The organism is Methylobacterium sp. Leaf88, from assembly GCF_001422795.1.
Lineage (GTDB): Bacteria > Pseudomonadota > Alphaproteobacteria > Rhizobiales > Beijerinckiaceae > Methylobacterium.
This window is the reverse complement of record NZ_LMMK01000055.1, coordinates 1-44668: the sequence shown is the minus strand read 5'-3', so window position 1 is coordinate 44668 and position 44668 is coordinate 1. Positions and strand designations below refer to the sequence as shown.

The window sequence follows — 44668 nt, the reverse complement described above, 5'->3', positions numbered from 1 at the left end:
GATCGACACGCCGTCGGATGGTGCATCCAGGAAGGCGTTGTGCGTGAGGGTCGTGTTCTCACCCCGCGAGATGATGAAGTCGACGTAGCCGATTTTGTCGAGCTTCAGACCGTCGAACGTCGAGTGATCGACGGTCAGGTTCTTGGTGCCAGGCACCGCGCTGATCGCATAGAAGCCAGACGCAGCGTCGAAGGTTGAGTTCTTGATCGCGACGTTATCGGCCTGCACGTTGATCGAGACACCGCGGAAGTCGTACCCGTCCAGGGTCACGCCTGCCTTGGTGATGGCCAGCACGTTCATGGCCTTGTTGTAGTAGACACCATCAACTGCCTTGAGGCCGGCAAAGCTCTTGAGCTGTGAGGTGCTGAGGAGCATCCCAACGGACTCACCCACACCCGCAATGTCACCCAGGCCGTTGTTACGAGCGATGGCGGCAAGATCCGAAGCAACGTACATTAGCAGTTTCCCAAACAAGGGTGCTCCAGCACCACAACGTGGGAAGCATGGGTCACCGTTCGAAAATTGCGAAAAGCAATGAGCCAATATTATAAGATGATTTAATATCCTATAATACAAGCATTAGGGTATTGCTGTTTGCATAAATTTAATATGCTATTTGCAGAACAATTCATGCGATTTCATCCAGACTTTTAAAGCGTTTCATATCAAATGTGTGTCGCATTTAAGCAACGGATGCAGGTGAAGTTTCGGTAACGTACTCGGCTCCGGACCCATAAGTTTGGCTTGGCGGGCGTGCCTGTGATTCCTTCGGGGTGAAGGAGGCGCCAAGGGCCGAGTTTTGATTGACGGAGGATCAGTTTGCGAAGATCGCTTCGCATCTGCCGATCGACACCCGGGGCAAGACGCGCGTCGATGACCGACGCGTGATCAGCGGGATCAGCGACGAGTTGAAGTCCGGCGGGCGTTAGACTGACACCCCGCGTGAGATGCACGGCCCGAAAAAGACCCTTTAAAATCACTTCGTGCGCGGGGCGGCCAAGGGGGTCTGGGGTGATCTCTTCAAGACCCAGACCCGGGCCGGTGGGCCGCCCTCCCCGGTGCTGATCGACTCCTCGGTCGTGAAGGCGAATCGCTGCGCCTCCGGTGGAAAAAAAGGGGGGGGCCAAAGCCAAGCCATTGGCCGCTCGCGGGGTGGACGCACGACCAAAATCCACGCCCTCACCGGCCGGTTCTGCCGCCCGCTCGCCTTCCTGTTGACGGGCGGACAGGTGGCCGACTGCAAGGCAGGAGCGCAACTTTTGGAGCGCGCGTCGGCGTGCCGGATCATGTTGGCCGACAAGGGCTACGACAGCGACGCCATCCATCGACAAATCGAAGTGACGGGGGCGGCGCCCAACATCCCGCCCAAGTCCAACCGGCGATGGAAGCCGTGTTTCTCTCCCGTCCTGTGCAAGGAACGCAACGCCATCGAGCGCATGTTCGGGCGCCTCAAGGACTTCCGCCGCATCGCCACACGATACGACCGGTCGGCTATCAACTACCTGACTGCCGTCTGCATCGCCGCTACCGTCAGCTTCTGATCATGAGTCCCGAGTCGAACACTACCCTGATCTGGTCCAGAGTGTCGGGTTTCTATGACCGTAATCATCTGACGGAGATAACCTCTTTCAGAAGAATCCCGACATACCCAAGCAAGGCTTCAATATGGACGGATGGCGCCGCACCGGCCGTGCCAGCATTCGCACGGCTTGATTCGGCTTCAGTGTCTTCGAGGAGGAGCGCAGGGACGCCGATGGCGAGCACAGATGGGCCCGCTGTTCAGGGTATCGCATCTTCACCGAATGATGGCGGACCAGGCAACCGTCTGATAAGCGGCAGGCCGAAGGTTCAAGTCCTTCAACCGGCAACACTTTTTCGAGCCCGAGGTGAAACTTCCGTTTCCGGTTTCAGCTCGGACTCAGACAATAGCATCAGAGCCCGCCGCGTGTCGGTCCCATGATGGATGGGACCGACGCGTGCGATTCTGCCGGGAGAACCGACGGGAATGCTGCCGTGCTGTGGAAGAAGCCGTAGCCATGGCGATCACCGGGAGCCGGACGTGGCCTGATCGCCGCGACGCGGCGCGACGACGCGGCCAGGGACGACGGCGTCTTCGTCGGGCGGATCGACCGCGTGGAGATCGCCACGGGGCCAGCCCGGCCTTGGGCGGCGCATGGGATTCCCGCTGCACCCCAGCACTGTCGGATGCGCGGTGAGCGGTCATGAGGCGACGAAGCAGGCTGCGGCGCACCCTGGTGAAGGCGGCCTGAGCGATGTGGCTGAACACGCAGACGCCCCGCCATCCATGACGGCCGCTGGGATTCGCCGAGACCTCGCCTGCGATCAGGAGAAATTCGAACGCAAAGGGAAGAATCGGCCATGAACGCGTATGAGGGGATCGCGACTTGAGGGCGTTCGCAACGGTCGATCGGCTCATCGGTGCGCAGACGAGGCCGGTATTCCTGAGGGTCAGGACTTCCTGGCGGTCAGGGATCCCTGGCGGTCGCGCATCGGGGCGAAGGCCTTCTTCATGACCGGGGGCACGAACTCGGGCTCTCAACCGCTGGGCTGACGCGGAACGTGTCTGATTGGACGGACGACATCCAGAGGGGGCACTGGTCATCTCGGGCCGGGCGACCGGGATCGCCGCGAGAACCCAGTCCATCGCGCCCGGGAGGTGCTGCGGCGGAGGCCGAAGGGACAAGCGTTCTGCGCGAACATGCGGGCCTCTCGGGATGGGGCTTCTCGGGATGGCGCTTCTCGGGGGGGAAACCTGGGCTCAGATCCGAAAAAACCCCACGCGGCGGGTGCCGGCGGGGCTGAGCAGGGATCGGGCGCGTGAAGTGGCGTCACAGCCGGGTCTGCCGAATGCATCTCCTCAGCGCCGCGTCCCACGAAGCCGTATCCGGGATCACGAAGCGACGGGCCTCGACGCAGTCCGCGATATCGGGGCGGGTCTGGAGCACCCGCGGATGCCCATCACGGTCACGCCCATGCCGACGGCGGCGCACGGAACGCGGCTCAAGGCTCGATACGAATGGGTGCCAGGATATCGGAAGAATGCGACCGAGACACGAACCGCGGACAAGGCACGCTTGACTCGTCAGACTTCCATCTCTCCCGCACCGGTCGACATGGCGCAGGAGGAACCGCAGAAAATATCATGATTTCAGTGCGTTAGAAATCATGTGGTGCCCAGGAAAGGACTCGAACCTTCACCTCTTGCAAGACTGGTACCTGAAACCAGCGCGTCTACCAATTCCGCCACCTGGGCTCGCCGGGGCCGCTTGCGGCGCCGACGCGGGTTTCGTTTAGGCGGGGCGGGGCCGGCCGTCAATCCGGATCGCAGCGGATTTTTCGGCCGGCCCGTCGATTGTGGTTCAGGCCTCGCGGCGCCACTCGCGGATGTCGACGAAGCGGCCGGCCACGGCCGCCGCCGCCGCCATGGCGGGGGAGACGAGGTGGGTGCGGCCGCGGTGGCCCTGGCGGCCCTCGAAGTTGCGGTTCGAGGTCGAGGCGCAGCGTTCGTTCGGGCTCAGGCGGTCGGCGTTCATGCCGAGGCACATGGAGCAGCCCGGCTCGCGCCAGTCGAACCCGGCCGCCTTGAGGATGCGGTCGAGGCCCTCCGCCTCGGCCTGCTGCTTCACCAGGCCGGAGCCCGGCACCACCATGGCGGAGACGTTGGCGTGGACCTTCCGGCCCTCCACCATCTGGGCCACCGCCCGCAGGTCCTCGATGCGGCCGTTGGTGCAGGAGCCGATGAAGACCCGGTCGAGGGTGATGTCGGTGATCTTGGTGCCGGGGGTCAGGCCCATGTAGCTCAGGGCCTGCTCCTTCGACTGGCGCTTGTTCTCGTCCGCGATCCGCGACGGATCGGGCACGGCGCCGGAGATCGAGACCACGTCCTCGGGGCTGGTGCCCCAGCTGACGATGGGCGGCAGGTTGGCGGCGTCCAGGCGCACCTCGCGGTCGAAATGGGCGCCTTCGTCTGTGACGAGGCTCTCCCAGTAGGCCCTGGCGCGGGCGAAGGCCTCGCCCTGGGGCGCCTTCGGCCGGCCCTCGACATAGGCGTAGGTGGTGGCGTCCGGCGCCACCAGGCCGGCGCGGGCGCCGCCCTCGATCGACATGTTGCAGATGGTCATCCGGCCCTCCATCGAGAGGGCGCGGATGGCCGAGCCGGCATACTCGATGACGTAGCCGGTGCCGCCGGCGGTGCCGATCTCGCCGATGATCGCCAGGATGATGTCCTTGGCCGTCACGCCCGGCGGCAGGGTGCCGTCGACGCTGACGCGCATGTTCTTCGCCTTCTTCTGCAGCAGCGTCTGGGTGGCGAGCACGTGCTCCACCTCCGAGGTGCCGATGCCGTGGGCGAGCGCCCCGAAGGCGCCGTGGGTCGAGGTGTGGCTGTCGCCGCAGACGATGGTCTGGCCCGGCAGGGTGAAGCCCTGCTCCGGCCCGATCACGTGGACGATGCCCTGGCGGCGGTCGAGGGCGTCGTAGAACTCGATGCCGAAGTCGCGCACGTTCTCGGCCAGCGCCTCGAGCTGGATGCGGCTCTCCGGATCCTCGATGCCGAAGCGGCGGTCGGAGGTCTGCACGTTGTGATCGACCACCGCGAGGGTCTTCTCGGGGTGGCGCACCCGGCGCCCGGCCACGCGCAGGCCCTCGAAGGCCTGGGGGCTGGTGACCTCGTGGACGAGGTGGCGGTCGATGTAGAGGAGCGTGGAGCCGTCGGGCTCGACATCGACGACGTGGTCGTCCCAGATCTTGTCGTAGAGGGTGCGCGGCGCGGTCATGGCGTGGCTGTTCTGGTTGTTCGTCGGAAAACGGAGGTCGGTCTCCCTTTAGTAGTGTTCCAAGGCGTGCAGCGAAAGTGGGGGCCCGGCTGCACCCGGCGGATGGCAGCCCGGAGGCGCCCGCATGGGGCGGCGCGCGGGCCGCCGAAGGTCACTGGACCGGTCCGGACCCGCGGCCTAAAGCTGTCGGCGCGGAGCCGCCCAGGCTTCGACCAGATCCCGATCGTCGCCGAGCCCCCCATGCCGCCCATCGACATCCTGATGCTCAAGGCGATGCATCCCGACGTCATGGATGCCGTCGCCGAGCGCTTCACCCTGCACCGGCTCGACACCGTCCCCCATCCGCAAGCCTTCCTGGCCGAGACCGGCCCGCGCATCCGCGGCCTCGCCACGGGGGCCCAGGCGCCGGTGGACCAAGCCCTGCTGGCGCGCCTGCCCGGCCTCGAGATCGTGGCGAGCTTCGGCGTCGGCTACGACACCATCGACACGGCGGCGGCGGCCGCCCAGGGCGTCGTCGTGACGAACACCCCGGACGTCCTCACCGACGAGGTCGCCGACCTCGCGCTGGGCCTACTCCTGGCCACCGTGCGCCAGATCCCCCAGGCCGAGCGCCACCTGCGCGCCGGGCACTGGCCGCAGCGGACCTATCCGCTGACCCCGACCCTGCGCGGGCGCACCGTGGGCATCCTCGGCCTCGGGCGGATCGGTCGGGCCATCGCCCGGCGCCTGGAGGGCTTCGGCGTCGCCATCGCCTACCACGGACGCCGGCCGCAGGCGGACGTCGCTTACGCCTACCACCCCACCCTGCGGGGCCTCGCCGAGGCCTCCGACGTTCTGATGGTGGTGGCGCCCGGCGGGCCGGAGACCAACGGGATCGTCGATGCGGCGGTGCTGGAGGCGCTGGGGCCGCAGGGCCTCCTCGTGAACGTCGCCCGCGGCAGCCTCATCGACGAGGCGGCGCTGATCGGGGCCCTCCAGGCCGGCACCATCCTGGGGGCCGGCCTCGACGTCTTCGCCCGCGAGCCGCACGTGCCGCCCGAGCTCGTGGCCATGGACCACGTGGTGCTCCTGCCCCATGTGGGCTCGGCCTCGGTGGAGACCCGGGCGGCCATGGGCCGGCTCGTGGTGGACAACCTCGTCGCCTGGTTCGACGGACGCGGCCCGCTCACCCCGGTGCCGGAGACGCCCTGGACGGCCCAGGCATGATCGGCCCAGAGAGGATCGACCCAGGCATGATCGGCCGAGGCATGATCGACCGAGGCATGAGCCGCGCTTGCCGCATCGCCGCCCTGGCCCTGGCGCTGGCGGCACCGGCTCTGGCGCAGGAGACCGCCCCGCCCCAGGAGGCGCCCGCATCGAGCGCCGCGTCGGCGCCCGCCGCGCCCGAAGTGCCCTTCGTCGAGACCCTGCCCCGCGACATCGCCGGGGTGCCGGGCACCTGGGACCTGTCGCGGGACGGCAGCACCCGGCGCTGCGTCCTGACCCTGGCGGGCGCGAGCGGTCCGGCCGGCCGGCGTCTGTCCTTCCCGGCCGGGTGCCGGCGGGCCCTGCCGATCCTCAACGGCGTTGCCGGCTGGCTCTTCACCGACGGCAACCTGCGCCTGGTCGACAAGGACGTCCGGCCGGTGCTGCAGTTCAGCGCCCGGGTCGATGCCCGCAGCCTCGTGGCCGCCGCGGGCGACGAGCATTTCAGCCTGGTGCCGCTCCAGATCGTCGCGATGGTGCCGCCGACCGACGCGGTGCCCACCAGCCCCGGCGCCGGCTACGCCGGTGCCGGCTCTGCCGGTGCCGGCAGCGCCGCCCCGGACGCGCGCAGCGCCCCGGCGCCCGAGGCCGCGCCGGCGGGCGACGCCCCGGCCCCCGGCACCTACGCCCTCGACCGCTACCGCGAACAGGACGTCTGCCGCATCGAGCTGACGCCCGGCACCGCGCCGGCGCCGGTGCGCATCCTCGACCATTGCCGCGACGGCGGCCTGACGGTGTTCGATCCGGTCTCCTGGCGCTTCGCCAACGGGCACCTCACCCTCAACGCCCGCCGCGGCCACATAGTGAACCTGGTCGCCACCGGGGACGGGCGCTGGCGCCGCGACCCGGAGGTCGGCACCACCTTCGTGCTGCGCCGGGTGGAGCCCGCCGCCCCGTGAGCCCCCTCCCCTGAACCCCGAATCCAGTCCCTTGCCCCGCCGATCACCCCCGATGCCGCTGACCGTCGCCGCCCTCTACCAGTTCGTCGCCCTGCCGGACGTCGCCACCCTGCAGGCGCCGCTCCAGGCCCTGTGCACGGAACTCGGGATCACCGGCACCCTGCTGCTGGCACCGGAGGGCCTGAACGGCACGGTGGCGGGCCCGGACGCGGCCATCGACGCCTTCCTCGCCGCGCTGCGCGAAGGCCCGCTCTTCGGCGGCCGCCTCGCCGGCCTCGACGTCAAGCGCTCGCAGGCCGAAGCGCCGCCGTTCCGGCAGCTCAAGGTCCGGCTGAAGCGCGAGATCGTCACCTTCGACGACGGCGCCACCGACGCGGCCACGGGGGCCGGCACCCCCGTGGCGCCGGAGGCCTGGAACGCCCTTCTCGACACGCCCGGCCTGCTCCTGATCGACACCCGCAACGCCTTCGAGGTGGCGCTGGGCAGCTTCCCCGGCGCGGTCGATCCGGGCATCACCCGGTTCAGCGCCTTCCGCGCTTATGTCGACGGCCTCGATCCGGCGGCGCATCCCCGCGTGGCGATGTTCTGCACCGGCGGCATCCGCTGCGAGAAGGCCGGGGCCTACATGCGCGCGAAGGGCTTTCCCGACGTGCGCCACCTCGAAGGCGGCATCCTGCGCTACCTGGAGACGGTGCCGGAGGCCGAGAACCGCTGGACGGGCGACTGCTTCGTGTTCGACGGCCGGATCGCCCTCGGCCCCGCCCTGGTGGAGCGGCCCGACCACGCGCCCGAGACGTTGATGTCCGAGCCCCGGATATCCGAGCCCCTGATCTCCGAGACGCCGCGATGACCGATCTCTCCGCCCGCATCGACGCCCTGGAGATGCGCCTCACCGAGCAGGACGTGGTGATCGACGACCTCAACGCCACGATCACGGCCCAGTGGCGCCAGATCGACGCCCTCACCCGGCAGATGGCCAAGCTCGTGGAGGAGGTGGAGCAGGCCTCCCACCGCCCGGCCTCCGGCGCCCCGGAGCCGCCTCCACCGCATTATTGACGGGACGGTCGCCGCGGGATCCCTCTCCCCCCCTGCGGGAGAGGGTGGCCCGCGAAGCGGGTCGGGAGAGGGGAGCGCTGTTTCCGGAGAGGTCGACCCCTCTCCCGCCTGCTCCGCAGGCACCCTCCCCCGCAGAGGGGGGAGGGATGATCCGCGATGCGCGACGGCCCGACGTCCCCTACCCCACGACGCTCGCCTGGCTGACGAACTTCGTGGTCAGGTAGGCCTCCAGGGCCTCCGAGCCGCCCTCGCTGCCGTAGCCGGAATCCTTGACGCCGCCGAAGGGCGTCTCGGGGAAGGCGAGGCCGTGGTGGTTGATGCCCACCATGCCGCTCTGGACCCGCGCCGCGACCTCGACGGCGCGGAAGGCCGAGCGGGTATAGGCGTAGGCGGCCAGGCCGTAGGGGAGCCGGTTGGCCTCGGCATAGGCATCCGCGTCGTCGGAGAAGCGCTGGATCAGCGCCACCGGGCCGAAGGGCTCCTCGTTCATGATGCGGGCGGTGGCCGGCACGTCGCAGAGCACCGTCGGCGCGAAGAAGTTGCCGCGGTTGCCGATGCGCTGGCCGCCGGTGCGCAGCTCGGCGCCCTGCGCCACCGCGTCGGCGCAGAGGCTCTCCATCGCCTCCAGGCGCCGGGCGTGGATGAGCGGACCCATGGTGGTCTCGGGGTCGAGCCCGTCGCCGACCTTGCGCCCCTCGGCGAAGGCCACGAAGCCATCGCGGAACCGGTCGTAGACGGATTCGTGCACCAGCATCCGGGTCGGGGCGACGCAGACCTGGCCGGCATTGCGGAACTTGTTGGCTCCGAGCACCGCCACGGCGGTCTCGACGTCGGCGTCCCCGAACACGATCGCGGGCGCGTGGCCGCCGAGCTCCATCGTCGCCCGCTTCATGTGCCGGCCCGCCAGCGCAGCGAGCTCCTTGCCCACCGGGGTCGAGCCCGTGAACGACATCTTGGCGATGACGGGGTGCGGGATGAGGTAGCCGGAGATCGCGGCCGGATCGCCGTAGACCAGGGAGAGCACGTCGCCCGGGACGCCGGCGTCGAGGAAGGCCCGGATCATCGCCGCGCAGCTCGCCGGGGTGTCCTCGGGTCCCTTCAGGATCACCGAGCAGCCGGCGCAGAGGGCGGCCGCCACCTTGCGCACCGCCTGGTTGATGGGGAAGTTCCAGGGCGTGAACGCCGCCACCGGGCCGACCGGCTCGCGCAGCACCATCTGCACGACGCCGTCGGCGCGGGCCGGGATGATCCGGCCGTAGGCGCGGCGGCCCTCTTCCGCGAACCAGTCGGTGACGTCGGCCCCCGCCAGGATCTCCACCCGCGCCTCGGCCAGGGGCTTGCCCTGCTCCAGGGTCATGAGGCGGGCGATGTCCTCCACACGCGCCCGCAGGAGATCGGCGGCCCGGCGCAGCACCTTGGCGCGCTCGTAGGCCGAGACCTTCCGCCAGGCGGCGAAGCCCCGCTCGGCCGCCGCCAGCGCCCGGTCGAGATCGGCCCGCGTCGCCACCGCCAGGGTGCCGAGGGTTTCGCCGGTGGCCGGGTTCAGCACCGGCAGGGTCTCCGCGCCGGCCCCGTCGGTCCAGGCCCCGGCGATGTGCAGCGTCACGTTCGGATACGTCATCGGCGTCTCCCGCATGGCAATCGAGCGGGGTTGTCCGCCCTTCGCACGCAGGCCGCAACCCTTATCCGGGATGGCCGGGGCGTCGTCAGGCGGCGATGCGCGCGGCCACGGCCTCGGGGCCGGTGACGATCACCGGGCCGCCGCGGCGGGCCTGGAGCGTGCCGCCCTTGGGGACGACCTTCCAGCCGTCGCGGCAGCCGTCGATCGGCTCGGAGACGACGACGAGGCCGGTCTCGGTCTGGCGGTAGTACAGGCTGGGCGGGCTGCTGTCGCAGGCCCAGCGGAAGGCCGTGAGGGTGTCGCCGTCGGTGACGACGGCGGTGAAGCGCAGGGGCTCGGTCGCCTCGGCCGCCCGCATCAGCTCGCGCACCGTGGCCAGGGTCTTGTGCATGGCGCCGATCGGGTCCTCCGCGAGGCCGTTGCCCAGGGCCAGCAGGAAGATCGCCTCGGAATCGGTGGTGCCGCGCCGGTCGTCGTAGAGCGCGTCGGGGATCAGCGCCTCGATGCGGCGCTTGATGCGGTGATAGCCGCCGATCTGGCCGTTGTGCATGAAGAGGTGGCGGCCATGGGTGAAGGGATGGCAGTTCGCCCGGGTGGTGGCGGTGCCCGTGGAGGCCCGCACGTGGGCGAAGAACATCCGCGCCCGCACCTGCTGGCAGAGGTTGACCAGATTCTCGTCCGACCAGGCCGGGCAGACGTCGCGGTACAGGCCCGGATCGACCCGCTCGCCGTACCAGCCGATGCCGAAGCCGTCGCCGTTGGTTTCCGTCTTCGCCTCGGCCGCGTGGAGCGACTGGTGGACCAGCGAGTGCGTCGGTGCGCAGACGAGGTCGGTCAGGAAGACCGGCTCACCGGAATAGGCGAGAAAGCGGCACATGACGGACGAACACCCCCTGATCTCGACGATTCGACCGACCCGGTCGCCGCCCTCGGGCGGCGTCCGCCTTATACAACCTGTGCGATCCGCACGACCATGATATTCACGCCAACGTGGTAAACGAATGGTTAACGCGCGCCACGGGCCCGGCCTCCTGCAGAACCCGTGATGCAAGAGGCGCACCGTCGGGCCCGGGCCCTGCCCGGTCGATGGCGGCCCGCAGCCCATTCACCATGCGAGCCCGGCGGGAATGCGGCGGCGAACGCGATCATCGATGCGGGAACCGCATGGCCGGAACATGGATTCGGACTCTTGCCCCCCGCACCGTGGCGGCGCAGCATCACCCGACGAGAATCAGTCATTCGATTGGACAAGGCTGGGACGCGGACGGCGGCTCCGTGCCGCCCGCGTACCGCGTCCCGCCCTGCATTCCGCGCGTTCGCCACCCAAACGCCCGACGAGGAGACTTCATGGACCGCTCACACGCCCCCTGCCCGATCGCCCTCGTGGTCGAGGACGACGCCGATGTCCGCAACCTCGCGACGGCGGTCCTGGAGGAAAGCGACCTCGACGTCATCGCCTGCGACACGGCCGAGGCCGCGATCTCGGTGCTGGAGCGCGCCGGCGGCAACGTCGCCCTGCTCTTCGCCGACGTGCGGCTGGGCGCCGGCATGGACGGGATCGCCCTGGCCAGCGCCGTCGGGCGGCGCTGGCCGGATGTCCGCGTCGTCCTCACCTCCGGCGGCGATGCCCGCGGGGTCGAGGCCCTGCCGGCCCAGGCGGTCTACATGCCGAAGCCCTGGCGCGCCCTCGACGTGCTGGTCCAGGCCGAGCACGCGACGGTGGCGGCCCGGGCCGCCTGAGGGTCTCGCCCCAACGCGGAAAAGCCCGGCCGCAAGGCGACCGGGCTTTTCCGTATGTCCATGACAGGCGACGGCCGGTGCAATGCGCACCGCGGCCGTCGCGGGCCGTGTCGCGCCTCAGGCGTTGCCGGCGGGGGGCAGCACGGTCGGAGCGGTCGGCGCGAACGGCGAACCGCCCGGACGACGCGGCGCACCGGCGCCGAAACGGGGCTTCGGCTTCGGCGCGGCGATCAGGCCCTCGCGGATCGCGGTCTTGCGGGCCTGCTTGCGGGCGCGGCGCACGGCCTCGGCCTTCTCACGAGCCTTGCGGACGGAAGGCTTCTCGTAGGCCTTGCGCTGCTTCATCTCGCGGAAGATGCCCTCGCGCTGCATCTTCTTCTTCAGGACGCGGAGGGCTTGGTCGACGTTGTTGTCGCGAACGAGTACCTGCAACGGTTTCAATCCTCTGAAACGATGTTTGTTGGGCGGCGCCGACCCTGAGACCCGCCCGGAGCCCCGCGACGCGAACTGCAAAACGTCCCGGACCCGGGATCTCCCCCGGGCGGGACGTCCATCAGACGGCCTCGAATCGGCGCAGAAACTGCACTTGGGGCAGGCTCATACACCAACCGCCCGCGAGTTCCAACACGCCTCGCCGCGGCCGGGGCGCATTATCGCCGCGCCGGTGGGACAAACCGCGGGCGCTGTCGCCTCCGGGACGCCGGCAGCACCGGGGGCGCGTGCTCCAAGGATTCCGAAGTGGTTGCCGACGTCCGATGCGGCAACGACGGGCGCTCGACAAGATGAAGCGCGCGTTCCGGGGCTTTAGCCCGGACAAGGCGGGTCACGCGAAGCACGAATGGTTGCCCAATCGGTTGTGGCAGCGCACGAATTTTCTGATCTTTAATTTTTGTGTCGGAGTTTCTGTGCGCAGCAGCGGACTCATCCGGCGCGATGACCGAGAACTGCGACCTGAGCCCTTCCGGGGTTCTGACTCTGGGGCGTACGATGCTGGGTCTGAGGACGAGGACGGCCACCGAGACGGCCGCGAAACTGGCGGCCCTCGACAAGTCGCAGGGCATCATCGAGTTCAACCTCGATGGGACGGTGATCACCGCCAATCCGAACTTCCTCGCCGTCATCGGCTACGACCTGGCCGAGATCCGCGGGCAGCCGCACAGCCTCTTCGTCGCCCCCGCCGAGCGCGACAGCCCCGCCTACGCCGCCTTCTGGGCCAAGCTGCGCCGGGGCGAATACGAGGCCGCCCAGTACAAGCGCATCGCCAAGGGCGGGCGCGAGGTCTGGATCGAGGCCTCCTACAACCCGATCCTCGACGGGGCCGGCAAGCCCTACAAGGTGGTGAAGTTCGCCACCGACGTCACGCGGCAGAAGATGCAGGACGCCGACGTGCAGGGCCAGCTCGCCGCCCTGCACAAGGCCCAGGCGGTGATCTCCTTTTCCCTCGACGGCACCGTGCTCGACGCCAACGCGAACTTCCTCGCCGCCGTCGGCTACACCCTGCCGGAGATCGTCGGCCGGCATCACCGGATGTTCGTGGAACCCGCGGAGCGCGACGGCGCCGCCTATGCCGAGTTCTGGGACCGGCTGCGCGAGGGCACCTACCAGGCCGCCCAGTACAAGCGCGTCGCCAAGGGCGGGCGCGAGGTCTGGATCGAGGCCTCCTACAACCCGATCCTCGATGCCGGCGGACGGCCCTACAAGGTCGTCAAGTTCGCCACCAACATCACCGCGCAGGTGACGCTCCTCGAGAACCTGCGCCGGCTGATCGCCCAGAACTTCGGCGAGATCGACGGGGCGGTGCTCCTTTCCAACACGCAGACGCGGGACGCCGACGCCGCGGCCAGCACCACCGCCAGCAACGTCCAGACCATGGCGGCGGCCTCCGAGGAACTCGCCGCCTCCGTCGCCGAGATCTCGCAGAGCATGGCCCATTCGCGGATCGCCACCGAGGCGGCGCAGGGCCAGGTGGTGGCCGCCGCCGAGGCGACCCAGAAGCTCACCCAGGCCGCGGGCGCGATGAGCGGCATCGTCGGCCTGATCCAGACCATCGCCGGCCAGATCAACCTGCTGGCGCTCAACGCGACGATCGAGTCGGCCCGGGCCGGCGAGGCGGGCCGCGGCTTCGCGGTGGTAGCCCAGGAGGTGAAGAACCTCGCCAACCAGGCGGCCCGGGCCACCGAGCAGATCACCGGCGAGATCGACAACGTGCAGGCGGTCTCCCGGCAGGTGGGCGACTCGCTCCAGACCATCCAGGCCTCGGTGGCGCAGATGCGCGAATACGCCATCAGCACGGCGGCGGCGGTGGAGGAGCAGAGCGTCGTCACCCAGGACATGTCGGGCAACATGCAGCACGCCGCGAGCGCGGTCGCGGCGATCTCGCAGAACATCCAGGCGATCGGCCACTCGATCGGCCAGGTCTCCCGCGCGGTCGGGACCACGAAGGACGCGGCCCGCGTCCTCGCCCGCTAGGCCCGCGCCGACCTCCCGGGATCAGCCCTGGGGCGCAGCGCCCTTCGGACGCGCCAGATCGGCCAGCAGGCTCGCCGCCACCGTCGCCTTGGAGACCGTGAGCCCCGAGGCCGTCACGGCCGCCAGGGTGGCGCGGGCATGGTCGAGGGCGGCGCCGCGGCTCCGGCTCCAGGCCGCCACCGCCTCGGGGCCGGCGCCCACCGTGCCGACGACCTCGGCGGTGAGCTGGCGATGCGCGGTGGCGATGGTGGAGACGGCCCGCTCCAGGGCGATGCGGTCGTAGGTGTCGCCGGTGGCGACCTCCCGGGCCGCCGCCGCGAGGTCCGAGAGCCGGAGGGCCCGGTCCAGGGCGAAGTGGGTCGCGGCGATCTCGGGGATCGCGCCGCCGCCGGTCTCGGCGATCCGCACGATGTCGGGGGCCGAGGTCAGGGCGGTGAGCGCCGCGAGGCGCCGGGCCGGCGCCTCGGCCATGCCGAACCCGACGAGTTCGGCCTCGCGCGCGGCGCGCTGCCCGTTCACCGCCTCCCCCATCACCTCCGGCAGGGCCGCCTGCAGGGCGCTGATGCCCTCGCGGTAGCGGGCCACGAGGGGCGCGACGCTGCCCGAGAGGTCGAGGTTGCGCAGGAACCAGACGATCCGGCCCACGAGCAGGTCCTGCACCTCGGCGTAGAGGGCGATCTGCGCGTGACCGCCGATGGCGCCGGCCAGCCCGTCGATGGCGAGGTTCAGCTCCATCAGGCCGTAGGCGTCGCGGGTGATGGCGTAGGCCTTGGCGATGGCGCTCGCATCGGCGCCGGTCTCCTCCACGAGGCGGGTGACGAGGGAGGGCCCGCCGCGGTTGACGATGATGTTGGAGAGGGCGGTGCTGATGATCTCCCGGCGCAGGCGGTGGCCGTTGACCGCGTCGGGGAAGTGCTGGCGGAGCGCCGCGGGGAAGTAGCGCTGCAGCTCCCGGTCGAAATAGGGGTCGTTCGGGGCCGGGCTCGCCAGGAGCGCGTCGTAGAGGGCGAGCTTGGCGTAGGCGAGGAGCACCGCATATTCGGGCCGGGTCAGCCCCTCCCCCTTGCGCATCCGCTCCGCGATGGCGGCATCGTCCGGCAGCAGCTCCACGCCGCGGTCGAGGCGCCCTTCCGCCTCGAGGGCCTGCATCGTCCGCATGGCGAAGCCCGTCTCGGGCAGGCCTCGGTGCTGGGCCAGCGAGAGCGCCAGGGTCTGGAGCTGGTTGTTGCGCAGCACCAGGGCGGCGACCTCGTCGGTCATCGCCACCAGGAGGGCGCTGCGGGCTTGCCCGTCGAGGCGGCCGTCGCGCTCCGGGGTCATCAGGGCGATCTTGATGTTCACCTCCACGTCGGAGGTGTTCACCCCGGCGGAGTTGTCGATGGCGTCGGTGTTGAGGCGCACCCCGTTGCGGGCCGCCTCGATGCGCCCGCGCTGGGTCGCCCCCAGATTGGCGCCCTCGCCGATGACCTTGGCCCGGACCATCGCCCCGGTGATGCGCACCGCGTCGTTGGCCCGGTCGCCGGCCTCCTCGTCGGATTCGGCGGTGGCGCGGATATAGGTGCCGATGCCCCCGAACCAGAGCAGGTCCACCGGCGCCTTCAGGATCGCCTGCATCAGCTCCGCCGGGGTCGCCGCGTCCTGCGCGAGCCCGAGCACCGCCCGGATCTCGGGGGAGACCGGGATGGTCTTCAGGCTGCGGGCATAGACGCCGCCGCCGGGCGAGATCAGGCCGGTGTCGTAGTCGCGCCAGGAGGAGCGCCCGAGATCGAACAGGCGGCGGCGCTCGGCGAAGCTCGCGGCGGCGTCGGGGTTCGGGTCGAGGAAGATGTCGCGGTGGTCGAAGGCCGCCACGAGGCGCAGAGAGCGCGACAGCAGCATGCCGTTGCCGAAGACGTCGCCCGACATGTCGCCCACGCCCGCCACCGTGATCGGGTCGCTCTGGGTGTCGATGTCCATCTCGAGGAAGTGGCGCTTCACCGCCTCCCAGGCGCCGCGGGCCGTGATGCCCATGCCCTTGTGGTCGTAGCCCTGGCTGCCGCCCGAGGCGAAGGCGTCGCCGAGCCAGTGGCCGCGCTCCGCCGAGAGGGCGTTGGCGATGTCCGAGAAGGTGGCGGTGCCCTTGTCGGCAGCCACCACCAGGTAGGCGTCGTCGGGATCGTGCCGCACCGTGTCGGCCGGCGGCACGATGGCGTCGCCGACGATGTTGTCGGTGATTTCGAGCAAGGTCCGGATGAAGATCCGGTAGCTCTCGGTGCCCTCGGCCATCCAGGCCTGCCGGTCCGAGGCCGGCGGCAGGCGCTTGGGGAAGAAGCCGCCCTTGGCGCCCACCGGCACGATCACGGCGTTCTTCACCTGCTGGGCCTTCACCAGGCCGAGCACCTCGGTGCGGAAATCCTCCGGCCGGTCGGACCAGCGCAGGCCGCCGCGGGCGACGTAGCCGAAGCGCAGGTGCACGCCCTCGACGCGCGGCGCATAGACGAAGATCTCGAAGACCGGGCGCGGCAGCGGCATGCCGGCGACCTTGGCGCAGGCGAACTTGAAGGCGATGGCCTCGCGCCGCCCGCCGCCCGGGGCGACCTGGAAGAAGTTGGTCCGCAGGGCGGCCTCGATCAGGTTGACGAAGCGGCGCAGGATGCGGTCCTCGTCGAGGCTGGTCACGGCGGCGAGGTCCGTCTCGATCCCGGCGCGGATCGCGCCCTGGGCCGCCTCCCGGTCGCCGGCGGCGGCGGGGTCGAACCGGGCCCGGAACAGGGCGACCAGGGCGCGGGCCACGCCCGGATGGGCGCTGAGGGTGGCGGCGAGGTAGTCCTGGCCGTAGCGGATGCGGAGCTGGCGCAGGTAGCGACCGAGGGCGCGCAGCAGGGCGACGTCGCGCCAGGGCAGCTCGGCCTCCAGCACGAGGCGGTTGTAGCCGTCGGATTCGGCCAGCCCCGTGCCCAGCGCCAGCAGGGCCTCCTCCAGCAGGGTCTCGAGGCGGCCGAGGTCGATGGCCGCCCCCGTGGCGCGCTCCAGCAGCATGTCGTGCAGCCAGACCCGACCGGCCTCGTCGGCGCCGGGGGGCAGGATGCGGTAGGTCCGCTCGTTGATGACCCGGAACCCGAGGTTCTCCAGCACCGGTACCCGCTCGGACAGGGAGAGCGACGCCCCGCGCGAAAACACCTTGAGGCGGATCTGCGCGTCCGGGTCGGTGGCGCGCCGGCCGATATCGGCCGCCCGGGGGCGCTCGGGGCTGAGGCGCTCCAGGGTCGCGATGTCGGCGATGGCCACGCCCGGCGCGAAGCTCTCGCGATAGGCCGCCGAGAAGGCCTCGCCGTAGCGGGCCGCCAGGGCGCGGGCCTCCGGGCCGTCCAGGGTCTCGGCGAGGGCCGCCCGCAACTCGTCGCCCCAGGTGCGCACCAGGGCGGCGATGCCGGCCTCCAGGGCGGCGGGGTCGCGCTCGGGCGCACCGGATTCGGGCAGGCCGATGATGAAGTGGGTCCGAGCGAGGGGCCCGTCGGGGAAGTACGGGTAGGCCGCCGAGACCCGGCCGCCGTATTCGCCGGCGAGGTAGGCGCCGATCCGCGCCCGCACGGTGGAATCGTAGCGGTCCTTGGGCACGTAGACGAGGAGCGAGACGAAGCGGCCGAAGCGGTCGGGTCGCGAGAGCACCCGCAGGCGCGGCCGGTCGGCGAGATGGGCGATGGCGAGGCTGAAGCGGTAGAGCCGGTCGGCGTCGATCTGGAACAGGTCGTCGCGCGGGTAGGTCTCCAGCACGTCGAGGAGGCCGCGCCCCGCATGGCTCGTGGGATCGAGGCCGGCGCGCAGCGCCACCTGCGCCACCGTCTCGCGCAGGTAGGGGATCTCGCGCGTCGGCAGGGTGTAGGCGCTGGCGTTGAACAGGCCGACGATGCCGACCTCGCCGGTGAGGCGGCCATCCGCGCCGAACAGCTTGCAGGCGATGTAGTCGAGATGGGCGGCCCGGTGGACCCGGGACTTCACGCTGGCCTTGGTGATGATGAGGGCCTGGGGCCCTTCGAGGAAGGCGCGGATCTCGGGCGTCATGTCCACGAGGGCGCCGCCGCGCCGGAGCACCGCCACGGCCGGATCGCGCAGAAGACCCAGGCCCGAGCCCTCCACCAGGGCATGCTCCGTCCCGGACAGGCTGTGCTCGCGCAGGCCGAGCAGGGTGAAGTGCCCCGCGCCGAGCCAGGCGAGGAAGGCCCGCGCCTCCGCCCCCTCGCCCGCCGACAGGGTCGGCGGGACCTGGGCATAGGCCTCCGCGAGGCCGGCCAGGCGGGCGGCCATGGCGTCCTGGTCGTCGGTGGCCAGGGCCACGTCGCGGAACACGCGGGCCAGGCCCTCGACGAGGCGGGTGCGGGCCTCGCCGGCGTCGAGCCGGTCGAGATGGATGTGGATGAAGCTCTCCCGCGCGAACCCAGCCTGCGTGTCGGCGGTGGTCTCCCCGACCACCCGGACCAGGGCGCCCGCGCCGTCGCGCTCGACGCCGAGGATCGGGTGGGCGACGAGGTGGGGGGCCAGACCTTGCTCCGTCAGCTCGGCGAGGGCCGAATCGAGCAGGAACGGCCGGTTGTCGTTGACGATCTCGACGATGGTCAGGTCGCGGCTGCGGCCGTCGCGCAAGACGGCGCGGTCGCTGACGGAGAGATTGGCGGGTGCGCCCGGGTGCCGGGGCGCGGCCAGGTGCCCCCGGGCCGCCAGGGCGAGGTCGGCGAGATCCTGCGCCGTGTAGGGCGCGAGGTCCTCGGGCGGCACGCGCCCGAACAGGTCGGTGACGAAGCCGCCGGGGCCGCCCTGCGCCACGACCCGGTCGGCCGCGGCGCCGAGAAGGTCCGTGCGGGCCCCCCGGGCCTCGGGGCTGGACAGGGCGGCGTTCCGTTCCAGTGCCATGGTCATCGTGTCCTTGCGGGGGGCGTCGACCCGATCGATCCCGGGGGGGCCCGATCAGGGCCAGTTCGATCCGGCCCAGTTCGATCCGGGCAGGTCGTCGCGGCGATCGGGCGGGGATGGCCCGTCGGGCGGCAGGGGGCGGAGGGACGGTGGCTGGATCGCATCGCTGGGTCGCCGATCTCTTCGCTGGCCCGCGATTCGCTCGCGATGGCCGCCGCGCCCTCACTTGAGCATCGGGCTCCCCGTCTTTCCAGGGCCGGACGGCCGGATCGGGCGCGGGCCGCTACGACCGGCGGTCGATGTCAGGCTTTGCGGGCACCGCGCGGCGCGGGCGCCGCCCCCGGGCGGCCGACGCAGCCCTGCCAAGAGCGAGGGCAGGCCGGCCGGCTCGATCCGAAACGGGGTACGGAAAGGCGTTCGGGAAGCCGCTCGTCAATGATCGACCGTATCCGTTCGCGCTATTTTCATCCTATGCTCGTATCTCATCACGAAGACTTGAAGACAACCCAGGGTTTAATTGGGGGTTTTCAGTTTTGGATACGCGTCAATTTCAGGCACATCCCTCGATCATCTGTCTGCGGAGGCCCGGAACCACTGTAAGCCAGCGGCCACCCGAGGAGAGAAGTCCTGCCCCCTTCAGCGGGCGTCCGCCCCACCGACCGGCGCAGCGTCCGTCTGCGGTGCCATCCGCCCGTGCGCCGAAGCCGCCGCAGGGTCTCCGACGCCGGTCGAGGGCAAACGCCGGACCTTGTGCCGGCGAGAACCGGTGCAGGACCCACGACCGTGCCGGCGCCGATCGGAGACGGGTCCGGCGGCCATCAGATCCCCCGATCGCCGGGCGATCGAGACGCGTTTCCCGACCGCGCGGGACCTTTGGCCCGCGCGGGGCGCGTCGCCCCGAGGCGGCGCTCCGCCCCGGGATCGCCCCCCTGGACGCGGCAGCGCATCCTAGGATTGGAAGCATCTGAGAGCTATTGTGAATGAATTTTAATGTAGCGCCCAGGCTTTTAACTGGACTTGCAGCGATGGCGTCTCATAATCCGGCCCGGTTCGGGCAACGCGTGCCTGCCCTTACATCGTCATGAGAGATGATTCTTTGTTTTCCGCGGGTGTGATCCGTTCCGGAATTTCCGTGCCGAGGGAGGAGCCGCGCCAGCCCGTTCCCGCCTCGCTGGCCCAGATTCTCCGGCTGGTCGAGGAGCTGGCCCAGATCGGGCTCTGGTCCATCGACCTCCGCTCGGGCGTGCTCTCGCTGTCGGACGGCGTCGTGCGGCTCACCGGCCTGTCGCAGCAGACCACCCGGATGGAGGCGCTGCGCGCCCTGGTCCATCCCGAGGACAGCCCGATCTTCGACGAGGTCTCGGCCGCGCTGCGCACCGGGATCCCGGTCGATCGCGGCTTTCGGATCGTTCGGCCGGATCGGACCGTGCGCTGGGTCGAGTTCAGGGGGAACGTGGTGCTGGGGACGGATGCCCGTCCGGTGCGGGCCGACGGCCTGATCCTGGACGTCACCAGCCGGCACGAGACCACGCAATCGGTCCTGCGCAATCAGGCGCGCTACGAGGGCCTCGTCCAGGCGATCGCGGCCGTGGTCTGGCTGATGAGCCCGGACGGGGTCCGTCAACCATCCCCGAGCTGGTGCGCCCTGACGGGTCAGACCCCGGAGGAGTGGCATGCCGGCGGCTGGGTCTCGGCGATCCATCCCGAGGACCGGGAGCGCGCGGCCAGCGCCTGGGCGACGGCCTTCCGCCGGCACGAACCCTACGAAGCCAATTACCGCCTGCGCCGCGCCGACGGGCATTACCGCTGGGTCAGCAGCCGGGCCGTCCCGGTGCTCAACCCCGACCGCTCGGTCCGGGAATGGATCGGCCTCGTCATCGACATGACCAGCACGGCAAGCATGATGACCCAGCCCCCGGCCCTGGCGCTGGCCGACATGTCCGGGCCGCTGATCCGGAGCGCCCGGGCGATGCTCAACTGGTCGATCCCGGACCTCGCGGCGGCCGCGGAGGTCTCGGGCTCCAGCATCAAGCGATTCGAGGAGAGCGGGGGCGCCGTGCTGCGGCCGCGGACGCGCGCCGCCATCCGGAACGCGCTGGAGGCCGCCGGCATCACCTTCGTCGCGCGCCTGTCCGGCGAGGTCGGCCTGGTCTACCGGCCGGTCGCGCCCGAGGCGCACCCGGAGTCCCGGCCCGACACCGCCGCCTGAGGCGGCGCGGGGCCGCCGGTCGCGCGACCTCGACGCGACCGGCGTGGTATACTAGCGGGCGCCGAGAAGCTCGACGTCGAAGATCAGGGTCGCGTTGGGCGGGATCACGCCGCCGGCGCCGCGCGGGCCGTAGCCCTGGTCGGGCGGGATGATCAGCGTGCGCTTGCCGCCGACCTTCATCGTGGCGACGCCCGTGTCCCAGCCGGCGATGACCTGCCCGGCGCCGAGGGTGAAGGTGAAGGGCGTGCCGCGATCCCGCGAGGAATCGAACTTCTTGCCCGGCTTGCCACCGTCGTCGAGCCAGCCCGTGTAGTGGACGCTGACCTTCTGGCCGGCCTTCGGCTCCGGGCCGGTGCCCACGACCTCGTCACGGTACTGGAGGCCCGAGGGGGTGGTGACGGTCTCGGCGGATGCGGATGCAGTCATGGCGAGGATCAAGGCTCCGGTAAGGGCATAGAGGGGACGGCGCATGGTAGGTCCTGTCTGGCATGCCGAGGCGGCGCAGTAGCACGGACTCGCCAGGACGTCACAATCCCCGCTCTGCGCCGAGCCCCGCGCCCTCAGCGCCGAAGCAGCCGCCGCGCCTCGCCCCGGGCCGTCTCCTCGAAGCGGGCGAGGCGGAGGCGCCGCTCCAGCCCGATCAGCCCGCGCGCCCTCTCCGGCACGGCGACGATCTCCGCGACGGTGTCGCGCTCGCGGTAGAGGCTCTCCAGGGCCGAACCGGCCAGGGTCGCGGAATCGAGGCGGTCGGCGAACCCCTCCGCATGCAGCGCCCGCACGATCTCGGCCTCCAGGACGAGGCCCGGCGCGAAGGCGCGGGCGGTCTCGTCATAGGCGGTCTTCAAGAGGTAGGCGGTCCCGCCCGCCACCAGGGCGAGGCTGACGGCCAGGGTCGTCCCATCCCGGCTCAGGGTGTCGGCCCGGATGCCCACGGGGCCTCCCTCGGCCCGGAACAGCGCGCGGGCGAAGGCGGCATGCGCCGGGCGGCAGGCCATGGCGGTGCCGGCGGCTCCCTTCCATCCGGCGGCCTCGACGTCGAGGAAACCCTCCACCGCCCGGGCGAGAGCTGGTCCCTGCGTCACGGTCTGAAGGCTCACCACACCGCCCTCGGCGAGGCGGCGCTGCCGGCGACGCAGATCCTTGAGCCGCGAGGGATGCGGATGCCCGTCGAGGAAGGCGGCGTGATCGGGGCGCCTGTCGAGGACTGGACGGGCGAACCGCGCCACCTCGCCGAGATCCCAGCCGGCCTCCGCCATCGCGGCCATCAGGTCGCGGCCCGGTGCCGCCTCGACCGAGAGCAGCGGCCAGCGCCACGCCCGTCCGCCGGAAGCGGCGGCAAGGCCCTCGACCAGGGCCGCCAGGATCGCGGACCTGTCCGGGCCCTCTGCCACCAGCGGCGCGGACGCGGTGATGAAGGGCGACGCGAACGGCAGCAGCACGGATCGTCCGAGTCCGCAGATATCGTAGGAGCGGCGAAACGGCAGAACCGCCTCCAGGCGCTCCGGCCCGTGCACGACGACGACGCCCATGTCCGGGGACGCCAGGCCGCTCGCCAGATGGGCCTGCATCACGTGCCGACCGAAGAAGGGATGCGCCCTCCCCGCCCGGACCGAAAGGTCGTCCCAAGCCGCCGCCTCCCGCCCGAGAGACGCGAGCGACGTGATCGCGTGGGTATAGGCCGGCGCAACCCGCCGGGCGTGAGCGGCACTCATCGACCCCGTCTCCCGAACAGACCGATCCGGACCGGCGTGACCAGGCCATGCACCGCATGGGCCGCCCAGGCCATGGCGGCGGCTCGGACCACGGTCGCGAGCGCCATCGCCAGGGCGGCGCCGATCACCCCGAACACCGGGACCAGTATGAGGCAGAGGCCGCCGGCCAGACCCAGGATGCCGACGGCGACGCCGGCGGCCAGGCGCTCTCCGCCGAGCATGTTGAGCAGGTCCTCACCCGGACCGAAGGCGCTGGCGGCGACACTCCCGGCAACGAGGACGGCGAGGATGGGCAGGCTGTCCCGGAATTCGGAGCCGAACAGGCCTAACAGGAGGGGCGCGGCCGCGAGGACGGCGATCCCGATGAGCGCGGTGGCCGCGAGGGTGAGACGCGCCTGCAGGGCGATCAGATCGGCGAGCCGCCCCCGATCCCCGGCCGCATGGGCTGCGGTGAAGCGTTGCGCCGTGGCGGCGGTGGCGGCGAAATGGACGAAGACCACGAATTGCTGGATCCGCGTCGCGGCGAAGTACAGCCCCACCGTGGCCGGTGGGGCGAGCAGGCTCAGCACAACGACGTCGATGAAGCTCGAAGCGGACGTGGCGAGGTCGCTGCCCGCGATCGGCAAGCAGGCGCGGAACCAGCGCCGCCAGGCATAGCGGCGCGGTCCGGTGGGCAGGATCGCCTGAAGGCGCCGCAGCAGCAGGGCCGCCTGGATCGACACCGCGATCCCGGTCGCCACGAGGGTGCACAGGACGGCGACGCGCGCCTCCGCCGGGGCGCCGAATCCCACGGCCGCCAGCATGGCGGCCATGATCAGACCCTGCCGCAGCAGGTACGGGGGCGCGATGGCGAGCACGGCCCAGTTCTGACCGCGGGCCACGCCCTCGCAGTAATCCTGAAGCGCGAAGAGCGGCAGCACCAACGCCGCCACGAGGAGCGGGGCGGCATAGGGCCCCTCCAGCAGGGAGCCCTCGACCCAGACCAGGGCAAGCCCCCCGAGGGCGACGGCCATTGCGCTCGCGAGGGTCACGGTCGTGCCGCCGACGAGGTAGGCGCGGACGGCAGCTAGGTCGCCCCGGGCCTGATCCGCCGGAATGAACCGGCAGGCGCCCTGCGACAGGCCGAGGGTGGCCGAATGACCGAGGATCGCGATCCAGACCCAGATCGCTGCGAAGATTCCGTACTCGGTGCCGCCCATCAGGCGCGCCATCAGCACCTGCCCGACATAGGCGAAGCCGGCGGCGCCGATGCGGATCGCGAAGACGTGGATCGCCGCCCCGGCGGCACCACCGCGCAGACGCGTCAACGCGCTCCACGCGCCGGCGGCTCCGATCCTATCCGTCGCTGTGCTCACCGAATGGCCCCCGCCCGATCGACACCGGTGTAGGGCCTACGCCATTGCGGCGCGGTTAAGCCGAGCGGTTAAGGCTTTGGTTCAGGGCCCGGCGGGCGCCGTCGCGGGTAGCTTGGTCCCGGCGGATTCCTTCGGCGGCGCCAACGTCAGGGCGGGTCGCCCGGCGCTGCCCGTCGAGGCCGGATCCGGCTGGAGCAGCGACAGGGTGATCGCGCGGGTGACGTGCTCGGCCATGCAGCGCAGACCGAGATCGTTCAGTCGAAACTGGCTGCCCAGGAGATGTCCCTCGCCCTTGTCGTTGCGGCGAGCGAGGTAGCGCATCGCTTCGTAGCGCTGCACCAGGGGCACGCCTTCCCGCAGGGCGACCTCCTGCACCTTGCGCACGAGGCTGGTGTAATAGTCGTCCGAGGCGAGACTCGCGGTGTAGACCGGGCTGACCAGTACGACGTCGATCTCATGCCCCTTGATCCATTGCACGGTCTCGTCGAGGGCCGTGCCGAAGGCATCAAGATCGACCCGGGCGAGGGCATCGTGGGAGCCGACCTGCCAGATGACGAGGTCGGGCTCCACTTCCGCAACCATGCTGCGCAGGCGCTCGCCTGCCCCCGACGCGATCTCGCCTTGCAAGCCCCGGCTCTCCACGACCACGTCGACATCCGGTAGGGAGCGCTCGAGGGCGGTCTCCAGCTTGACCGGATACGTGGCGGAGGACCCGAGTCCCATCGTCGAGGCGCCGATGGCGAGCACGCGGACCGGGCGTTTTTCCTTGAGGGCCGCCTTCACCGCGCCGAGGCGGGCCAGGGTATAGAGCTTCGAGCCCGGCACCCGGCATTCTGGCGAGAGGGTCACGTCGACGGCCTCTACATCCGGCCCCTGACCGGCGGCGACGCTCGGAGGCGACACCACGGTCGGCGGCGGACCTCCCACCTTCGCGGGCTCTTGATGGGGCGCCGGCTCCTGCGCCCGGGCGCTGCCTCCGCCGAGGGGGCAGAGGAGGGCCAGGCTCAAGGCGAGGAGACCCGCGGCTTTCGGGAGCGCCATTCGACGAACCATGCGGTGAAACCCAGTGCGAACAGGCCAGACCCTACGACGAAAACGTCAACAACGACACCGCCGCCAGCCCAGAACCGTATGAGTTGCGCGGCCAGGCTGAGCAGGGAGCCGACAGAGAAGACTGCCAGCGAATTTCGCCCCAGACTGGCGAGGAAGGCCGTGATCCATCCGAGTCGCGGGGCGAGGAATCCGTAGAGCGTCTGGAAGGCGAGGAGCACGCCGAGGAAGTGGATCACCCGCGCCGGGGACAAGTAGGTCTTGTCAAAGGTGAAGACGAGGCGTGGATCGGGAACGAGGAGCGGATCCGGCCTGAGATCGAGCACCGACAGGACGATACCGGTGAGAACGATGACCACTCCCACCGGGACGAGCCGACGCGACCAGCGCTTCAGCCAGGGGGAGGTCCGACTCCAGTCCTGCATGATGAAGCCGAGAACGAGGAGAAGCTGCCAGCACAGCGGATCGAAGAACCAATCGCCCTCCCCCGGCCAGGACGGCAGGTTCCACTCGAACACCAGGCTTGAGGCATAGAGCGCGAAGGACAAGAGGAGGGCAGCGCTCCGGCTCACGCGCCCGATCAGCACGAAGACGGGTGCGATGCCGAGGAGCACGACGTAGAGCGGCAGGATGTTGAAGAAGCCCAGTTGGTGCGTCAACAGCACGAAGCCGATCATGGTTTGGATCGGATCGGCGAAGAAGCCTCCAGCATTGTGCCATTCGAGCAGCAACGGGTTATCGAGCACCAGGGCCGTGCCGGCAATCATGCCGAGGGCGAGGGCCATCGTGGTGATCTGAGCGCGGTAGACTTCGATGGTGCGCGACATCAGCCGCAGTACGGTCTTCAGCCGCGGCTCGGGGCTCCCATCACGATTGCGCGTGGCGATTCCGATCGACCAGCCGGCCAGGAAGACGAACAGCTCAGCCGCATCGGAGATGCTGTACTGCGAATAGGTGTAGCGCTCGAAAGTGTTGCCGGGAATGTGATTCACGAAGATCGTGACGAGGGCCAGCCCCCGCCAGAAATCCACCGCGTTCGGTTCGCGCATCGGGGCTCCGCACTCCGGCAGCTCGAAAGGACAGATGCGAGGCGGGCAGTATCTCGCGGCCGCGCGGCAAAGGCCGGCCCTGATACGGTGCCCCCGCAGTTCTGCAAAGGGCAACCTTCGGCGGCGATGACCGGAGGCCGAACTCGCCCGGCACGGCGGGCGCTCGGCGAGGCGCATACCCCGGCGGTGTGGCATAAATACCGGCGACGCCGAGGGGTCCCCCACCTATGGTGGATCCGATTTTCACGTTGCGGATTCATCCATGCAGACCCCCGTCGCCGGCGACGCCGCGCCGATCCCGACCGGCGTGCCAGGCCTCGACGAGATTCTCCACGGCGGCTATGCGGCCCAGCGGGCTCATCTCATCGAGGGGCGGCCGGGCAGTGGCAAGACCACCCTCGGACTGCAATTTCTCCTCGACGGTGTAAATCGGGGCGAGCGGGGCCTCTATATCACCCTTTCGGAGAGCCGGCGCGAACTCCTCTCGGTGGCCGAGCGCCATGGCTGGTCCCTGGACGGCGTCGAGATCTACGAATTGGTGCCGCCGGAGCTCAGCCTGGATTCGGAGCAGCAGCAGACCCTCATCCACTCGTCCGACCTCGAACTCGGCGAAACGGTCCGGATGGCGCTGGCCGAGATCGAGCGCGTGAACCCGGTCCGGGTGGTGTTCGACAGCCTGTCGGAGATCCGCTTGCTGTCGCAGGGCTCCCTGCGCTACCGGCGGCAGGTGTTGGCGCTTAAGAGCTATTTCCTGCTCAACAACGCCACCGTGCTGATGCTCGACGATCTGAGCTCCGAGGATGACGACCTCAACCTGCACTCGATCAGCCACGCGGTCCTGCGCCTGGAACAAGTGACGCCGACCTACGGCGCTGCGCGCCGCCGGCTCCACATCATCAAGATGCGCGGCACCCCCTACGAGAGTGGCTACCACGACTTCGTGCTGAAGCGGGGTGGGGTTCGGATCTTCCCTCGCCTCGTGGCCGCCGATCACCATGCCGAGTTCGAGCCTGGGACGGTCGCCTGCGGGGTTCCTGAGCTGGACGCGGTCCTCGGCGGCGGCCTGGACCGGGGTACCACGAACCTCATCATCGGCCCTTCGGGCGCCGGCAAGTCGACCCTGGCGCTCGGTTACCTGATGGCCGCCCTCGATCGCGGCGAACATGGGCTGATCATCAGCTTCGACGAGACCTCCGGCATCCTCCAGCGGCGGGCTACGGGAATCGGCTTCGCGATCGGCCCCCACATCCAATCCGGACGCCTGCGGATCGAACAGATGGACCCGGCCGATATCTCGGCGGGCGATTTCGCCGGGCGGATCCGCGATGCGGTCGAGACCGATGGGGCGCGCGTCGTAGTGATCGACAGCCTCACGGGCTACATGAGCGCCATGAGCGGGCAGCCGCACCTGGTGCTGCAGATGCACGAGATGACGACCTACCTGAACCAGCAGGGCGTGGTGACGATCCTAGTGCTGGCCCAGCACGGGATGGTGGGACGGATGGAGGCGCCGGTCGATCTCACTTATGTCAGCGACACGGTGGTGATGCTCCGCTTCTTTGAGGCGGGCGGCCACGTACGCCGCGCCCTCTCAGTGCTGAAGAAGCGCACCGGCCCGCACGAGAATACCATCCGAGAGTTCAGAATCGATTCGCAGGGGCTCCGGGTGGGGGCCGTGCTCAAGGATTTCCGCGGCGTGCTCACCGGCGTGCCAACCTTCGAGGGGAAGCACGCCGATCTTCTTGATGACCGGCCCGTTGCGTCGGCACAGATCACCGACAGTCAAACCGGCTCCCATGGCGCAGCCTGATCCCATCGCGCTGATCCTGGCGCCGAGCGGACGAGACGCGCGCATCGCTGCAGCGATTCTGGCTGAGGTCGGCATCGATTCACGGATCAAGGCGAACTTGGCGGACCTTGTGGCAGACCTCGATGTCGCGGCCTGCGCGGTGATCACCGAAGAGGCGCTCCTGCGCTCAGACCGACGGGCGATCGCCGAATGGTCGGAGCGCCAGCCCCCCTGGTCCGACTTTCCCTTTATCCTGCTTAGTCATCGCGGCGCCTCACCCGACGAACGCTTGAACGGCCTGCTCGGCAACGTGACCTTGCTGGAGCGGCCGTTCCATCCGGCGGTACTCGCCAACGCAGTGCGTTCGGCCCTGCGCGCCCGGCGCCGGCAGTGGGAGGTAGCGGCCCATCTGGACGAGCGCCAGAAGACTCATGAGCGCCAAGCCCTGCTGATTCGAGAGCTTCATCATCGTGTGAAGAACACCCTCGCCACGGTACAGGGCCTGCTCGGCGCGACCGCGCGGTCCACCCACGATGTCGAGACGTTCTACCAATCGTTCTCCAACCGGATCGTCTCCCTGGGCAAGACCCACACACTCCTCACGGAGGATTATTGGCAGACGGCCCCACTGCACGAGCTGCTTGAGAACGAGCTGAGCCCTTACAATGACGCCAAGAGTCAGCGCATCCGCCTCCAGGGACCGATGATCGAGTTGGCGGCCGACCTCGCCGTCCCGACCGGGATGGCGTTCCATGAACTGACCACGAACGCGGCCAAGCACGGAGCCCTCTCCGAACCGGGTGGCCGGATCTTTGTCAGATGGGATGTCGTGGCGGGTGAGGCCGGACGGCGCCTGACCCTCGACTGGACGGAGTCAGGAGGGCCGGTGGTGACACCACCGCAGCGCAAGGGCTTCGGCTCGACTCTGCTTCAGCGGGTTCTGGCACAGCAGTGCAACGCCGCCGTAACCATCGACTATGCAGAGAGCGGACTGCGCTTCCACATGGAAGCGCCGCTGCCGGAGGAACGGCTGGTCCCGAGCTACTGAGGAACCGCCGTCCGCGGGACCACCGTCCCGACGCATTCAGTCGAGGTAGTCTCCGTACTTCTCGACGTGGCGGGCGAGGCCCAGGCCGTGCTCGCGCACGAGACGTTCGGCGCGCTCCGCATCCCGTGCTTCCAGGGCCTGAATGATCTCGACATGCTCCTTGATTGAGTTCGCCGCCCGGTCGCCCTGGCGCAGGGCCGTGTTCCGGATTCCGCGAACATGCATCAGCAGGTTGCTGGTGATGTCTTTGATCACCTCGCAGCCGCCGAGTGAAATGATCTTCTGATGGAACCGGATGTTCGCATCCGAGTACTCGTCCATGTGATCGGTCGGGCGCCCCTCGTAGAATTCGGGGAAATGAATACGCAGGCAGCCAAGTTGCTCGTCGGTGGCGTGCTCACAAGCGAGCCGGGCAGCCATGCTCTCCAGGGCCGACCAAGCCTGGATCATCGCCACGATCTCCTTCTTCGACTTCTTGATCACGAAGACACCACGACGTGCTTCGAACCGGACGAATCCCTCCTGCTCCAGGACCGTGAGGGCTTCGCGGACCGGGGTGCGGCTGACGCCGAGATCCTGAGACAGCTTGCGCTCGTCGAGCCGGACCTCGTCGCGCTGGCTGTAGATGTTCATGTTGGTGATGGCTTCCTTCAGCGCATCGTAGGCAAGCGCACGCAAGCTCGACGTCGCGGCCAGCGGCTTGATCTGAAAGGTCGTGGACTCAACCATGCTTACACCTGGAGCGATCGCTAGGACGCTGACGCGACGTCAATTTGGTCTGGAACATGCCGAACCCGCTCCCGGAACACAAGGAAACCTTGGCGATTGAACCGGGACAAGATTTGAATATCCCCCCTGCTACAACAACATAGCTGCGTCGACTCACCAAGCTGTGACGACGGCCGGCCGAGCTGTACCCGCAGCGCCGCCCGTCCGGTACGGCGTCTACCGCACCCGTCATGCCTCGGGGACGACGAACCCGCACGGGCCGGCCCGCGCCACATCCGGTTTGACACTTGGTATTTGGTATGCCACCATTCTTGAACTGGCAACCGGGTGGTCGGGACTAGCAGCACTGCAATCAACACAATCCTCAGGTCCGCTCGGCGCGCAACGCACGTCAAGCGTCAAGTGATCGGATCCACGAAGACTGTTTGAACCCGGCTTTCGTCGAATGCGCCCCGGTGCGGCCTGAGCTGTCGCGGAACACGCCCGGCGGATCCTGAAGCAGACATCGACGCCCCGGCCACGCATCCGGGGCGTTCCGGATCGAAACCAAGCTCGAGACCAAGTCGGACACCCGGCCCCTACGCCCGACCACGACCAAGAATGGCGCGCCATCCAACAAGAAGCGCCCCAACTGGAGGAAACACCATGGATAGAACCGCTGGCTCCGAATCCACGCAGGCCGTCCACGACGTCGCCACCGGCGTCGGCGTCACGTCCGATCATGCGGGCGAGCAGATCGACGGCTTCCACCTCGTCATCGACGCGCTGAAGCTCAACGGCATCACGAACATCTACGGCGTGCCCGGCATTCCGATCACCGATCTCGGCCGCCTCGCGCAGGCCGCCGGCATGCGCGTCATCTCCTTCCGCCACGAGCAGCACGCCGGCAACGCCGCGGCCATCGCGGGCTTCCTGACCAAGAAGCCCGGCATCTGCCTCACCGTCTCGGCGCCCGGCTTCCTCAACGGCCTGACGGCCCTGGCCAACGCGACCACGAATTGCTTCCCGATGATCCTGATCTCGGGCTCCTCCGAGCGCGAGATCGTTGACCTGCAGCAGGGCGACTACGAGGAGATGGACCAACTCGCCATCGCCAAGCCCCTGTGCAAGGCCGCCTTCCGCGTGCTCCACGCCGCCGACATCGGCATCGCGGTCGCCCGCGCCATCCGCGCCGCCGTCTCAGGCCGCCCGGGCGGCGTCTACCTCGATCTGCCCGCCAAGCTGTTCAGCCAGGTGATGGACGCCGAGGCCGGCGCCAAGTCCCTGGTGAAGGTGATCGATGCGGCGCCCGCGCAATTGCCGGCCCCGAGCGCCATCGCCCGGGCCCTCGACGTGCTCAAGTCCGCCAAGCGTCCCCTCATCGTCCTCGGCAAAGGCGCGGCCTATGCCCAGGCCGACGAGGAGATCCGCAACCTCGTCGAGCGCAGCGGCATTCCCTACGTGCCGATGAGCATGGCCAAGGGCCTCCTGCCCGATACCCATGCCCAGTCCGCCGGCGCGGCCCGCTCCCTGGTGCTCAAGGAGGCCGACGTCGTCCTGCTGGTCGGCGCACGCCTGAACTGGCTGCTCTCGCACGGCAAGGGCAAGACCTGGGGCGCCCCGGGCTCGAAGAAGTTCATCCAGATCGACATCGAGCCGAAGGAGATGGACTCGAACGTCGAGATCGTCGCCCCGGTGGTCGGCGACATCGGTTCCTGCGTCTCCGCCCTCCTCGACGGAATGGGCCAGACCTGGCAGGCGCCCCCGGCGGCCTGGACCGATGCGATCCGGACCAAGAAGGAGGAGAACCTCGCGAAGATGGCCTCGAAGCTGAAGAAGAATTCGGCTCCGATGGACTTCCACGGGGCGCTCGGCGCACTCCGGACCATCATCAAGGAGCGGCCCGACGCGATCCTCGTCAACGAGGGCGCCAACACCCTCGACCTCGCCCGCGGCATCATCGACATGTACCAGCCGCGCAAGCGCCTCGATGTCGGCACCTGGGGCATCATGGGCATCGGCATGGGCTTCGCCGTCGCCGCCGCCGTCGAGACCGGCAAGCCGGTCCTCGCGGTGGAAGGCGACAGCGCCTTCGGCTTCTCCGGCATGGAAGTCGAGACGATCTGCCGGTACGACCTGCCGGTCTGCATCGTGGTCTTCAACAACAACGGCATCTATCGCGGCACCGACACCGATCCCACCGGCCGCGATCCCGGCACCACGGTGTTCGTGAAGGACTCGCGTTACGACAAGATGATGGAGGCCTTCGGCGGCGTCGGCGTCCACGTCACGACCCCGGACGAGCTCTCCCAGGCGGTCAACGCCGCGATGGACTCGGGCAAGCCCACCCTGATCAACGCGGTGATCGACCCCAGCGCCGGCACGGAGAGCGGCAACATCGGCAGCCTCAACCCGACGAGCACGGTGGTCCGCAAGAAGACCGCCTGAGCCGAAGGGGTTCGCAATCTCCGGGGATCGACGGCATCCCCGGAGAGCCAAACGAGCGCGCAGCCTCTCGGCAGGCTGCGACGCACGCTCCAGGCCCGGAGGGGCCGGCGACGGACCGCGGGAGGGAGACCTCCACCGGACGTAGGCCCCTCCTCGGCCCGCGCCGTCGTCTCCCGTGAAGGTGAGCCCGTGCCATGAAAGCCCTCGAAGGCGTCAAGATCCTCGACTTCACCCATGTGCAGTCGGGCCCGACCTGCACGCAGCTCCTGGCCTGGTTCGGCGCCGACGTGATCAAGGTCGAGCGGCCGGGCGTGGGCGATGCCACGCGCCAGCAGTTGCAGGACATTCCCGATGTGGACAGCCTGTATTTTACGATGCTGAACCACAACAAACGCTCGATCACCCTCGACACCAAGAACCCGAAGGGCATCGAGGTGCTGTGGCGCCTGATCGATGCGTGCGATGTCCTGGTCGAGAACTTCGCGCCCGGGGCCCTCGCTCGGATGGGCCTGACCTGGGAGGCGATCCACGCCGCCAATCCGCGCATGATCCTCGCCTCGGTGAAGGGGTTCGGCCCCGGCGCCTACGAGAACTGCAAGGTCTACGAGAACGTGGCGCAATGCGTCGGGGGCGCCGCCTCGACCACGGGATTCCGCACCGACATCCCGATGGTGACCGGCGCGCAGATCGGCGATTCCGGCACCGGCCTCCACCTTGCGCTCGGCATCGTCACCGCCCTCTATCACCGGACCCAGACCGGCCTCGGCCAGCGGGTCGACTGCGCGATGCAGGACGGGGTGCTCAACCTCTGCCGGGTGAAGCTGCGCGATCAGCAGCGCCTGGAGCGCGGCCCCCTGCCGGAATACAGCCAGTTCGGCGAAGGCATTCCGTTCGGCGATTCAGTGCCGCGCGCCGGCAACGATTCCGGGGGCGGCCAGCCCGGCCGCATCCTCAAGTGCAAGGGCTGGGAAACCGACCCGAACGCCTACATCTACTTCATCACGCAGGGAGCGGTCTGGCCGCAGATCTGCGACGTCATCGGCGAACCCGCCTGGGCGACGCATCCCGACTACGCCACACCGAAGGCCCGCCTGCCCCACCTGAACGAGATCTTCACCCGCATCGAATCCTGGACGATGTCGAAGACCAAGTTCGAGGCGATGGAGATCCTCAATGCGCTGCATGTGCCATGCGGGCCGATCCTTTCCATGAAGGAGATCGCGGAGGACGAGTCCCTGCGTAGATCCGGTACGGTCGTAGAGGTCGATCACCCCACCCGTGGCAAGTACCTCACTGTGGGCAACCCCATCCGACTCTCGGCCAGCAATACCGAGATCACGCGATCTCCGCTGTTGGGCGAGCACACCGAAGAGATTTTGACCGAGGTCCTCGGATACTCTGAAGCCGAACGTTTTGAGATTGCCGAGTCCGGGGCCATCGGCGTCGTCCAGAGGATCGCCGCCGAATAGGTAGTCTCCTCAACTCGACCTCTCTTCTCCCAACTTGCGCGGCCTCGATCCCTCGACGCCGCGCTTCCCTTTAGAAGGATCATTTATCCGTCTCAACCGCAAACAGCAAAACACCGCTTCTGTTTCCGACGACGACTTCGTTGTTTCTTTCGACGGAACTTCTGTCTTGTGGCATCCAGTCAGCGATCTTGATCACGCGTCCAACCTGCAGAGCCATATGGTTGAGGATCGTGACAAGAAAGGATGCGAGCACGGACGGTGTTTCGAAAACATATAGTGGCGCAACATTTCCTGTTGCATCGCAAATTCACAGTGGTGGTCAAAGATCTTTCGCTCAATCCGCACTATCGTATCTGCTCTCAGGTCAAACGCCTCAGCGTTGTTTTCTCGCCCCAGGCTCCGAGGGTGCACGCTCCACTCACCTGCAGAGCTTCACTGGATCCTGCATTTGCTTCCGCTTGCCTGATGACCCCAAGGCCTGTCAGGACTCGGTGAACGACCGGGTCGGCTTCAGCCAACGTCGGCACGAGACTGGTAAGGCACCCGCTGTCGAGGCGCGCGAGGACGCGGCCTGTGGCGTGATCGGCAAAGCGAATGGTGGTCATCCGGCGCAGGCAATCGCGCAGGAAACGCATCTCTCCTGGCGCATCCCGGGGTGGAACGCCGCGATAGACCGCCTCGGGATTGCGGGCCTGAATATTGATGGCCTGATACCGATCGATGTCGAGCAAGACCTGGACGTCAAGAATGTTCATTACGCCATTCGCACCAAAAGCGACGGTCCGCGGAAGGCAACCCTCGGGTACACCGTTGTCCAGGAACTCGAAATGCACCTCCTTGTCCGGCCGCAACACCCAGGTAAAAAACAACCGTGGCATGCCTGTGTAAGCTTCGACATTGTGCGCCAGTAGGTCTTCCACCGCCTTGTAGCGACCGAACTGTTCGCCACGTTTCCAAGCCCGCTCGACAGTGGCATCCGGCGGCGTGATCATGAACTGCATGTAGACTTGGCGCCCGAAGCGCGTGAGGAGCTGGCTCCCAAGTTCGGTACCGGGATTGACTGCAAAACTGTCAAAGCGGAAGCGGTCGATGACGAGATGGGAGATCCGGCCAGCCTCAGCTTTCCGCGCCATGTAGCCATCGAGCTTGCGGTCAATGATCTCGACCTCGTGTCCTGTCAACGGCCCGGCATAGCGCCGCGCTGACCCGAGACTGTCGTAATCCAACAGGAACTTACGCCAGACATCAGGCGTGATGAGGGCGAAGTCGGACCAATTCAATTCCAGGGTCTCGACCAGAGCGCGCTGATAGGGACGGATGGTACTCTTGCCTGAGGCGGACGAGCCCTTCACGTTCAGGATGACAGGAGTGTCCTGCGGCTTAAGGCGCACGTAACCGCGCTTCGCCACCACTGCCTGCATCCAGGGCTCGATCAGCGCGCCGAGGGCAAGACTACCATAGCCGTTCGACACGAGCGTGACGGCAAGCCTTCCGAGCAGTGACGGGTCACGGATGAGAAAGCCACGTCGACCGATCAGACTCTCGACGACGCAACGCAGCGCGGCGCAGGCCGCCACGGCGAGAGCATCCTCTGCCGCGGCGACCCGCGCATGCCAGGCGTCAAGGTGATGCCAGACCTGATGTATAGGGTCCCGGCCAACGCAAGCAGAGCCGGAAGGTTTTGAGCTTTTCCGTCCGGTGCGGTGAGGCCAGAAACGACGCCAGAGAGCACCGCGCGGTGGCCACCCCTCGGCGGTGTGAAGGTACTCGCCCAATATTTTGTCGATCTGGCCATCGAGAAGTTCCGCGGCTGCGACCCGGATCTCCGCATGTCGCGCGGCGATCTCTCTGCCATGTTCGGCAATACCCTCGTTCAGGATGGCAGAGACGATGGCACGAAAATTTACCCCGAGATCGCCGTACGTCTGGCCGACCGGAACGGAAAGATCAGCCATGACGCGGATCAAAACTTCGTGGACCACCAGTCGCTCAGGCCGGAAGCAGACAAGCGATGTCAATGGCAGACCACTGACATCGCTCAACTCATAGGCATCGTTGAGGGAGGTCTCGACGTTTTCCTCGCGGAAAACGGTAGCTAAGGGCAGGAGCGCGCGCGGAAGGCTCGACTCGATACCCGGGCTCCAGGGCCCGTAACAGTCCGGATCGGCGCCGTCGCTTGCCGGACTCGCCAAGGCATGGATGGTCATGCCAGTAGACTTTGCATTCTGTGATGGTCCGAACGCACGAGATTCGAGCCCAGACCCCAATCCACCGCGGGTGCTCAAACGGCCTGCGGTTCCTCAATGACCTCCAGGCGAAGCTGATACTCTTCTCCCCAAAGCTCCCCAGCTTTCTGGTACCACGCCGCATCGAAATACTCGCGACAGAGTACCTCGCCTGTCCAAATGCAGACAGCGATCAGGCGACCGTCAATCACCTTGACGTGGCGACTGATCAGGCCGTTCGTGATACCAGTCGAGGGACACATGTCGATACTGGTCATCCCGTAGCTGTTCTCGCCGCTGAAGATTACCGGGCAGTCAAGGATTGCCAGGAAACGCATGGGGATCACTCCTTTATCTTCTTCACCACCGACGATGGCAGATTGCAGAGGCGCCGAGCGGTGATGCGCGCCGGCATGCAAACGCCAGCCTTGCCCTACCCGTCGTCGAGCGAGCTTAAAAATGTGTATTTAAACGCATCAAGCGTCAAGTTCTGTGCATTGTTGAAGGATCTGCGATCAATCCAACTGCTTTTGCATCGCACGATTTTGTATCAATCTGTGTAATTCATGAACATCACCAAGGGGATCGGGTCCGACCCCACCTCGGACGCTGCGATTATACAGTCGAAGCGTGTGACGCATCTACAACACAATCCCAGATGCTCTGAATCGAATGAAGGCACATTCCATTCATGATCGCGATATGGTTGGTTTTATGCGCGCAAAACAGTTGCAACCGATCGGCGAGCGGCGTCCGAACGTCGGCGGAGACGAACTCCGGCGTAGTCAGCATCCAAACCAAGCTGTCGAGCGTCTCCAGGCCCTCACTGGCCATTACGCGAAAGATCTCACGATCGCTCAGTATTCCGATAAATGAACCAGTGTCGTCGCATGGGCCGTCAACGACAATTAGCGCATCAACGTCTGGAGCGGCTAGAAGCCGAATTGCTTCCCGCACAGACCGATCCATACGAATATAGCGCACGCGGGAGGCTTCACTGCCAAGCTTCTGGCGCGCGCTCATGGCACCGCTCCTCTAATCTTATGGCATTTTCCACTCGCGAGCCTGGTATACAAAATATTTTCTGTCAATGAGTGGGGCGAAATATCATGCCGAAATGAGAGACAGATCTGCTGCTTTGTCGTTTCAAACTCGCGAACCGGCTTTGAAGAATCTTCCCCGCCTGGATGGCAAACAACAGTTTTCGCCTATCTGCTTGCTGCACTGCGTCATCGCGCACCCGTCCCCAGTGCAGGACCGCAACTAAAACGATTGGGACATCACACAGTGCTCACGTGCGGATGCGCCGCCAGTATGTGCTTCGACCGGCACTATCGCGCATTAGGCGGCGAGGTAACTTCCTCTGCACATAAGCTTATCCGGCATCTGGGTATCGTCGAATAAGGATTCTTGCGTTTCGACGAGACGACACGCTGAGGTATCGCCGGGATTCAAATATCGTCTGCGCTCAGATCGCTGGTGCCCGTGCAAAGCAAGCAGATCGACCGCCTGGAAACACTAAGAGCGATCTCGCGGATGGAGCGAAACTACCAGCATTTGGCCGCCACGCTGCAGTGCGGGATCGATTTCTCGGCAACCAACTCTTGACGATTGGTTCGCAGAGAGAGAGGCTGGTATTCCACATACCAAGCCGGCGATAAGTCCGGCGGTCAACGGCCCCTACGCTCAGCATCGGACGAAGAGCCGATCGCGTATCTCGTTTCATCAAGAGCCTACCGGAGGAAAAGCCATGTCGAGGGTGGAAACCACAACCGAGCACGTATCCGACAGTTATCGATGGGGTCAGCTCGTCATCGGCGTCATCTGCATGGTGATGATCGCCAATCTGCAATACGGCTGGACATTCTTCGTCCCCGACATTCAAAAAAAATTCGGGTTTGATCGCGCCGCGATCCAATGGGCATTCACCCTGTTCGTGTTGTTTGAGACTTGGCTCGTTCCGGTCGAAGGCTGGTTCGTCGACAAGTACGGCCCACGGGTCGTGGTCCTATTCGGTGGTCTCCTTTGCGGGATCGGCTGGGTGATCAACTCCTATGCCAGCACCCTGAACATGTTCTATCTTGGCCAAGTCGTCGCCGGCATCGGCGCGGGCGCGGTCTATGGCACCTGTGTCGGCAGCGCCCTGAAGTGGTTCCCGGACAAGCGTGGTCTCGCCGCCGGCATCATCGCCGCAGGGTTCGGTGCCGGCTCAGCCCTCACCGTCGCGCCGATCCAGTGGATGATCGCCGATCATGGCTTCCAGGCGGCGTTCTTCAACTTCGGCATCGGCCAGGGCCTCGTGGTCGCTGTGTTGGCTTTCTTTTTCACCTCGCCGAAGAAGGGGCAAGTTCCGGAGGCCGTCGCGAACACCAACGTCATCCAGACCCGGCGCAACTACACCCCCGGTGAAGTCGCTCGGCAGCCGATCTTTTGGCTGATGTACTTCATGTTCGTTATCGTGGGCGCAGGCGGCTTGATGATCACCGCCAACCTCAAGCCCATCGCTGCCGATATCGGCGTCGACAAGGTGCCGGTCACGATTATGGGCATCACCATGGTCGCCATCACCTTCGCAGCCACCATCGACCGCGTACTTAATGGCTTGACCCGCCCGTTCTTCGGCTGGGTCTCGGATAAGATTGGTCGCGAGAATACCATGTTCGTCGCCTTCGCCATGGAAGGCTTCGGCATCTACATGCTCTACCTCTGGGGCCATGACCCCCTGTGGTTCGTGCTGCTCTCCGGCTTCGTGTTCTTCGCCTGGGGCGAGATCTACTCCCTCTTCCCCTCGACCTGCACAGATACCTTCGGTACGAAGTTCGCTGCGACCAATGCGGGCCTGCTCTACACCGCGAAAGGCACCGCCGCGCTCCTGGTTCCGGTAGCGAACTATCTGCAGCAGGCGACCAACAGCTGGGACGGCGTCTTCCTGGTCGCCGCCGGCGCCAACATCCTCGCCTCGCTCCTCGCCATCGCGGTACTGAAGCCCTGGCGTAAGCGCGTGGTGGCGCAGGCGCTCGCTGTCTCCGACGAGACTAAGCCAGCCCCCCGCATCGTCGCGGCCTGACAGCCCAACTGAAGCGCCGAAGAAAGAGCCGCGGGGGCCGGACGCCAAGTCCTGGCCCCCGCGCCCGTTTCAGCCCACCCGATCGTCTCGCAGGAGATCTCCGATGCCGCTGACCTGGCGCCCGATGCAGACGGCCCCGCAGACCGTCAACCGGATTTGGCTCAACCACCTGACCCTAGGTCCGATTCTTGCGGAAGGCCTCCCCGGCCGCTGGTACTCCCCGAGCGCGACGCGTCAGGTCTGGCGCTGGTACCGCCCGGCCGAGCCGAACGCCCTGGAGCCCTTCAGCGGCTGGCTGCCCTACGATGCGCTCGCAGCGAACGGGATTGACGGCACCACGACGATGGACGATCCAAAGGACCGCTTCGCCATGTCATCCCACCTCGCGGGGCAGCAAGACAAGCCTGCATCCCTCAGGGTGTAGGTCGCGCGCGCGGTGACAATACGGTCGGCGGTGTATGCCGCATTTCCCGCCACACCCATCGTCCCATCCTGATCTCCGCATCGGTCATGTCAGACTTCGGCCACCGCCCAGGTGGGAGAGAAAGCTTGGCTGAGGCTCCACCGGTCCGACTTCTGCGCCCGCGCGAAGAGCTCGACTATAACGACACGCAGTCCGTAATCCTCCCGACGGCTGTCAGCCCGCTCGATGCCTGGAACGCTATCGCTTCGAAGCCGCGATCGCTGATGACCCTCGCCTTTCGCGTGAGGGATGCGATCGCAATCCGCTTCGGCGTCAAGGCCATCGGCGGCTTTTCCAGGGAGCGGCGGACCCATGTCTGCGCGGGGGACAAACTGGATTTCTTCTTGGTGGAACAGAGTACGCCGGACATGCTCGTCCTGACCACGCGGGGCCGGCATCTCGACGTCATGATCTGCTTCGCGACAGCTGGTCGCCGTCTCACGATCACCTCGTCGGTTGTGGTCCTCAATGCGTTCGGCCGGGCCTACATGGCGCCAGTGGGGCCGATTCACCGGATGATCCTCGCCGCTCGCCGACCTGCGGCGCCTCGGGACGTCCCTCGCGCAAGATGCGTCTCGCTCCGGCATCTAACCCGTCACTGCGGCCCCGTGCCAGGATTTCGATGCCGCGGTCGTCCGGGCCGATGACGGACAAGCCGTATGGGCGAGCCTCGCTCCGGTACCAGAAAACGGAAACGGCGCGCCTCACGGCGCGCCGTCTTACTTGATTCAGCGGCCTGTCCGAGAACAGGCCGCTGGCATCTCCGTTTCAGACGCCGCCTCAGACGGCGCGGGCCTGGTGCAACTGCTCGATCTGCTGCTGGGTGTAGCCGAGATCGAGCAAGACTTCGTCGGTGTGCTCGCCGAGCAGCGGAGAGGCCTTCACCTCGACCTGCATGTCGGAGAACTTGATCGGGCTGCCGACGGTCAGGTACGAGCCGAGCTTCGGGTGCGGCACCTCGACAACGGTGCCGCTGGCGCGCAGCGACGGATCGTTGGCGATCTCCTTCATCGACAGCACCGGTGAGCACGGGATGTCGAACTTGCGCAGGATATCGACGGCCTCGAACTTCGTCTTGTCGGCGAGCCAAGCCTCGATCGTGCCAAAGATGTCCATGATCTTGTCCTGGCGGGCGCGAGCGGTGTTGTAGGCCGGATCGTCGATCCACTCATCCCTGCCGATCGCCTTACAGATCGGGGCCCAGGCATGACCCTGGATCGTGAAGTAGATGTAGGCGTTCGGATCGGTCTCCCAGCCCTTGCACTTCAGCACCCAGCCTGGCTGTCCACCGCCACCCGCGTTGCCGCCGCGCGGCACCACATCCGAGAACTCGCCGTGGGGGTACTGCGGGTATTCCTCCAGGTAGCCGAGGGCATCGAGACGCTGCTGGTCGCGCAGCTTGACGCGGCAAAGATTGAGCACCGAGTCCTGCATCGAGACGGCGACCTTCTGGCCCTTGCCGGTCTTGTTCTTCTGGTGAAGCGCTGTGAGAATGCCGATCGCGAGGTGCATGCCGGTGTTCGAATCACCGAGAGCCGCGGCGCTCACAGTAGGCGGACCGTCCCAGAAGCCTGTGGTGGAGGCCGCGCCGCCCGCACACTGCGCCACGTTCTCGTAGACCTTCAAGTCCTCGTAGTGGTGGCCATCCGAGAAGCCCTTCACCGACGCCAGGATCATGCCGGGATTGAGCTCCTGGATGCGGGACCAAGAGAAGCCCATGCGGTCGAGGGCGCCAGGGCCGAAGTTTTCGACCATGACATCGGATTGCTTGATCAGGTTCTCGAGGACTTCCTTGCCCTCGGGAGTCTTGGTGTCGAGCGTCAGGGAACGCTTGTTGGAGTTGAGCATGGTGAAGTAGAGCGCGTCGGCATCCTCGACGTGGCGAAGCTGCGTGCGCGTCACGTCGCCGGCCCCAGGGCGCTCCACCTTGATCACGTCGGCGCCGAACCAGGCCAGCAGCTGGGTACAGGCCGGACCAGCCTGGACGTGGGTGAAATCGATGATCTTGATACCCTCGAGCGGCTTGCTCATCGTGGCGTTCTCCCTGTTGGCTCAGACGATTGTCGAAGTTCGCGGCTTGCCCGGTCGATCCGGGTTCTGGATTGGCCGGAAACCCGTGGTGGGTGATCCCGGCGGTCTGTCGCGCCTCGCCCTCAGGCGACGCGGGATTCGAGGGCCGCCAAGCGGCGGCGTAGTTCACGCTCGTCGTTCCAGCGCTGGGTTTCATCGCGGATGATCGCGGCGATACCCGTAACGGCGTTGTCGAGGCCGTGGATCAGCCCGACCGTGAAGGCGATGGAGAGCGTGTGGCCATCCTTATGGATGGCTGGGACTCGCAGGACGTCGGCACCGTACTTGGTGACGCCCGTCTTCATGGTCTTGGCATAGCCCTCCCAGTGGCGCCGGCGCTGACGCTCCGGGGTGATGAGATCGAGAGACTGACCGACCGCCTCCTCCGCCGCGTACCCGAAGATCCGCGTCGCGGCGGGATTCCACACGGTGATCGCACCGCTCGTGTCCGACACCACAACGGCATCGCCGGCTGCTGCCACCAGGACAGCAAAATCGATCGGGCTCGTCATGCGCTGACCCTCATCTCCCTGTCCGTGCTGCGGATATCGTCTCCGTCGCCCGGTTTATCGACCGGGCGGGCTCGAACCTGGGGCGAGACGATGGTCATCCATCGGCATGGAACACTCCCCTCTTTGTCCCTCAGACTTGAAGCCGTTCGATGGCGTCGGAAGGACTTGGTATTTTTCGCTGTTCTGATCGTTGGTATTTGGTATGCCAACGTAGATAAGGTGTCAACTCGCGGAGCTGACGTCAATTGCCCCAGGGAGCTTGGGCCTTGGTGACAGCGTTCTCGGATGACGCCGGCACGCTGCAGGCAACGAGAATCGGCAGGGGAGAGCCGCCATGGGTCCAGGCCCGAGCATCACGATCACGCAGATCGAGGGCTACAAGTTCGCGATCGATTTCGGTGGAATCCTGCCCCACCTGATGGTCGATGAGGCCATTCCCATCGGCAGCGGCGAAGGCCCGTTCCCCGAACAGCTCCTCGTCTCTTCGGTGACGAACTGCCTGTGCGCCAGCCTCGTCTTCGCGCTCGGTAAGTATAAGCAAGAGGCCGGCAGCATCCGGGCCGAGGCGCACTGCGAGGTCACCCGCAACGTCGAGAACCGTCTGCGCATCGCCGGCATCGCGGTCGCGATCAGCCTCGGGGCGACCGCCGACTCCGTACCCCGCATCGACCGGGTGCTGGAGCAGTTCCAGCGCTTCTGCACGGTTTCCGAAAGCGTGCAGGCCGGCATCCCCGTCGTCGTCTCTGTCCGGGACAGTGCCGGCACGCTGCTCACCTGAGCCTTATGCTTTTCCAGGAAGGAGTCGCCATGACGACATCACCGAAAGTCTCCGGCCAGAACCCGCCGATCGCCCACGAGCCGGAAGACCTCGCCCGCCTCTTCAACGAACGCGCCAATGCAGGCGACGTGGACGGCCTCGTTGCCCTCTACGAGCCCGATGCGGTGCTGGCGGCCGGGAAGGTCGTGGCCACCGGACACGGCGAGATCCGGCAATTCTATGCCGACCTCTTGGCGCGCAAGTCTGATTTTCCGGTCGCCGAGACCCTCCCGGCGATCCGGAACGGCGATCACGCCATGACCTTCGCGCGACTGCCCAACGGGACGATCTCGGCTGAAACCGCACGGCGCCAGGCCGATGGCGGATGGCGCTGGCTGATCGATCAACTGAAGATCAAGCCCCTCCAGGCGGACATGGCCGGTTGACTGACGCCTCCCCTCCGACTGCTTCCGAAACCCAGGGTTCCCGCATGATCGATCCCCGCCTCGCCGGCCGGCTCGCCTTCGCGCACCGGCTCCCCACCAAGGAGCCTCTTCCCCCCGGTCGCCATTGTCTCGGGCTGTTCGCCGAGCGGGACGCGATCCTCGTGGTACCCGAAAGCGTCGATCCACGCCGGCCAACACCTCTCGTGGTCCTGTTCCATGGTGGTGGCGGCAGCGCAGAGAAGATCCTGCCGATGCTGGAGGCCCATGCCCAAGCGCGGGGCTTCCTACTGTTGGCACCCCAATCAATGTTCCCGACTTGGGATCTCGTCATTGGCGGCCATGGACCCGACCGCGAGCGTGTCGACGAGGCTTTGGCCGAGGTGAGCACCCGTTACCTACTCGATCCGACGCATCTGATTTTCGCGGGCCACTCGGATGGTGGCAGCTACACGCTCTCCCTCGGCCTAGCCAACGGGCATGTGGTCACCCATCTCCTCGTCTCCTCGGCCGGCTTCCTGTCCGTTCACCTGCAATCGGGCGTTCCACGGATCTTCCTTTCCCATGGAATCCGCGACGAGCAGATTCCGATCGATCGCAGCGCGCGGGTTCATGTCGCCCGGTTGCGGGAGGCCGGATACCCGGTCATGGCAGTCGAGTACGACGGCCCCCACGCCTACAGCCCAGTCATCGTCGCGCAGGGCGTCGATTTCGTTCTCGCCGCAGCATAGCTGCCGGAAACCGCAGGTAGCGCGGAGATCCATCCCGTCGAATCCGGTACGGGCCCTCTCTCTTGTGTTGGTGCAGTGCATCGCGGATCAGCAACCTGCTCTGGGACCAGCGCAGTCACCACTGAACCCAGCTACCGCGGTAACCCCATCCGCCGGCGTATTCATGCCGACTGCGCCAGGGAATGCAGGCCTGCCAGACGGATCTGGCGCCCCCCCCTTGGCAGATCCGATGCGTGCGGTCCTGCGTGTTTGCGCGGTCATCCCGCCATCTTGAAATATGCCCGCAATTCACAACGCAGCCGCCCGAACGTGACCATCGCGCTGCTTTTAATCCAATTTTTACAAGATGAGTCTTCTTTAAGGTCAGACTAGACTATCCTGGACTGGGGTGCATACGTGATGGAAGCAGCCGAGAAACCCGTCCTCGTGGATTCGCTCGATCAGGAAGCGGAGCGGATTCGGAACATCTTCAGCACTTCGTTCCCCCACTCGAGCGACGATCTGAATCGTCTGATTCCTGAGAACTTTACGGATACGTTGTCCCGTAGGTCTGAGCCCACGCCGAAGGCGGAGACCGACGAGTTCGACTGGTCGATCACGCTCGCGAACATCGAGGCGATCGTCGATGCCAGTAACGCCAGCAAGAGCTCGGTGGCTGACGCGGAGCGGCGGGCTGAAATTGCCGAAGCCAAAGCCCGGGAGGCGATCCATTGGCTCCGCCTTCTCCATGAAGCCGTCCTGAAGGGGATGCCTGCTCCATCTGTCTAGGGCATCAGGCCTGCCCAGGATTGATCGGCCCCCACGCGGTGGTCCAAGGGTAAAGTTAGTGCGCGGTAGGCCGCTTCACCAC

General features: G+C 67.4%; 34 protein-coding genes, 1 tRNA gene and 2 pseudogenes. 19 read left to right on the top strand and 18 right to left on the bottom strand.

Annotated elements, in window-relative coordinates:
- Positions 1-456 (bottom strand): annotated as a pseudogene (locus ASF20_RS24505) (calcium-binding protein); the annotation flags it as partial.
- 347 nt (positions 457-803) lie between these two features.
- Here ASF20_RS24505 and ASF20_RS23685 point away from each other — a divergent pair.
- Positions 804-1541 (top strand): annotated as a pseudogene (locus ASF20_RS23685) (IS5 family transposase).
- A 1648-nt stretch (positions 1542-3189) separates the two neighbouring features.
- Here the strand turns inward: ASF20_RS23685 and ASF20_RS21790 are convergent.
- Both ASF20_RS21790 and leuC read right to left on the bottom strand, forming a co-directional pair.
- Positions 3190-3274 (bottom strand) — tRNA-Leu (locus tag ASF20_RS21790).
- 106 nt (positions 3275-3380) lie between these two features.
- Positions 3381-4796 carry a 3-isopropylmalate dehydratase large subunit gene (gene leuC, locus ASF20_RS21785; protein ID WP_056216518.1) on the bottom strand — a complete coding sequence of 472 codons (1416 nt, stop codon included), beginning with the start codon at positions 4794-4796 and terminating at the stop codon, positions 3381-3383.
- Between the two features lie 240 nt (positions 4797-5036).
- Between leuC and ASF20_RS21780 the strand changes: the two genes are divergently transcribed.
- The 4 genes from ASF20_RS21780 to ASF20_RS21765 are packed head-to-tail and all read left to right on the top strand — an operon-like array spanning position 5037 to position 7996.
- On the top strand, positions 5037-6002 hold the full coding sequence (locus tag ASF20_RS21780; protein ID WP_056277930.1) for a 2-hydroxyacid dehydrogenase: 966 nt from the start codon (positions 5037-5039) through the stop codon (positions 6000-6002).
- Positions 6003-6058: 56 nt separating this feature from the next.
- Positions 6059-6940, top strand: coding sequence for an AprI/Inh family metalloprotease inhibitor (locus tag ASF20_RS21775; RefSeq protein WP_082501558.1), 882 nt, complete (start codon positions 6059-6061; stop codon positions 6938-6940).
- Positions 6941-6992: 52 nt separating this feature from the next.
- Positions 6993-7790, top strand: coding sequence for a rhodanese-like domain-containing protein (locus ASF20_RS21770; RefSeq protein ID WP_082501519.1), 798 nt, complete (start codon positions 6993-6995; stop codon positions 7788-7790).
- The gene (locus ASF20_RS21765; RefSeq protein ID WP_056277927.1) at positions 7787-7996 is read left to right on the top strand and encodes a SlyX family protein; all 210 of its coding nucleotides are present in this window, start codon (positions 7787-7789) and stop codon (positions 7994-7996) included. The genes ASF20_RS21770 and ASF20_RS21765 overlap by 4 nt, the downstream gene beginning before the upstream one ends.
- 178 nt (positions 7997-8174) lie before the next feature.
- Here ASF20_RS21765 and ASF20_RS21760 read toward each other — a convergent pair whose 3' ends face one another.
- On the bottom strand, positions 8175-9617 hold the full coding sequence (locus tag ASF20_RS21760; protein WP_056278456.1) for an NAD-dependent succinate-semialdehyde dehydrogenase: 1443 nt from the start codon (positions 9615-9617) through the stop codon (positions 8175-8177).
- 85 nt (positions 9618-9702) lie between these two features.
- On the bottom strand, positions 9703-10494 hold the full coding sequence (locus ASF20_RS21755) for a class II glutamine amidotransferase (protein WP_056216531.1): 792 nt from the start codon (positions 10492-10494) through the stop codon (positions 9703-9705).
- Positions 10495-10964: 470 nt separating this feature from the next.
- On the opposite strand from ASF20_RS21755, the gene ASF20_RS21750 reads away from it, so the two are divergent.
- Entirely contained in the window at positions 10965-11357 is a 393-nt protein-coding gene (locus ASF20_RS21750) for a response regulator (protein ID WP_056216533.1), read from the top strand.
- A gap of 117 nt (positions 11358-11474) precedes the next feature.
- Here ASF20_RS21750 and rpsU read toward each other — a convergent pair whose 3' ends face one another.
- Positions 11475-11789, bottom strand: coding sequence for a 30S ribosomal protein S21 (rpsU, locus tag ASF20_RS21745; RefSeq protein WP_055957071.1), 315 nt, complete (start codon positions 11787-11789; stop codon positions 11475-11477).
- A 555-nt stretch (positions 11790-12344) separates the two neighbouring features.
- Between rpsU and ASF20_RS21740 the strand changes: the two genes are divergently transcribed.
- Complete coding sequence (locus tag ASF20_RS21740; protein WP_056277924.1) at positions 12345-13826, top strand: PAS domain-containing methyl-accepting chemotaxis protein; 1482 nt, start codon at positions 12345-12347, stop codon at positions 13824-13826.
- A 21-nt stretch (positions 13827-13847) separates the two neighbouring features.
- Here the strand turns inward: ASF20_RS21740 and ASF20_RS21735 are convergent, their stop codons facing one another.
- Positions 13848-18713 carry an NAD-glutamate dehydrogenase gene (locus ASF20_RS21735; RefSeq protein ID WP_056278453.1) on the bottom strand — a complete coding sequence of 1622 codons (4866 nt, stop codon included), beginning with the start codon at positions 18711-18713 and terminating at the stop codon, positions 13848-13850.
- 1132 nt (positions 18714-19845) lie between these two features.
- Here ASF20_RS21735 and ASF20_RS21730 point away from each other — a divergent pair.
- Positions 19846-20922, top strand: coding sequence for a PAS domain-containing protein (locus ASF20_RS21730; protein WP_056216537.1), 1077 nt, complete (start codon positions 19846-19848; stop codon positions 20920-20922).
- 51 nt (positions 20923-20973) lie between these two features.
- Here ASF20_RS21730 and ASF20_RS21725 read toward each other — a convergent pair whose 3' ends face one another.
- The 5 genes from ASF20_RS21725 to ASF20_RS21705 form a co-directional block, all read right to left on the bottom strand.
- Positions 20974-21393: an FKBP-type peptidyl-prolyl cis-trans isomerase gene (locus ASF20_RS21725; protein WP_056216539.1), complete on the bottom strand. Its 420-nt coding sequence runs from the start codon at positions 21391-21393 to the stop codon at positions 20974-20976.
- Positions 21394-21482: 89 nt separating this feature from the next.
- The gene (locus ASF20_RS21720; protein WP_056277921.1) at positions 21483-22634 is read right to left on the bottom strand and encodes a GNAT family N-acetyltransferase; all 1152 of its coding nucleotides are present in this window, start codon (positions 22632-22634) and stop codon (positions 21483-21485) included.
- Positions 22631-23941 carry an oligosaccharide flippase family protein gene (locus ASF20_RS21715; RefSeq protein WP_244476521.1) on the bottom strand — a complete coding sequence of 437 codons (1311 nt, stop codon included), beginning with the start codon at positions 23939-23941 and terminating at the stop codon, positions 22631-22633. The genes ASF20_RS21720 and ASF20_RS21715 overlap by 4 nt, the downstream gene beginning before the upstream one ends.
- A gap of 129 nt (positions 23942-24070) precedes the next feature.
- Positions 24071-25030, bottom strand: coding sequence for a GDSL-type esterase/lipase family protein (locus ASF20_RS21710; RefSeq protein WP_056277916.1), 960 nt, complete (start codon positions 25028-25030; stop codon positions 24071-24073).
- A complete protein-coding gene (locus ASF20_RS21705; protein ID WP_056277914.1) occupies positions 24994-26088 on the bottom strand; it encodes an OpgC domain-containing protein in 1095 nt (364 codons plus the stop codon). Before ASF20_RS21705 ends, ASF20_RS21710 begins: the two co-directional genes overlap by 37 nt.
- A gap of 262 nt (positions 26089-26350) precedes the next feature.
- Between ASF20_RS21705 and ASF20_RS21700 the strand changes: the two genes are divergently transcribed.
- Positions 26351-27898: an ATPase domain-containing protein gene (locus tag ASF20_RS21700; protein WP_056277913.1), complete on the top strand. Its 1548-nt coding sequence runs from the start codon at positions 26351-26353 to the stop codon at positions 27896-27898.
- The gene (locus ASF20_RS21695) at positions 27885-28925 is read left to right on the top strand and encodes a sensor histidine kinase (protein WP_056277910.1); all 1041 of its coding nucleotides are present in this window, start codon (positions 27885-27887) and stop codon (positions 28923-28925) included. Before ASF20_RS21700 ends, ASF20_RS21695 begins: the two co-directional genes overlap by 14 nt.
- 36 nt (positions 28926-28961) lie before the next feature.
- Here ASF20_RS21695 and ASF20_RS21690 read toward each other — a convergent pair whose 3' ends face one another.
- Positions 28962-29654: a GntR family transcriptional regulator gene (locus ASF20_RS21690; protein WP_056216554.1), complete on the bottom strand. Its 693-nt coding sequence runs from the start codon at positions 29652-29654 to the stop codon at positions 28962-28964.
- Positions 29655-30299: 645 nt separating this feature from the next.
- On the opposite strand from ASF20_RS21690, the gene oxc reads away from it, so the two are divergent.
- On the top strand, positions 30300-32081 hold the full coding sequence (gene oxc / locus ASF20_RS21685) for an oxalyl-CoA decarboxylase (RefSeq protein ID WP_056277907.1): 1782 nt from the start codon (positions 30300-30302) through the stop codon (positions 32079-32081).
- 194 nt (positions 32082-32275) lie between these two features.
- Entirely contained in the window at positions 32276-33550 is a 1275-nt protein-coding gene (frc, locus tag ASF20_RS21680; protein WP_056277902.1) for a formyl-CoA transferase, read from the top strand.
- Between the two features lie 359 nt (positions 33551-33909).
- Here the strand turns inward: frc (ASF20_RS21680) and ASF20_RS21675 are convergent, their stop codons facing one another.
- The 3 genes from ASF20_RS21675 to ASF20_RS21665 all read right to left on the bottom strand — a co-directional run bounded on the left by ASF20_RS21675 (position 33910) and on the right by ASF20_RS21665 (position 36798).
- On the bottom strand, positions 33910-35757 hold the full coding sequence (locus tag ASF20_RS21675; RefSeq protein WP_082501517.1) for a hypothetical protein: 1848 nt from the start codon (positions 35755-35757) through the stop codon (positions 33910-33912).
- A gap of 74 nt (positions 35758-35831) precedes the next feature.
- Complete coding sequence (locus ASF20_RS21670; protein ID WP_056216559.1) at positions 35832-36113, bottom strand: hypothetical protein; 282 nt, start codon at positions 36111-36113, stop codon at positions 35832-35834.
- A 277-nt stretch (positions 36114-36390) separates the two neighbouring features.
- The gene (locus tag ASF20_RS21665) at positions 36391-36798 is read right to left on the bottom strand and encodes a CBS domain-containing protein (protein WP_056216561.1); all 408 of its coding nucleotides are present in this window, start codon (positions 36796-36798) and stop codon (positions 36391-36393) included.
- A 727-nt stretch (positions 36799-37525) separates the two neighbouring features.
- On the opposite strand from ASF20_RS21665, the gene oxlT reads away from it, so the two are divergent.
- From oxlT to ASF20_RS23680, 3 genes are all read left to right on the top strand, one after another.
- The gene (gene oxlT, locus ASF20_RS21660) at positions 37526-38842 is read left to right on the top strand and encodes an oxalate/formate MFS antiporter (RefSeq protein ID WP_056277899.1); all 1317 of its coding nucleotides are present in this window, start codon (positions 37526-37528) and stop codon (positions 38840-38842) included.
- A 103-nt stretch (positions 38843-38945) separates the two neighbouring features.
- Positions 38946-39266, top strand: a complete 321-nt coding sequence (locus tag ASF20_RS21655) for a hypothetical protein (protein WP_056277898.1) — start codon at positions 38946-38948, stop codon at positions 39264-39266.
- 125 nt (positions 39267-39391) lie between these two features.
- A complete protein-coding gene (locus ASF20_RS23680) occupies positions 39392-39952 on the top strand; it encodes a DUF2867 domain-containing protein (RefSeq protein WP_244476520.1) in 561 nt (186 codons plus the stop codon).
- A gap of 133 nt (positions 39953-40085) precedes the next feature.
- Here the strand turns inward: ASF20_RS23680 and frc (ASF20_RS21650) are convergent, their stop codons facing one another.
- Together frc (ASF20_RS21650) and ASF20_RS21645 are read right to left on the bottom strand one after the other, a co-directional pair.
- The gene (gene frc, locus ASF20_RS21650; RefSeq protein ID WP_056277895.1) at positions 40086-41336 is read right to left on the bottom strand and encodes a formyl-CoA transferase; all 1251 of its coding nucleotides are present in this window, start codon (positions 41334-41336) and stop codon (positions 40086-40088) included.
- 122 nt (positions 41337-41458) lie between these two features.
- Complete coding sequence (locus ASF20_RS21645) at positions 41459-41887, bottom strand: PAS sensor domain-containing protein (protein ID WP_056217947.1); 429 nt, start codon at positions 41885-41887, stop codon at positions 41459-41461.
- A 334-nt stretch (positions 41888-42221) separates the two neighbouring features.
- Between ASF20_RS21645 and ASF20_RS21640 the strand changes: the two genes are divergently transcribed.
- The 4 genes from ASF20_RS21640 (at position 42222) to ASF20_RS21625 (ending at position 44586) form a co-directional block, all read left to right on the top strand.
- On the top strand, positions 42222-42665 hold the full coding sequence (locus ASF20_RS21640) for an OsmC family protein (protein ID WP_056277893.1): 444 nt from the start codon (positions 42222-42224) through the stop codon (positions 42663-42665).
- A 29-nt stretch (positions 42666-42694) separates the two neighbouring features.
- The gene (locus ASF20_RS21635; protein WP_056217941.1) at positions 42695-43090 is read left to right on the top strand and encodes a nuclear transport factor 2 family protein; all 396 of its coding nucleotides are present in this window, start codon (positions 42695-42697) and stop codon (positions 43088-43090) included.
- Positions 43091-43134: 44 nt separating this feature from the next.
- The gene (locus ASF20_RS21630; RefSeq protein ID WP_056217938.1) at positions 43135-43818 is read left to right on the top strand and encodes a hypothetical protein; all 684 of its coding nucleotides are present in this window, start codon (positions 43135-43137) and stop codon (positions 43816-43818) included.
- Positions 43819-44217: 399 nt separating this feature from the next.
- Entirely contained in the window at positions 44218-44586 is a 369-nt protein-coding gene (locus ASF20_RS21625; protein WP_056277890.1) for a hypothetical protein, read from the top strand.
- Positions 44587-44668: the final 82 nt, after the last annotated feature.

Excerpts from the sequence above, each read along its gene's own strand:
- ASF20_RS21705 (WP_056277914.1), bottom strand. The coding sequence starts at position 26,088 with ATGCGCGAACCGAACGCGGTGGATTTCTGGCGGGGGCTGGCCCTCGTC.
- ASF20_RS21665 (WP_056216561.1), bottom strand. The coding sequence starts at position 36,798 with ATGAGCGCGCGCCAGAAGCTTGGCAGTGAAGCCTCCCGCGTGCGCTAT.
- ASF20_RS21765 (WP_056277927.1), top strand. The coding sequence starts at position 7,787 with ATGACCGATCTCTCCGCCCGCATCGACGCCCTGGAGATGCGCCTCACC.
- ASF20_RS21675 (WP_082501517.1), bottom strand. The coding sequence starts at position 35,757 with ATGACCATCCATGCCTTGGCGAGTCCGGCAAGCGACGGCGCCGATCCG.
- ASF20_RS21755 (WP_056216531.1), bottom strand. The coding sequence starts at position 10,494 with ATGTGCCGCTTTCTCGCCTATTCCGGTGAGCCGGTCTTCCTGACCGAC.
- ASF20_RS21760 (WP_056278456.1), bottom strand. The coding sequence starts at position 9,617 with ATGACGTATCCGAACGTGACGCTGCACATCGCCGGGGCCTGGACCGAC.
- oxlT (WP_056277899.1), top strand. The coding sequence starts at position 37,526 with ATGTCGAGGGTGGAAACCACAACCGAGCACGTATCCGACAGTTATCGA.
- ASF20_RS21700 (WP_056277913.1), top strand. The coding sequence starts at position 26,351 with ATGCAGACCCCCGTCGCCGGCGACGCCGCGCCGATCCCGACCGGCGTG.
- leuC (WP_056216518.1), bottom strand. The coding sequence starts at position 4,796 with ATGACCGCGCCGCGCACCCTCTACGACAAGATCTGGGACGACCACGTC.
- ASF20_RS21625 (WP_056277890.1), top strand. The coding sequence starts at position 44,218 with ATGGAAGCAGCCGAGAAACCCGTCCTCGTGGATTCGCTCGATCAGGAA.
- ASF20_RS21770 (WP_082501519.1), top strand. The coding sequence starts at position 6,993 with ATGCCGCTGACCGTCGCCGCCCTCTACCAGTTCGTCGCCCTGCCGGAC.
- ASF20_RS21750 (WP_056216533.1), top strand. The coding sequence starts at position 10,965 with ATGGACCGCTCACACGCCCCCTGCCCGATCGCCCTCGTGGTCGAGGAC.
- ASF20_RS21780 (WP_056277930.1), top strand. The coding sequence starts at position 5,037 with ATGCCGCCCATCGACATCCTGATGCTCAAGGCGATGCATCCCGACGTC.
- ASF20_RS21670 (WP_056216559.1), bottom strand. The coding sequence starts at position 36,113 with ATGCGTTTCCTGGCAATCCTTGACTGCCCGGTAATCTTCAGCGGCGAG.
- ASF20_RS21630 (WP_056217938.1), top strand. The coding sequence starts at position 43,135 with ATGATCGATCCCCGCCTCGCCGGCCGGCTCGCCTTCGCGCACCGGCTC.
- ASF20_RS21655 (WP_056277898.1), top strand. The coding sequence starts at position 38,946 with ATGCCGCTGACCTGGCGCCCGATGCAGACGGCCCCGCAGACCGTCAAC.
- oxc (WP_056277907.1), top strand. The coding sequence starts at position 30,300 with ATGGATAGAACCGCTGGCTCCGAATCCACGCAGGCCGTCCACGACGTC.
- ASF20_RS21645 (WP_056217947.1), bottom strand. The coding sequence starts at position 41,887 with ATGACGAGCCCGATCGATTTTGCTGTCCTGGTGGCAGCAGCCGGCGAT.
- ASF20_RS21720 (WP_056277921.1), bottom strand. The coding sequence starts at position 22,634 with ATGAGTGCCGCTCACGCCCGGCGGGTTGCGCCGGCCTATACCCACGCG.
- frc (WP_056277902.1), top strand. The coding sequence starts at position 32,276 with ATGAAAGCCCTCGAAGGCGTCAAGATCCTCGACTTCACCCATGTGCAG.
- ASF20_RS21690 (WP_056216554.1), bottom strand. The coding sequence starts at position 29,654 with ATGGTTGAGTCCACGACCTTTCAGATCAAGCCGCTGGCCGCGACGTCG.
- ASF20_RS21725 (WP_056216539.1), bottom strand. The coding sequence starts at position 21,393 with ATGCGCCGTCCCCTCTATGCCCTTACCGGAGCCTTGATCCTCGCCATG.
- ASF20_RS21635 (WP_056217941.1), top strand. The coding sequence starts at position 42,695 with ATGACGACATCACCGAAAGTCTCCGGCCAGAACCCGCCGATCGCCCAC.
- ASF20_RS21740 (WP_056277924.1), top strand. The coding sequence starts at position 12,345 with ATGCTGGGTCTGAGGACGAGGACGGCCACCGAGACGGCCGCGAAACTG.
- frc (WP_056277895.1), bottom strand. The coding sequence starts at position 41,336 with ATGAGCAAGCCGCTCGAGGGTATCAAGATCATCGATTTCACCCACGTC.
- ASF20_RS21710 (WP_056277916.1), bottom strand. The coding sequence starts at position 25,030 with ATGGCGCTCCCGAAAGCCGCGGGTCTCCTCGCCTTGAGCCTGGCCCTC.
- ASF20_RS21695 (WP_056277910.1), top strand. The coding sequence starts at position 27,885 with ATGGCGCAGCCTGATCCCATCGCGCTGATCCTGGCGCCGAGCGGACGA.
- ASF20_RS21775 (WP_082501558.1), top strand. The coding sequence starts at position 6,059 with ATGAGCCGCGCTTGCCGCATCGCCGCCCTGGCCCTGGCGCTGGCGGCA.
- ASF20_RS21640 (WP_056277893.1), top strand. The coding sequence starts at position 42,222 with ATGGGTCCAGGCCCGAGCATCACGATCACGCAGATCGAGGGCTACAAG.
- ASF20_RS21735 (WP_056278453.1), bottom strand. The coding sequence starts at position 18,713 with ATGGCACTGGAACGGAACGCCGCCCTGTCCAGCCCCGAGGCCCGGGGG.